The 55,844-nt window shown below is 69.2% G+C and carries 55 protein-coding genes and 2 tRNA genes; 23 read left to right on the top strand and 34 right to left on the bottom strand.

Features of this window, described 5'->3' with window-relative positions; genetic code table 11:
• The first annotated feature begins 47 nt into the window (after positions 1 to 47).
• From ACFQS9_RS22460 to ACFQS9_RS22475, 4 genes are all read left to right on the top strand, one after another.
• The gene (locus ACFQS9_RS22460) at positions 48 to 965 is read left to right on the top strand and encodes an ACP S-malonyltransferase (RefSeq protein ID WP_378408775.1); all 918 of its coding nucleotides are present in this window, start codon (positions 48 to 50) and stop codon (positions 963 to 965) included.
• Between the two features lie 118 nt (positions 966 to 1,083).
• Entirely contained in the window at positions 1,084 to 1,389 is a 306-nt protein-coding gene (gene acpM / locus ACFQS9_RS22465; protein ID WP_378408776.1) for a meromycolate extension acyl carrier protein AcpM, read from the top strand.
• Positions 1,390 to 1,397: 8 nt separating this feature from the next.
• Positions 1,398 to 2,636: a KasA/KasB family beta-ketoacyl-ACP synthase gene (locus ACFQS9_RS22470; protein ID WP_378408777.1), complete on the top strand. Its 1,239-nt coding sequence runs from the start codon at positions 1,398 to 1,400 to the stop codon at positions 2,634 to 2,636.
• Positions 2,637 to 2,728: 92 nt separating this feature from the next.
• Positions 2,729 to 4,162: an acyl-CoA carboxylase subunit beta gene (locus ACFQS9_RS22475; protein WP_378408778.1), complete on the top strand. Its 1,434-nt coding sequence runs from the start codon at positions 2,729 to 2,731 to the stop codon at positions 4,160 to 4,162.
• Positions 4,163 to 4,243: 81 nt separating this feature from the next.
• Here the strand turns inward: ACFQS9_RS22475 and ACFQS9_RS22480 are convergent, their stop codons facing one another.
• The 3 genes from ACFQS9_RS22480 to ACFQS9_RS22490 form a co-directional block, all read right to left on the bottom strand.
• Entirely contained in the window at positions 4,244 to 4,444 is a 201-nt protein-coding gene (locus ACFQS9_RS22480; RefSeq protein WP_378408779.1) for a cold-shock protein, read from the bottom strand.
• A gap of 296 nt (positions 4,445 to 4,740) precedes the next feature.
• Positions 4,741 to 5,604 carry a DUF559 domain-containing protein gene (locus tag ACFQS9_RS22485; protein WP_378408780.1) on the bottom strand — a complete coding sequence of 288 codons (864 nt, stop codon included), beginning with the start codon at positions 5,602 to 5,604 and terminating at the stop codon, positions 4,741 to 4,743.
• Positions 5,605 to 5,773: 169 nt separating this feature from the next.
• On the bottom strand, positions 5,774 to 6,424 hold the full coding sequence (locus ACFQS9_RS22490) for an NAD(P)-dependent oxidoreductase (RefSeq protein ID WP_378408781.1): 651 nt from the start codon (positions 6,422 to 6,424) through the stop codon (positions 5,774 to 5,776).
• 101 nt (positions 6,425 to 6,525) lie between these two features.
• Between ACFQS9_RS22490 and ACFQS9_RS22495 the strand changes: the two genes are divergently transcribed.
• Positions 6,526 to 6,897, top strand: a complete 372-nt coding sequence (locus tag ACFQS9_RS22495) for a winged helix-turn-helix transcriptional regulator (RefSeq protein ID WP_378408782.1) — start codon at positions 6,526 to 6,528, stop codon at positions 6,895 to 6,897.
• Between the two features lie 48 nt (positions 6,898 to 6,945).
• Here ACFQS9_RS22495 and ACFQS9_RS22500 read toward each other — a convergent pair whose 3' ends face one another.
• Positions 6,946 to 7,713 carry an IclR family transcriptional regulator gene (locus tag ACFQS9_RS22500; RefSeq protein WP_378408783.1) on the bottom strand — a complete coding sequence of 256 codons (768 nt, stop codon included), beginning with the start codon at positions 7,711 to 7,713 and terminating at the stop codon, positions 6,946 to 6,948.
• A 139-nt stretch (positions 7,714 to 7,852) separates the two neighbouring features.
• Between ACFQS9_RS22500 and ACFQS9_RS22505 the strand changes: the two genes are divergently transcribed.
• Entirely contained in the window at positions 7,853 to 8,308 is a 456-nt protein-coding gene (locus tag ACFQS9_RS22505) for an SRPBCC family protein (RefSeq protein ID WP_378408784.1), read from the top strand.
• Between the two features lie 50 nt (positions 8,309 to 8,358).
• On the opposite strand, the gene ACFQS9_RS22510 is transcribed toward ACFQS9_RS22505, so the two are convergent.
• The 3 genes from ACFQS9_RS22510 to ACFQS9_RS22520 all read right to left on the bottom strand — a co-directional run bounded on the left by ACFQS9_RS22510 (position 8,359) and on the right by ACFQS9_RS22520 (position 10,467).
• Entirely contained in the window at positions 8,359 to 8,877 is a 519-nt protein-coding gene (locus ACFQS9_RS22510) for a DUF3145 domain-containing protein (protein ID WP_378408785.1), read from the bottom strand.
• 127 nt (positions 8,878 to 9,004) lie between these two features.
• Positions 9,005 to 9,820: a serine hydrolase domain-containing protein gene (locus ACFQS9_RS22515; protein ID WP_378408786.1), complete on the bottom strand. Its 816-nt coding sequence runs from the start codon at positions 9,818 to 9,820 to the stop codon at positions 9,005 to 9,007.
• Positions 9,821 to 9,843: 23 nt separating this feature from the next.
• Positions 9,844 to 10,467, bottom strand: coding sequence for a TetR/AcrR family transcriptional regulator (locus ACFQS9_RS22520; protein WP_378408787.1), 624 nt, complete (start codon positions 10,465 to 10,467; stop codon positions 9,844 to 9,846).
• Between the two features lie 119 nt (positions 10,468 to 10,586).
• Between ACFQS9_RS22520 and ACFQS9_RS22525 the strand changes: the two genes are divergently transcribed.
• The gene (locus tag ACFQS9_RS22525; protein WP_378408788.1) at positions 10,587 to 11,447 is read left to right on the top strand and encodes an alpha/beta fold hydrolase; all 861 of its coding nucleotides are present in this window, start codon (positions 10,587 to 10,589) and stop codon (positions 11,445 to 11,447) included.
• A gap of 51 nt (positions 11,448 to 11,498) precedes the next feature.
• On the opposite strand, the gene ACFQS9_RS22530 is transcribed toward ACFQS9_RS22525, so the two are convergent.
• From ACFQS9_RS22530 to ACFQS9_RS22550, 5 genes are all read right to left on the bottom strand, one after another.
• Positions 11,499 to 12,626 carry an NDMA-dependent alcohol dehydrogenase gene (locus tag ACFQS9_RS22530; protein ID WP_378408789.1) on the bottom strand — a complete coding sequence of 376 codons (1,128 nt, stop codon included), beginning with the start codon at positions 12,624 to 12,626 and terminating at the stop codon, positions 11,499 to 11,501.
• A 230-nt stretch (positions 12,627 to 12,856) separates the two neighbouring features.
• Positions 12,857 to 13,375, bottom strand: a complete 519-nt coding sequence (locus tag ACFQS9_RS22535; RefSeq protein ID WP_378408790.1) for a DinB family protein — start codon at positions 13,373 to 13,375, stop codon at positions 12,857 to 12,859.
• The gene (locus ACFQS9_RS22540; protein ID WP_378408791.1) at positions 13,372 to 14,673 is read right to left on the bottom strand and encodes a low temperature requirement protein A; all 1,302 of its coding nucleotides are present in this window, start codon (positions 14,671 to 14,673) and stop codon (positions 13,372 to 13,374) included. Before ACFQS9_RS22540 ends, ACFQS9_RS22535 begins: the two co-directional genes overlap by 4 nt.
• Before the next feature lie 83 nt (positions 14,674 to 14,756).
• Positions 14,757 to 14,830, bottom strand: a tRNA-Ile gene (locus ACFQS9_RS22545).
• A 158-nt stretch (positions 14,831 to 14,988) separates the two neighbouring features.
• Positions 14,989 to 15,061: transfer RNA gene (locus ACFQS9_RS22550), tRNA-Asn, on the bottom strand.
• 135 nt (positions 15,062 to 15,196) lie between these two features.
• Between ACFQS9_RS22550 and ACFQS9_RS22555 the strand changes: the two genes are divergently transcribed.
• The gene (locus tag ACFQS9_RS22555) at positions 15,197 to 15,436 is read left to right on the top strand and encodes a hypothetical protein (RefSeq protein ID WP_378408792.1); all 240 of its coding nucleotides are present in this window, start codon (positions 15,197 to 15,199) and stop codon (positions 15,434 to 15,436) included.
• 14 nt (positions 15,437 to 15,450) lie between these two features.
• Here the strand turns inward: ACFQS9_RS22555 and dnaG are convergent, their stop codons facing one another.
• The 5 genes from dnaG to ACFQS9_RS22580 form a co-directional block, all read right to left on the bottom strand.
• A complete protein-coding gene (gene dnaG / locus ACFQS9_RS22560; protein WP_378408793.1) occupies positions 15,451 to 17,361 on the bottom strand; it encodes a DNA primase in 1,911 nt (636 codons plus the stop codon).
• A 34-nt stretch (positions 17,362 to 17,395) separates the two neighbouring features.
• Entirely contained in the window at positions 17,396 to 18,115 is a 720-nt protein-coding gene (locus tag ACFQS9_RS22565; RefSeq protein ID WP_378408794.1) for a bleomycin resistance protein, read from the bottom strand.
• 81 nt (positions 18,116 to 18,196) lie between these two features.
• Positions 18,197 to 18,775 carry a PadR family transcriptional regulator gene (locus tag ACFQS9_RS22570; protein ID WP_378408795.1) on the bottom strand — a complete coding sequence of 193 codons (579 nt, stop codon included), beginning with the start codon at positions 18,773 to 18,775 and terminating at the stop codon, positions 18,197 to 18,199.
• A 5-nt stretch (positions 18,776 to 18,780) separates the two neighbouring features.
• Positions 18,781 to 20,061, bottom strand: a complete 1,281-nt coding sequence (locus ACFQS9_RS22575; RefSeq protein WP_378408796.1) for a deoxyguanosinetriphosphate triphosphohydrolase — start codon at positions 20,059 to 20,061, stop codon at positions 18,781 to 18,783.
• Positions 20,061 to 20,738: a YdcF family protein gene (locus ACFQS9_RS22580; protein WP_378408797.1), complete on the bottom strand. Its 678-nt coding sequence runs from the start codon at positions 20,736 to 20,738 to the stop codon at positions 20,061 to 20,063. Before ACFQS9_RS22580 ends, ACFQS9_RS22575 begins: the two co-directional genes overlap by 1 nt.
• A 90-nt stretch (positions 20,739 to 20,828) precedes the next feature.
• Here ACFQS9_RS22580 and ACFQS9_RS22585 point away from each other — a divergent pair, with 90 nt between their 5' ends.
• Complete coding sequence (locus tag ACFQS9_RS22585) at positions 20,829 to 22,868, top strand: TPM domain-containing protein (RefSeq protein WP_378408798.1); 2,040 nt, start codon at positions 20,829 to 20,831, stop codon at positions 22,866 to 22,868.
• 25 nt (positions 22,869 to 22,893) lie between these two features.
• Here the strand turns inward: ACFQS9_RS22585 and ACFQS9_RS22590 are convergent, their stop codons facing one another.
• Positions 22,894 to 25,203 carry an ATP-binding protein gene (locus ACFQS9_RS22590; RefSeq protein ID WP_378408799.1) on the bottom strand — a complete coding sequence of 770 codons (2,310 nt, stop codon included), beginning with the start codon at positions 25,201 to 25,203 and terminating at the stop codon, positions 22,894 to 22,896.
• Positions 25,204 to 25,845: 642 nt separating this feature from the next.
• Here ACFQS9_RS22590 and ACFQS9_RS22595 point away from each other — a divergent pair.
• From ACFQS9_RS22595 to ACFQS9_RS22610, 4 genes are all read left to right on the top strand, one after another.
• A complete protein-coding gene (locus ACFQS9_RS22595) occupies positions 25,846 to 25,995 on the top strand; it encodes a hypothetical protein (RefSeq protein ID WP_378408800.1) in 150 nt (49 codons plus the stop codon).
• Between the two features lie 101 nt (positions 25,996 to 26,096).
• Positions 26,097 to 26,810 carry a hypothetical protein gene (locus ACFQS9_RS22600; protein ID WP_378408801.1) on the top strand — a complete coding sequence of 238 codons (714 nt, stop codon included), beginning with the start codon at positions 26,097 to 26,099 and terminating at the stop codon, positions 26,808 to 26,810.
• Positions 26,811 to 26,944: 134 nt separating this feature from the next.
• Positions 26,945 to 28,411: an Ig-like domain-containing protein gene (locus tag ACFQS9_RS22605; protein ID WP_378408802.1), complete on the top strand. Its 1,467-nt coding sequence runs from the start codon at positions 26,945 to 26,947 to the stop codon at positions 28,409 to 28,411.
• 282 nt (positions 28,412 to 28,693) lie between these two features.
• The gene (locus tag ACFQS9_RS22610) at positions 28,694 to 30,097 is read left to right on the top strand and encodes a DUF1254 domain-containing protein (RefSeq protein WP_378408803.1); all 1,404 of its coding nucleotides are present in this window, start codon (positions 28,694 to 28,696) and stop codon (positions 30,095 to 30,097) included.
• A 109-nt stretch (positions 30,098 to 30,206) separates the two neighbouring features.
• Here ACFQS9_RS22610 and ACFQS9_RS22615 read toward each other — a convergent pair whose 3' ends face one another.
• The gene (locus tag ACFQS9_RS22615) at positions 30,207 to 31,982 is read right to left on the bottom strand and encodes an N-acyl-D-amino-acid deacylase family protein (protein WP_378408804.1); all 1,776 of its coding nucleotides are present in this window, start codon (positions 31,980 to 31,982) and stop codon (positions 30,207 to 30,209) included.
• A 211-nt stretch (positions 31,983 to 32,193) separates the two neighbouring features.
• Here ACFQS9_RS22615 and ACFQS9_RS22620 point away from each other — a divergent pair, with 211 nt between their 5' ends.
• From ACFQS9_RS22620 to ACFQS9_RS22635, 4 genes are all read left to right on the top strand, one after another.
• Positions 32,194 to 33,096, top strand: coding sequence for an alpha/beta fold hydrolase (locus tag ACFQS9_RS22620; protein ID WP_378408805.1), 903 nt, complete (start codon positions 32,194 to 32,196; stop codon positions 33,094 to 33,096).
• Positions 33,093 to 33,995, top strand: coding sequence for a metal-dependent hydrolase (locus ACFQS9_RS22625; RefSeq protein WP_378408806.1), 903 nt, complete (start codon positions 33,093 to 33,095; stop codon positions 33,993 to 33,995). Before ACFQS9_RS22620 ends, ACFQS9_RS22625 begins: the two co-directional genes overlap by 4 nt.
• A 78-nt stretch (positions 33,996 to 34,073) precedes the next feature.
• Positions 34,074 to 35,111, top strand: coding sequence for a PDR/VanB family oxidoreductase (locus ACFQS9_RS22630; protein WP_378408807.1), 1,038 nt, complete (start codon positions 34,074 to 34,076; stop codon positions 35,109 to 35,111).
• Between the two features lie 55 nt (positions 35,112 to 35,166).
• Entirely contained in the window at positions 35,167 to 35,760 is a 594-nt protein-coding gene (locus tag ACFQS9_RS22635; protein WP_378408808.1) for a TetR/AcrR family transcriptional regulator, read from the top strand.
• A gap of 248 nt (positions 35,761 to 36,008) precedes the next feature.
• On the opposite strand, the gene ACFQS9_RS22640 is transcribed toward ACFQS9_RS22635, so the two are convergent.
• A complete protein-coding gene (locus ACFQS9_RS22640) occupies positions 36,009 to 37,400 on the bottom strand; it encodes a glycine--tRNA ligase (protein ID WP_378408809.1) in 1,392 nt (463 codons plus the stop codon).
• Between the two features lie 221 nt (positions 37,401 to 37,621).
• Here ACFQS9_RS22640 and ACFQS9_RS22645 point away from each other — a divergent pair, with 221 nt between their 5' ends.
• Positions 37,622 to 37,966, top strand: coding sequence for an ArsR/SmtB family transcription factor (locus tag ACFQS9_RS22645; RefSeq protein ID WP_465269946.1), 345 nt, complete (start codon positions 37,622 to 37,624; stop codon positions 37,964 to 37,966).
• Entirely contained in the window at positions 37,963 to 38,382 is a 420-nt protein-coding gene (locus ACFQS9_RS22650; RefSeq protein ID WP_378408811.1) for a Fur family transcriptional regulator, read from the top strand. Before ACFQS9_RS22645 ends, ACFQS9_RS22650 begins: the two co-directional genes overlap by 4 nt.
• A 50-nt stretch (positions 38,383 to 38,432) precedes the next feature.
• Here the strand turns inward: ACFQS9_RS22650 and ACFQS9_RS22655 are convergent, their stop codons facing one another.
• The 5 genes from ACFQS9_RS22655 to ACFQS9_RS22675 all read right to left on the bottom strand — a co-directional run bounded on the left by ACFQS9_RS22655 (position 38,433) and on the right by ACFQS9_RS22675 (position 43,085).
• Complete coding sequence (locus tag ACFQS9_RS22655; protein ID WP_378408812.1) at positions 38,433 to 39,887, bottom strand: glyceraldehyde-3-phosphate dehydrogenase; 1,455 nt, start codon at positions 39,885 to 39,887, stop codon at positions 38,433 to 38,435.
• A 255-nt stretch (positions 39,888 to 40,142) separates the two neighbouring features.
• Entirely contained in the window at positions 40,143 to 40,544 is a 402-nt protein-coding gene (locus ACFQS9_RS22660; RefSeq protein ID WP_378408813.1) for a hypothetical protein, read from the bottom strand.
• Positions 40,541 to 41,353: an isoprenyl transferase gene (locus tag ACFQS9_RS22665; protein WP_378408814.1), complete on the bottom strand. Its 813-nt coding sequence runs from the start codon at positions 41,351 to 41,353 to the stop codon at positions 40,541 to 40,543. Before ACFQS9_RS22665 ends, ACFQS9_RS22660 begins: the two co-directional genes overlap by 4 nt.
• A complete protein-coding gene (gene recO, locus ACFQS9_RS22670) occupies positions 41,310 to 42,158 on the bottom strand; it encodes a DNA repair protein RecO (protein ID WP_378408815.1) in 849 nt (282 codons plus the stop codon). Before recO ends, ACFQS9_RS22665 begins: the two co-directional genes overlap by 44 nt.
• A gap of 60 nt (positions 42,159 to 42,218) precedes the next feature.
• The gene (locus tag ACFQS9_RS22675; RefSeq protein WP_378408816.1) at positions 42,219 to 43,085 is read right to left on the bottom strand and encodes an alpha/beta fold hydrolase; all 867 of its coding nucleotides are present in this window, start codon (positions 43,083 to 43,085) and stop codon (positions 42,219 to 42,221) included.
• A 141-nt stretch (positions 43,086 to 43,226) separates the two neighbouring features.
• Between ACFQS9_RS22675 and ACFQS9_RS22680 the strand changes: the two genes are divergently transcribed.
• Positions 43,227 to 44,630, top strand: coding sequence for an amidase (locus tag ACFQS9_RS22680; RefSeq protein WP_378409052.1), 1,404 nt, complete (start codon positions 43,227 to 43,229; stop codon positions 44,628 to 44,630).
• A 3-nt stretch (positions 44,631 to 44,633) separates the two neighbouring features.
• On the top strand, positions 44,634 to 45,215 hold the full coding sequence (locus ACFQS9_RS22685) for a TetR/AcrR family transcriptional regulator (RefSeq protein WP_378408817.1): 582 nt from the start codon (positions 44,634 to 44,636) through the stop codon (positions 45,213 to 45,215).
• Here ACFQS9_RS22685 and era read toward each other — a convergent pair.
• The 6 genes from era to ACFQS9_RS22715 form a co-directional block, all read right to left on the bottom strand.
• Entirely contained in the window at positions 45,212 to 46,132 is a 921-nt protein-coding gene (era, locus tag ACFQS9_RS22690; protein WP_378408818.1) for a GTPase Era, read from the bottom strand. The genes ACFQS9_RS22685 and era overlap by 4 nt on opposite strands.
• Positions 46,122 to 46,532, bottom strand: a complete 411-nt coding sequence (locus ACFQS9_RS22695) for a cytidine deaminase (RefSeq protein WP_378408819.1) — start codon at positions 46,530 to 46,532, stop codon at positions 46,122 to 46,124. The genes era and ACFQS9_RS22695 overlap by 11 nt, the downstream gene beginning before the upstream one ends.
• The gene (locus ACFQS9_RS22700; protein WP_378408820.1) at positions 46,525 to 47,847 is read right to left on the bottom strand and encodes a hemolysin family protein; all 1,323 of its coding nucleotides are present in this window, start codon (positions 47,845 to 47,847) and stop codon (positions 46,525 to 46,527) included. The genes ACFQS9_RS22695 and ACFQS9_RS22700 overlap by 8 nt, the downstream gene beginning before the upstream one ends.
• Before the next feature lie 34 nt (positions 47,848 to 47,881).
• The gene (ybeY, locus tag ACFQS9_RS22705) at positions 47,882 to 48,424 is read right to left on the bottom strand and encodes an rRNA maturation RNase YbeY (protein WP_378408821.1); all 543 of its coding nucleotides are present in this window, start codon (positions 48,422 to 48,424) and stop codon (positions 47,882 to 47,884) included.
• A 61-nt stretch (positions 48,425 to 48,485) separates the two neighbouring features.
• Positions 48,486 to 49,487 (bottom strand): PhoH family protein, encoded by a 1,002-nt coding sequence (locus ACFQS9_RS22710; protein WP_378409053.1) that lies wholly within the window; start codon positions 49,485 to 49,487, stop codon positions 48,486 to 48,488.
• 219 nt (positions 49,488 to 49,706) lie between these two features.
• Complete coding sequence (locus tag ACFQS9_RS22715) at positions 49,707 to 50,372, bottom strand: TetR/AcrR family transcriptional regulator (RefSeq protein ID WP_378408822.1); 666 nt, start codon at positions 50,370 to 50,372, stop codon at positions 49,707 to 49,709.
• A gap of 136 nt (positions 50,373 to 50,508) precedes the next feature.
• Between ACFQS9_RS22715 and ACFQS9_RS22720 the strand changes: the two genes are divergently transcribed.
• Complete coding sequence (locus ACFQS9_RS22720; protein WP_378408823.1) at positions 50,509 to 52,095, top strand: MFS transporter; 1,587 nt, start codon at positions 50,509 to 50,511, stop codon at positions 52,093 to 52,095.
• Between the two features lie 54 nt (positions 52,096 to 52,149).
• A complete protein-coding gene (locus ACFQS9_RS22725) occupies positions 52,150 to 53,022 on the top strand; it encodes an SMP-30/gluconolactonase/LRE family protein (RefSeq protein ID WP_378408824.1) in 873 nt (290 codons plus the stop codon).
• 1 nt (position 53,023) lies between these two features.
• Here the strand turns inward: ACFQS9_RS22725 and ACFQS9_RS22730 are convergent, their stop codons facing one another.
• Genes ACFQS9_RS22730 through dnaJ form a run of 3 tightly spaced genes read right to left on the bottom strand, consistent with a single transcriptional unit; the run spans position 53,024 to position 55,763 of the window.
• Complete coding sequence (locus ACFQS9_RS22730; RefSeq protein WP_378408825.1) at positions 53,024 to 53,797, bottom strand: alpha/beta hydrolase family protein; 774 nt, start codon at positions 53,795 to 53,797, stop codon at positions 53,024 to 53,026.
• 34 nt (positions 53,798 to 53,831) lie between these two features.
• The gene (locus ACFQS9_RS22735; RefSeq protein WP_378408826.1) at positions 53,832 to 54,593 is read right to left on the bottom strand and encodes a 16S rRNA (uracil(1498)-N(3))-methyltransferase; all 762 of its coding nucleotides are present in this window, start codon (positions 54,591 to 54,593) and stop codon (positions 53,832 to 53,834) included.
• An 18-nt stretch (positions 54,594 to 54,611) separates the two neighbouring features.
• Positions 54,612 to 55,763 carry a molecular chaperone DnaJ gene (gene dnaJ, locus ACFQS9_RS22740; RefSeq protein ID WP_378408827.1) on the bottom strand — a complete coding sequence of 384 codons (1,152 nt, stop codon included), beginning with the start codon at positions 55,761 to 55,763 and terminating at the stop codon, positions 54,612 to 54,614.
• Positions 55,764 to 55,844: the final 81 nt, after the last annotated feature.

Here is a 55,844-nt window from a genome sequence, read left to right on the forward strand (position 1 = left end):
GTCAAAAACATCACCCACGTACCGCCGGACAGTGTTCCCTTAGTCTTGTGATTTCGTTGCTCGCCCCGGGTCAGGGCTCTCAAACCCCCGGCATGCTCAGCCCATGGCTGGAGCTGCCGGGCAGTGCAGACCGCATCTCGATCTGGTCGAAGGCCTCAGGCCTCGACCTCGAACGCCTCGGCACCACCGCCACGGCCGACGAGATCACCGACACCTCGGTCACCCAGCCGCTCGTGGTCGCGGCCGCACTGCTCGCCTTCGAGGAACTCGAGCGGCGCGGACTCGTGCCCGCGGACGTGATCGCGGCGGGCCACTCGGTCGGCGAGCTGGCCGCGGCCGCCATCGCCGGCGTGATCTCCTCGGACGACGCCGTCGCGCTCGCCGCGATCCGCGGCGCCGAGATGGCCAAGGCCTGCGCGCTGGAGCCGACCGGGATGTCGGCGGTGCTCGGCGGCGACGAGGAGGTCGTCCTCGCCCGCCTCGCCGAGCTCGGCCTCGAAGCCGCGAACCGGAACGCGGCCGGACAGATCGTGGCTGCGGGCCTGCTCAGCGCCCTCGACGAACTCGCGGCCGCGCCGCCGGAGAAGGCCCGGGTCCGGGCGCTGCCGGTCGCGGGCGCGTTCCACACCGCGTTCATGGCGCCCGCCCAGGAGGCGGTCACCGAAGCCGCTTCGCGGATCAGCCCCGCGGAGCCGACGCGCACGCTACTGTCCAATGCCGACGGTCAGCCGGTCACCTCCGGCGCCGATGCGCTGGCCAAGCTGGCCGCCCAGGTGACCAGGCCCGTGCGCTGGGACCTGTGCACCGAGACGCTGCGTACGGCTGAGGTCACGGCGATCGCCGAACTCCCCCCGGCCGGCACCCTCGTGGGTATCGCCAAGCGGGAGATGCGTGGCACCCCCACGCTGGCGCTCAAGACGCCGGGCGACATCCCGGCACTGTCCGAGCTCGCAGGGCTCGGATGAGGCCCGCCGCAATCCTGCGGCCCTAGCGCCCCGCAGCAGGACCACACACCACACCGACCGGTCTGCCGACCGGTCGATACGAGACCCAAGTAACACCAAACAAGAAGGGAGCCACCCAGTGGCCACCACCCAGGAAGACATCATTGCCGGACTCGCGGAGATCATCGAGGAGGTCACCGGCATCGAGCCGTCCGAGGTGACCATCGAGAAGTCCTTCGTCGACGACCTCGACATCGACTCGCTGTCCATGGTCGAGATCGCCGTGCAGACCGAGGACAAGTACGGCGTGAAGATCCCGGACGAGGATCTCGCCAGCCTGCGCACCGTCGGCGACGCCGTCAGCTACATCCAGAAGCTCGAGGCCGAGGGTGGCGAAGCCGCTGACGCCGTCAAGGCGAAGCTCGACGCCGCGAACGAGGAGTGAGCAGGCCCGTGACCTCCACCAGGAACTTCCCCAACGTCGTCGTCACCAGCCTCGCGGCCTCGACGTCGATCGCTGGTGACGTGGATGCCACGTGGAAGGGCCTGCTCGCAGGCGAGAGCGGGATCGACGTCCTCGAAGATCCGTTCATCGCGGAGTACGACCTTCCCGTCCGCATCGGCGGGCACCTGAAGGTGAACCCCGACGATGCACTCTCCCGCGTCGAGATCCGGCGGATGAGCTTCGTGGAGCGACTCGCTCTCGTGCTCGGACGCCAGGTGTGGCAGAACGCGGGCAGCCCCGAGGTGGACAAGGACCGGCTCGCCGTGGTCCTCGGTACCGGACTCGGGGGCGGCGAGGCATTGATCGACGCCGTCGACAAGATCAAGACCCAGGGATACCGCAAGGTGTCGCCGTTCTCCGTGCAGATGGTGATGCCGAACGGTCCCGCCGCGGTCGTCGGGCTCGAGCTCGGCGCCCGCGCCGGGGTGATCACTCCCGTCTCGGCGTGCTCGTCGGGATCGGAAGCGATCGCCCACGCGTACCGGATGCTCATCATGGGTGACGCCGACATCGTCGTCACCGGTGGCGTCGAAGGCCAGATCGATCCCGTGCCGATCGCGAGCTTCGCGATGATGCGGGCATTGAGTTCGCGCAACGACGATCCGAAGGCTGCCTCGCGTCCCTTCGACAAGGACCGCGACGGATTCGTCTTCGGCGAGGCCGGGGCGATGATGGTCCTCGAGACCGAGGAGCACGCCAAGGCACGTGGGGCCACCATCCACGCCCGCCTGATGGGTGCGGGCATCACCTCGGACGGCTACCACATCGTGGCGCCGCACCCCGAGGGCACCGGAGCGGCCCGCGCGATGGCACGGGCGATCCAGACCGCGGGTCTGGCCAAGTCCGACATCACGCACGTGAACGCGCACGCCACGGCGACGCCGATCGGGGACACGGCCGAGGCCCTGGCCATCAAGGCAGCGGTCGGTGACCACGCTGCGGTGTACGCACCGAAGTCTGCACTCGGGCACTCCATCGGCGCCGTCGGTGCGCTCGAGGCCGTGCTCACGGTCCTGGCTGTGCGTGACGGAGTCATTCCGCCCACGCTCAATCTCGACAACCAGGATCCAGAGATCGATCTCGACGTCGTGAAGGGCGAGCCCCGTTACGGCCAGATCGATTTCGCGCTCAACAATTCATTTGGATTCGGTGGGCACAATGTCGCGCTCGCCTTCGGCCGAGCCTGACCGGTCGGACTAGCTCGACGGTGGGGGCCTCGCACCCCGGGGCCCCCACCCCGACTACCGCCCGCAGGCGGCCAGCACAAGGAGGACCAGCGATGACCATCTTGGCCCCGATCACCCGATCCGATGCCCAGCTCGATCCCCGCGACCCGATGGCGCGACTCGAGAACCTCTTCGACGCCGGGACCACCGTCCCGCTGCACGATCGTGACAAGTCCGGTGTGCTCGCCGCTGCCGGCGAGATCGACGGAGTTCGCACGATCGCCTACTGCTCCGACGCGACCGTCATGGGCGGCGCGATGGGCGTCGAGGGCTGCAAACACATCGTGAACGCGATCAACACCGCGATCGAGGAGAAGTCCCCGATCGTCGGCGTGTGGCATTCCGGCGGGGCGCGACTCGCCGAGGGCGTCGAGGCCCTGCACGCCGTCGGCCTCGTGTTCGAGGCGATGGTGCGCGCGTCCGGCCTGGTCCCCCAGATCTCCGTGGTCCTCGGCTTTGCCGCGGGCGGCGCCGCGTACGGCCCCGCGCTCACCGACGTCGTGATCATGGCGCCCGAGGGCCGGGTCTTCGTGACCGGCCCCGACGTGGTCCGCTCGGTCACCGGCGAGCAGGTCGACATGGAGTCCCTCGGCGGCCCGGACACCCACACCAAGAAGTCGGGAGTCGCGCACATCGCGGCCACCGACGAGCAGGACGCCCTGGGCCGCGCCCGTCGCCTGGTGTCGATGTTCTGCGACCAGGGCACCTTCGACCAGGCCGCCGCCGAACACGGCGACACCGACCTGCGCGCGCTGATGCCCGAGTCGGCCAAGCGCGCCTACGACGTGCGCCCGATCGTGCACGAGCTGCTCGACAACGTCGAGGGCGAGTCCACCCTCGAGGAGCTGCAGGGCAACTACGCCCGCAACATCGTCACCGGCCTCGGTCGCCTGGGCGGCCGGACCGTCGGCGTGATCGCCAACAATCCGCTGCGCCTCGGCGGCTGCCTCAACTCGGAGAGCGCCGAGAAGGCCGCGCGCTTCGTCCGGCTCTGCAACGCATTCGGCATCCCGCTGGTCGTGATCGTCGACGTCCCGGGCTACCTGCCCGGGGTGAGCATGGAGTGGGAGGGCGTCGTTCGTCGCGGCGCCAAGCTGCTGCACGCGTTCGCCGAGGCCACCGTCCCCCGCGTCACCGTGGTGACCAGGAAGATCTACGGCGGGGCGTACATCGCGATGAACTCGCGCGCCCTCGGAGCCACCGCGGTCTACGCGTGGCCCGACGCCGAGGTCGCGGTGATGGGCGCCAAGGCGGCCGTCGGCATCCTGCACAAGCGGGCCCTTGCGGCCGCCCCGGAGGAGGAGCGTGAGGCGCTGCACGACCGCCTCGCCGCCGAGCACGAGGCCATCGCGGGCGGCGTCGGCCGCGCCATGTCGATCGGCGTCGTCGACGAACTGATCGACCCGGCCAAGACCCGAAGCAGGGTCACCGCGGCGCTGGCGGCCGCCCCGGCGAACCGCGGGCAGCACAAGAACATCCCGCTCTGATCGCACCGATCCGGCACCGCCGCAAGAGACGAGAAGTGCCCCCGACCTGAGGTCGGGGGCCCTTCTCGCTCAGCGGGAGGCTCAGAGCACGTGAACCCCGGTGGCCTGCGGGCCCTTGGGCCCCTCGGTCACCTCGAACTCGACCTGCTGGTTCTCCTCCAGGCTCCGGAAACCGGAACCCTGGATCTCGGAGAAGTGCACGAAGAGGTCCGGTCCGTCGGTGCGGGAGATGAAGCCGAAGCCCTTCTCCGCGTTGAACCACTTGACTGTTCCCTGACTCATATTTGCTCCTCACAGGGGCTGGGATGACGGGACCCACACGGTGTGGTGCCCCGGGCCGGTTCGAGACTCGGCGTCTCCAGATTCCTGAAGGCAAACAGAGCGCACGCAACTTGAGTTCTTGCGGGCGTGCGGTAAACACAAACACACAAAACTACGACCGCCTGGTTCAACGCCACCGGCGGCGGATCCATTCCCGCGTGGCCGTTCCTCGCCGAGGGGGTGGTTCTCGGGCGTCGGTCCCGCAGAAAGCCCCGCGAACCTCCCCCTCGCGGTATCAGCGTCAGCCGACCGCTGGCTCACACCGGCGCCCCGGCCAGGCGCAGCTTGGCGCGTATCCGCGCCAGCACAACGTCGGGCCGATCACGGAGCAGCTCTGCGCTGACGCGAACCACCGCCCAGCCCAGCGCCTCGAGGACGGCGGCCCGGTCGATGTCGCGTGAACGCTGGCCCTCATCCAGCCAGTGGTGGTCCCCGTCGTACTCGACCAGGACCCGCCAACGGTCCCACCCGAGGTCCGATCTCGCGATGATGCGCCCCGAATCGTCGCGGACCCGGATCTGCGTCTCGGGGCGCGGCAGTTTGTCCCGGACGAGCAACAGCCGGGTTCGGGTCTCGGGCGGGGATTCCGCACCGCCGTCGACCAGTTCGAGCACCCGGCGCAGCTGGACCAGGCCGCGCGCGCCGCGGTGTCGCTCCGCGATCGCAGATACCTCGGCAGGGTCGAGACCGGTCGCGTTGCAGAGCGCGTCGAGTACCTCGACCGCGCGATCGACCCCTAGCGCACGCCCGAGGTCGAACGCCGTTCGCGCCGGGGTCGTGACGGCCGCGCCGTCGATCCGACAGGTCTCACCCTCGAGCAACCGTGCCTTCCTGACGACGATTCCCTTGGGCGCCCGCACATGCCCCACGCGGATCAACTCGGCAGGCAGGCTCGCATCGATCCACCTGGTGCCGTGCAGGGCGGCGGCGGAGAACCCGGCAAGCACCCCCCTGTCGCCTGACCACAACCACGCGGCGTGCGCCCGGGCTACCGCCGTCGGAGGGGTGCCCTTGCGGACGTAGACGTCTCGGTGCAGCCGCACGAAGTCACGCCTGAGCTGATGCTCTGTCACGATGCCCCGGAGCACGGCCTGGGTTCCACGGATCGGTACTGCGATCACGCCTCGACAATCGCCGAATCGAGGCCCGTTCGAGGAAGGGATGCGCGATCTGTGGATGGCCGAACCAGTCATCCACAGATCTACCAGGACGGTCACTCTGATGAGGGGGTGGATCTCGGGTGGCCGTCCCGCAGAACGCCCCGAGAACCTCCCCCTCGCGGTAACGGCGTCAGCCGACCGCGACCAGGTCCCTGCTGTGCCGCGGCCGCTCGACCTCGCCGATGAGCGCGACCGCGAGGTCCGCGAACGAGAACGGCCGCGCCCCTGCCTCGTCGGCGAGCACGGAGGTACCCCCGATCCGGTACTGCCCGGTCCGCTCGGCGGCCTCGTCGAGGACGACCGGCGGTGGAGCCAGCATCAGCCAGTCCACCGACGTGTCGGCGCCGCGGAGCACCTCCAGCTCGGCCGCGTGACCGAGGGAGAACTCCCGGGCCTCCGCCGGGAAGCCCGGCGCGTCGAGCACCCGGACACCCGGTTCGGTCTCGAGCAGCGTGCCGATCCCGACGACCAGCAGCCGACCGACGAGGGCCCGACCAAGACCGTCGAGCAGCGCCTCGGCTGCCGCGACATAGAACTCCGACGACGAGACGTCCAACCGGGCGGCCGCGTTGATCGCCGCGTCGTGGCCGGCCCCGAGCACCGCCACACTGTCGGGGTCGGTGACGTCACCGGCGACGAGATCCGCGCCGGTCTCCGCGAGCTCCGGATGCCTGCCCGGGTCGCGCACCACCGCGGTGACCTTGTGCCCGCGCGCGACCGCCTCCGCGACCGCGCGGCGGCCCGCGCGCCCTCCGGCACCGAAGATGATGATCCTGCTCATGTCTGGCTCCGTTCGACGGGGCCGGCGCGCTGTCGCCGGCCGACGGCGCCGAAGGTAGCGAGCGGGGTGCCGGTTACCGCAACGATAGTTACGCTGACCTGGTGACCAAGCCTCTGGAGCCCGACATGTTCGAGCACTGCGCGACCGGGCCTGCGCCGATTCGGATCGGCGACAAGTGGACCGCGCGGATCATCACCTGCCTGCGTGAGGGCCCGCGCCGGTTCTCGGAGCTCCAGGTGCCCCTGAGCATGGTCACCCCGAAGGTGCTCACCGAATCATTGCGGGCGATGGAGCGCGACGGACTCGTCACCCGCACCGCCTATGCCGAGAACCCGCCCCGGGTCGAGTACGAGCTCACCCAGCTCGGCCGCTCGCTGCTCGAGCCGATGGCCGCCGCGTGTGCCTGGTCCCGCGAGCACCTGGACGAGCTGCTCGACGCCAGATCCGCATACGGGCTCGGGGCGGACGCCTGACCACGGCTCGCAGACCACGACACTGGATCGACCGCCTTCGCCGGATCGTCAGTCGCCTGCTCGTCGCCCCGGATGCGACGCCCAGTCCGCGGCAATGCCCGTCGCGGACGAGACGACCGCGCCCGCGAGTCGGTTCGGGGAGTATCGGGCGCTCCGTCGACCGACGATGCCCACGCCACCGACGACCTTCCCGTTCCCACCGAGGATGGGGGCGGCGACACAGCACCACCCGAGAAGGGTTTGCTCGTGCTCGACCGCGAATCCCTGGTCGAGGACCGAGCTCAGCTCGTCGCGGAGCCTGCGGGCATCGGTGACGGTGTACGCGGTCAATCGCGGAATCGGCGCGTGGAGGGCCGCATCGGCGAGGTCGGGTCGGTGTGCCAGCAGGCAGCGGCCCATCGCGCTGGAGACCGCGCCCGTCACGGGCCCGCCGACCAGTTGCCGCTGGGCCATGGCGTCCCTGTTGTGGCCGCGGACGCGTTCCAGCTCGACAAGGCCGTCCCCGCACAGCAGCGCGAGGACGATCACCTCGCCCGTTCGGGCGAACAGCTCCTGCAGGTACGGCATCGCCGCGTCGCGCATGCCGTGATGAACGGCCGCGGTGGAACCGAGGTCGATCAGTTTCGCGCCGAGGCGGTATCCGCCCGGGCCCCGTTGGAGGACACCCCGAGCGGCCAGATCGTTGGCGACGCGCCTGACCGTGGGTTTGGGGATTCCGGTGGATTCGGTCAGTGCCGCGAGCGACGCGCGCCCGTCGAGTTCGGCGGTCGCGTCGATGATGGCGAGCACTCGCCCCGCAACGGTGTGGTCATCCATGGCCGCGGCCCCGACGTGTCGGCAAAGCAAACCGATGGTCCTGAACGTATCACTGGGTGACATCCAAGTCTTCTCCCCGAATCGCGAGCGGCGAATCCTGAGGAGGTAGGCACCTTCGAGCCGATCCACCATCAAAGGGATGATCACCATGCCTGTCCTCGAGCAGTCTGTCCTCATTGCCCGCCCCGTGTCGGAGGTGTGGGACTACCTCGCCAACCCCGCGAACTGGCCGTCCTGGGAATCGTCGATGATCGAATGCACGCAGGTCACCGACGGGCCGATTGGCTTGGGCACACGGTGGCAAGGGGTGACCCGGGTCCTCGGCAGACGGATCGACTGGGTGGCGGAGTTCACCGAGGTCGACGCGCCGAAGGCGACCGCCGCCAAATCCCTGGAGAGCACGGTCAAATTCACCACGACGACACGACTCGAGGAGGTCGACGGCGGCACCCGGTTCACGTATCGGACCGACACCGAGACCGGTCTCGGCGGCGTGTTCGGCAAACTCGCCGACCCCATCGTCACCAAGGCCGCCGACCGCTCGAGGCGGGCCAGCCTGGACAACCTCGCCGACCTGCTGACCGCCGACCACTGATGCCGTGGCACGAACCGATCCGGGTGCCACCGATCCTGACGGGCGCGGGTCTAACCGACGTTCCTGCGTAGCCAGGTGACCTCGGCGCCCTCACCGCCGCTGCGGTACGGCTCGAGTGCCTCGTCCCAGGCCGTGCCGAGCGCGGTGTCGAGTTCGGAGGCCAGTTCGCCGGTGCTGCCGTGCGCCTGCATCAGCGCGCGCAGTCGCATCTCGCCGACGATCACGTCGCCGTTCGCGCTCATCGCCCCGCGCCACAGTCCCAGCCCGGGGACGTGGCTGAACCGCTCGCCGTCGACGCCGTCGCTGGCGTCCTCGGTGATCTCGAACCTCAGCATCGGCCAGGACCGCAGGGCCTTGACCAGTCGCGCGCCCGTTCCCACCGGCCCGACCCAGTTGCTGGCCGCACGCAGCAGCCCGGGCCCGGCCGACTGCGAGGTCCACCTGAGGTTGGCCGGACTCTCGAGGGTCGCGGTGAGTGCCCATTCGACGTGTGGGCACACCGCGGCGGGCGACGAATGCACGTAGAGCACACCAGTCGTCGCATCGGCGAACTGATTCAACGCGCGCACAAGGCACCTCCGGCTCAGACGAGGGACGTCTTCCCCAACGACCTCATGTGGGCCTGCCACGCGTTTCGCGACACCAGTGTGCCCTGTGCGCCCCCTGTTACGCCAGTGATAGACGGGATTGATGTGATCAGGCTGCCGCGAGCTCGGCGAGTACGGCCTCGCTCAGCGAGGGCCACGCGGCCTTCGCCCAGTCACCGAAGGCTCGATCGGCCAGCGCGAGGCAGGCGATCGAACGGGCCGGGTCGACCCACAGAAAGGTGCCGGACTGGCCGAAATGGCCGTAGGTCGAGGGCGAGTTCGTCGCGCCGGTCCAGTGCGGCGCCTTGCCGGCCTTGATCTCGAACCCGAGGCCCCAGTCGTTTGGTCGCTGGACCCCGTAGCCGGGCAACAGACCGTCCAGCCCGGGGAACTGCACGCTGGTCGCCTCGTGCGCCGTCTCGGCCGAGATCAGCGTCGGACCCAGCAGCTCGCGGGCGAACCGGGACAGATCCGCCGCGGTGGAGCGGGCGCCGTGCCCGGCGGGGCCGTCGAGCGACGACGCCGCCATGCCGAGCGGGACGAACACCGCCTCGCGCAGGTACTCGGGGAACGCGATGTCGGTCTCCGCCGCGATGAGATCGGCCAGCGCCTCGAACCCGGCGCTGGAGTAGATCCGCTTGGTCCCGGGCGCGTTCTGCACCGTCGGCTCGCCGAACGCCAGCCCGGAGGTGTGGGCGAGCAGGTGCCGCACGGTGGCGCCGGGCGGCCCAGCGGGCTGGTCGAGCTCGATCGCGCCCTCCTCGACGGCCACCAGCGCGGCGTACGCGACGAGCGGCTTGGTCACCGAGGCGAGCGCGAACACCCGGTCCTGGTCCCCGGCCGCGCCGATCCGGCCGTCCGGACCGATCACCGCCACCGCGGCGTGGTCGACGGGCCAGTGTTCGATCGCATCGAGGCTGTGCACCCGTGCAGCCTACGAGACCGCGCTCAGCCGTCCGCCAGCCTGGCCAGCCCAGCCGCCACAGCCGGATCCGCGGCCGCCGCGGACTGGAGTGCGGACAGGAACGTCCCTGCCAGCACCTGCTCGAGCACCGCCCGCTCGATGTCCGCGCTCGCCAGCCAGCGCAGGCACGCGGCCTTCTCGAACGCCAGGCAGCCCTCGATCGCCATGACCGCGATCTCGCTCGGCTCCTCGATGCCCAGCACGTCGAGGATCAGCTCGAACGAGGCCGCGTCCACCCGGCGCCCGAGTTCGGCGAGGCCCGAACTCCCGCCTGCCCGCATCAGTGCCTGCCACCCGACGCTGTGCAGCCGCACGTGGTCCAGGTAGGCCGCCAGCCCGGCCATCAGCCTGCCGAGCAGGGGACCCTCCCCCGCGGCCGCGGTGAGGTCCGCGATCATCTTGTCGGCCGCGGACTCCATGGCCGCGAAGACCAGCGCGTCCTTACCCCCGAAGTAGTGGTACAGCAGCCCCCCGGACACCCCGGCCTCCGCCGAGATCTCCTGCACCGAAAGCCGTTCCGGATCCCGCGTGGACAGCGCACGCAGGGTCGCCTCGATCAGCTCGGCGCGACGCTGCTCGGTGGTCAGCCGCGTGCGTTGCTCGGGCATCGGCGCCCCTCCTCTCGGTCGCGCTCACTGCAGAGGGCCCGACAGCTATTGAAATGACGTTCAACAGAGACTACCGTCGACCTAGCTATTGAATTCACTTTCAATACAGGAGCCTCGCCATGACGAACAGCGATACCACCCTGGAAGTCCAGCGCTGGATCGAGACCACCGCGGGCCCGGTACACCTGCGCGAGCTCGGCACCCCGACCGGCAGCCCGCTGCTGTTCGTGCACGGCGCACTCGTCGACAGCCACCTCTGGGACGGTGTCGCCGACCGCGCCGCCACGCTGGGCTACCGATGCCTGCTGCCCACCCTCCCCCTCGGCTCGCACACCCGGCCGATGAACCCCGACGCCGACCTGGATCCGCCGGCCCTGGCCGACCTCGCCGCCGAGATCGTCGGACAGCTCGGGCTCCGCCGGGTCGCGGTGGTGGGCAACGACACCGGCGGCGGCCTGAGCCAGATCCTGGCCGCCCGGCATCCGGATCTGGTGCGGACGCTGATCCTCACCGCCTGCGATGCCTACGAGCAGTTTCCGCCCCGGTCGCTGCGCGCCTTCTTCGCGCTCGGCAAGGCGCCAGGCGTCCTCGCCTTCGGTGGGCAGCTCATGCGACTGCGGGCGGCGCGTCGGTTCGCGATCCCGCGCCCGCTCAGCCATCGCGGGGTCGGCGACGAGGTGATCGCCGGCTGGACCCGATCGTTGCGGGACCCGATGCTGCGCCGGGACACGATCAAGTTCTTCGCGGGGATCGACGCCTCGCACACCCTGGCGGCCGCGCGACAGCTACGCCACTACACGGGTGGGGCGCTGCTCGTCTGGGGCACCGACGACCGCGTCTTCGGCCTCGACCTGGGCCGCAGGCTGGCGGCCGACATCCCGGGCGCCCGGCTCGAGATCCTCGACGACTGCGGCGCGTTCGTCCCGCTCGACGCGCCGGATCGGGTCGCCGGGCTCATCGACGAGTGCCTGACCCAATAGACAGCGGCGCCGGGCAGCTCGACTGAGCTGCCCGGCGCCGTGGAGGTGTTGCTAGCGGTCCGCGTCGGTGTACTTGATGACGCCGCGCAGGTTCTTGCCGTCCAGCATGTCCTGGTAGCCCTCGTTGATCTGCTCGAGGCTGTAGGTGTTGGAGATCATGTCCTGCAGGTTGAGCTGGCCCGACTTGTAGAGGTCTAGCAGCAGCGGGATCTCGTGACGCGGGTTGGCGCCGCCGAAGACGTTGCCCTTGAGCGTCTTCTGCAGCATCGCGAAGAGGAAGAGGTTCATCTTCACGTCCATGTCGGACATCTTGCCCATCGAGGTCACGACGCAGGTGCCCGCCTTGGCGGTCAGGGTCAGCGCCGGATCCACCAGCGCGCCGTCCATCTCGCCCATGGTCAGGATGACCTTGTCGCACATCTTGCCCCAGGTCAGCTCCATGACCGGGACGATGGCCTCCTCGAGGCTCGCGAAGGCGTGCGTCGCGCCGAACTTGAGGGCCTGCTCGCGCTTGAACGGAACCGGGTCGATGGCGATGATGTGGCGCGCGCCGGAGACCACCGCACCCTGCAGCGCGGCCATGCCGACGCCGCCGACGCCGGCGATCGCGACCGTGTCACCGGGGCGGACCTGCGCGACGTTGGTCGCCGAGCCCCAGCCCGTCGTCGTGCCGCAGCCGACGAGCGCGGCGACCTCGAACGGGATGTGCTCGTCGATCTTGACCGCGGAGTACTCGTGCACGGTCATGTAGGGAGAGAACGTGCCGAGCAGGGCCATCGGGATGACGTTCTGACCGCGGGCCTGGATGCGGTACGAGCCGTCGGAGATGGACTGTCCGGTCAGCAGGCCCCCGCCCAGGTCGCAGAGGTTCTGGTGGCCCTGCGCACACGGGTCACAGTGGCCACAGGCCGGGATGAAGGACATGACGACGTGGTCGCCCTCCTTCAGCCGCTTGACGTTCGGGCCGACCTTGGTGACGACACCGGAGCCCTCGTGGCCGCCGAGCACCGGGAACGACGGCATCGGGGTGGCGCCGGTGACGAGGTGGTGGTCCGAGTGGCACATGCCGGCCGCCTCCATGCGGACCTGGACCTCGCCATCTCGGGGATCACCGAGCTCGATCTCCTCGACCGACCACGGCTCGTTGAGACCCCAGAGAATCGCGCCTTTAGTCTTCATTTCGTTCCGGCCTTTCGTCCGCGTCCGCTAAACGTGATCGAGGTGACGGTGATCACAGCGCACACGATAACCCGAAACTCGGCAAATTGGAACACGTTCTAACCGAATTTCGTGCCACGGTCTAACGAAGTTCCAAAAGTGCAGGACAGCGGGCGTTCCTCCGCCGACACGCGAGCCTCTCCCGCCCCCGCTGGTGCCGATCCGGGAGGCACGAGCTGGACGTGCGTCCGTCAGCCGCGGACGTCGCGCAGGTGATGGATCGGATCGTGCACGAAATACCGCGCGAGTGACTCCACCGTGAACGCGGATCCGTCGCTGCGCAGCCCCCGCCTCCCCCGGTCCGCAAGCGGCACCGCCGCGAACGCGTCCGCCACGGCGGCCGCGGCGGTGGCCAGCTCGGCCGCGACGGCTGCCGGCTCCTGCTCGCCGTAGCGCTCGGCGACCGCGGTCTCGTCCTGATCCCAGTTCGCGAAGTGCGGGTCCTCCTGGGCCAGCATCAGCTCCAGTCGCTCGCGGAAGATCCGGAACACGTCCCGCACGTGCGCCGCGTACTCCAGGGCAGACCAGGTCTGCTCGTCCGGACGCTCGGCCACATCCGGCCTCGCCAGCACCGCGGGCCAGGCCGCCGCGTTCGCGCGGACGAGGTCGGGAATGTCCTCGAACTCGACGGCGCCGGCGTCGAACCCGCACTCGGCGCAGGGGCGCTCGAGGACCCAGGTCCAGTTCTTGGTGTCGGGCGTGATCGTCATGGGCCCAGGCTAGTGATCTCGCCCGGGTCCGCGCGCCCGAGGCAGATCTCGAGCGCACGCGCCTCGTGTGCGTGCCCGACCCACTCGTAGCCCACGACCGTCACCACCGGCGCCAGCATCACCACGATCAGACAGCACGCCATCGAAACCCCTTGCCCGGCAATGACGACGGCGAGGATCAACGCGGCCACGGTCCCCGCGAGAAGCGTCAGGTGGAAGGGGTCGGGCACCCGCACCAGGTAGGCGTAGAGCAGGTAGACGGCCCCGATGAACACGGCGACGGGCAGCGCCACGGTGAGGACCGTCGTCACGGCGCCGACGTGCGCGGCATCCTCGATGTAGTAGGCCGCGACGTGCAGCCCGGCCCCGACCGCCGCGAGCGCCGCGAAGATCACGATGTGGCCATAACCCCAGACGAAGGAACGGTTTCGGTACACCTCGAGCACCTCGGCCGACGGGAGGATGTAGTAGACCCACCACAGCCCGAAGGTGAGCCCGATCCCGGCGACCGCGACCAGAACCGCATCGAGCGTCCACCCCTGCCTGCCCACCACGGCCGACAGCGACGCCACCGTGCCGATCACGCCCTCCCCCAGCGTGATGATGACGAGCAGCCCGTGCCGCTCGACGATGTGGTGCACGTGCCACGGCGTCCCGCCCTTGTTCCGCTCGGCGATGACCGGTCCGCTGAGCTCGAGCAGCATGAGCACCGCGGCGACCGCGAACACCTGCTCGAGCGTGAGCGGGGCGATGACCACCGCCACCCAGCCGACCTGGGCGATGACGAGCGTCAGGGCGTAGGTCAGCGCAGCCGGGCGGTGCGCCGGATCGTGCTTCGCCGCCCGCAGCCACTGGAAGACCATGGCCACCCGCATCACGATGTACCCCGAGACCATGACGGCGTTGTCGAGTTCGACCCCGCGATCGATGGAGGCGAACATCTGCGGCAGACCGAGCGCGAGGATCACCACCCCGACCATCTGCACCATCGTGGTGACCCGGTAGATCCAGTCATCGGTGTCGTAGGCGGAGGCGAACCATGAGAAGTTGATCCACGCCCAGATGATCGCGAACATCGCGAACCCGAACCCCGCGAGGCCACTGCCGAGGTGGCCCTCGGCGACGAGGTGCGCGAACTCCTCCCCGGCAACGCCGAAGGCCACGACGAACGTCAGGTCGAAGAGCAGTTCGAGCGGGGTCGCGGACCGGTGCGCCTCGTCCGGGTCGCGACCGACCATCCGCTGCACGCGGTGGGCGTAGTGGCGGGCCGTCCTCGCCGGCCGTTCGACTGCGCTCATAGTCGGGCTCCCTCGCCAGGGTCCGCGAACGATCGTTGCGGTGCCAACCTACCGGCCGGGCGGCGCAGGGGTGAGGTCTTCAGTGGGGCGGGCGGGGCTCGAACCCGCGACCAATGGATTATGAGTCCACGGCTCTAACCGACTGAGCTACCGCCCCATTGCCGCATCGAACACACCTGCGGTCCGCCGAAATGCTACCGGCCCCGCCCACCCGATTGTCCGCCGAGGGTGTCGGAGTGCGGCGTCCGCAGATGTCTGCGCCGCCGAATGCAAGAGGACCCCGTCACACGATGTGTGACGGGGTCCTCCCGGATGCTCCCCCGGCTGGACTCGAACCAGCAACCGTCCGATTAACAGTCGGAAGCTCTGCCAATTGAGCTACAGGGGATTATTCCGTCAGCCGTTCGTTTCCGTTTGGCTGCGGGACAGACTTTAACCCATCCCCCCACCCAGGTACCAAATCGCCTGCCCGGAGGCCCATCAGGCAGACTGTCGACAGGCTGGTCGGAGGAGGAAAGCAGGGATGATGCGCTTGTTGATCGCGGTCGGCGTCGGGTACGTGCTGGGGACCAAGGCGGGCAGGTCGCGCTACGAACAGATCAGCAAGGCCGCGAAGGCGGTGGCGGCCAGCCCGGCCACCAAGAAGGTCATCGACGTGGGCAGGCAGAAGCTCTCCGACAGCCTCAACACGCAACCGCGCCTCGAGCCGCTCGAGGCCATCGACGCGGACACCACGATCTACGTACCCCGCGACCGCAGGTAGGCGCGCCAGCCCCGCTACAGGTCGTCGGAGCTGTCTCCGACGGCCTGTTCGAGCAGGCTGCGCCGGTACTGCTCGAGCGCGACGAGGTCGCCGAACAGCGACATGTACTCGTCGGGCTGGTCGGCCTGCGACATGCGCTGCAGCTTCGACTTGAGGTCGGCCACCTGATTGCCCACCCACACCTCCTGCAGCCGCGCGAGCACCCTCGGGATGTACGCAGGCACGTCGGAGGCCCGCATCGGGTCCACGGCCAGCTCGGTCACCAGCGACTGCAGCGGTTCGGCGCGCTTGCCGACGGCCTCCATCCACTCGGCCCCGCCCAGGCCCGCGCCGGTCCCGCCCGCGTCCGCGATCGCGTCGCGGATCAACGCGTACGCGGGATGGGTGAACGATTCGGTCGGCAACGAGTCGAACACCGAGCCGGCGATCGCCGGGTACTGCAGCGCCGACTTGAGCGCCTCCCGCTGCGGCCACAGCGTCGGGTCCGTGGGGTTCGGGCGGGCGGGACCCGCGGGCGCCTCCGCTGCGCCCTGCTCCGCCACCCGGCTCCGCTCCGGCCGCTGCTGTCCGCGGCCCGATCTCGGCGAGTTCCGGCGGGCCTCCTCGCGGACCCGCTTGATCACCGTCGGGATGTCGTCCCAGCCGACCCATCCGGCGAGCTGGCGGGCGTAGTCCTCGCGCAGCGCCTCGTCCTTGATCCGGGCGACCACCGGCACCGTGCGGCGCAGCGCCTCGACCCGACCCTCGCCGGTGTCGAGGTCGTGTTCGGCCAGCAGCGAGCGGACGACGAACTTGAACATCGGGATGCGGCGGGCGACGAGGTCGCGCACCGCGGCGTCCCCGGACGCCTGCCGCAGCTCGCACGGGTCCATCCCGTCGGGCGCCACGGCCACGTAGGTCTGCCCCGCCATCTTCTGATCACCCTCGAATGCCTTCATGGCCGCCGCCTGGCCCGCCGCGTCGCCGTCGAAGGTGTAGATCACCTCGCCACGAAAGTAGCTGTCATCCATCAGGAGTCGGCGCAGCATCGCCAGATGGTCATCGCCGAACGCGGTACCGCAGGCCGCGACAGCGGTCTTCACCCCGGCCAGGTGCATGGCCATGACGTCGGTGTAACCCTCGACGACCACCGCCTGATGCCCCTTCGCAATGTCCCGCTTCGCCAGGTCCAGACCGAAGAGCACCTGAGACTTCTTGTACAGCAGGGTTTCCGGGGTGTTGATGTACTTGCCCGGCATGGTGTCGTCGTCGAACAGCTTGCGCGCGCCGAAGCCGATGACGTCGCCGCCGAGGTTGCGGATCGGCCACACCAGGCGGCGCCGGAACCGGTCGATGGGGGTGCCCCGCTTGCCCGGCGTCGCCAGTCCCGCATCGATGATCTCGTTCGCCTCGAACCCCTTGACCATCAGGTGCTTGGTGAGGGTGTCCCAGCCGTCGGGTGCGTAGCCGCAGCCGAAGGTGACCGCCGCCTGGCCGTCGAAGTTGCGCTCGGTGAGGTAGTCGCGGGCGGTCTGTGCGTCCGGTTCCCGCAGCCGCGCCGCGTAGAACTCCTGCGCCGCCGCGTTGGCAGCCACCAGGCGCGCCCGGGTGCCGCGGTCGCGCTGCACCGAGGGGCCGCCGCCCTCGTAGGAGATGGTGTAGTTGAGCCGGTCGGCGAGCTGCTCAACGGCCTCGACGAAGGAGATGTGCTCGATCTTCTGCAGGAACGAGTACACGTCACCGCCCTCGCCACAGCCGAAGCAGTGGTAGGTCCCGTGGTTGGGGCGGGCGTGGAAGGAGGGCGACTTCTCGTCGTGGAAGGGGCACAGGCCCTTCATCGAGTCGCCGCCGCTGCGCTTGAGCGCGACGTACTCACCCACGATGTCTTCGATATGGGTCCGGTCGCGGATGGCCGCGATGTCTCGTTCAGGAATTCGGCCGGCCACTCGAGCAGTGTAGGCGCTCCGGCTCGCCCGCCCCTCAGCTCAGGGTCGTTTCCAGATCTCGGGCGTTCGCCAGCACATCGGCGAGCCTCGCCTGCTCGGATTCGTCCAGGGCGGTCTCGCGCACGCGGGCCAACAACACGCCCGCCCCCGCCGCGTCGCCGAGCCTGATCGCGAGCTCCGCGCGGTACACCAGGGCCTCGACGAGGTCTGCCGCGGACGCCCGTTCCTGCTCACGGGCCAGGGTGGCGTCGAGGATGCGGGCGGCCTGACCGTCGTCGCCCTTGGACTCGCCGAGGACGATCGCGTTCTGCAGAGCCGTGGCCAGCTTGCCGGCAGCGGGCGGGGTCGGGGCGACCTCCCCGGTCGGCGTCGCGAAGATCCGGATCCAGTTCCCGCCGGGATCGACGACGGTGAATCCGGACAGTTCCCCGGTGTTCTTCCGCTTGCGGGGCCTGGTCATCCTGGGGATTCCCGAGACCGGAACCCTGCCGTAGGCCGCCCGCAGGCCCTCGGCGAAGGACCCGTACAGGGCGCCGATGTCCGGGACGGAGACCAGGCAGGACCCGTAGGACTCCTCCGGATCGAAACCCGGGATCCCCGAAAAATGCAGGTTGAGGTCCTCGCGCTGGAGTGCGAGGTACGGGTTGGGGCGGACCTGCCGATAGGTCTGGGTGAATCCGAGCGCCCGGTAGAACTCGGCGACCTCGTCGATCGATCGACACGGAAGCAGCGGCACCGTCGTCTCGCCTGCCATGGCATTCCCTCCCCGGAATCCGAGTAGTCAAGTTTGACTACTCGGATGAATGTACCGGAACCTCTCACCGCAGCGGAGCGATCAGGAATCGGGCGACGCCTCGCCTGCCATCACGTACATCCCGCTCTCGAGCCGTTCGATGAGACCGCGCGTCCACTCGGCGCCGCCGTCCGAGAAGTGCACCCAGAGCCGCATGATCTCCCCGACCGGCCCCCACTCCTCGTCGACGGACTCCCCCGGCGTCCAGTGCTTGGCGACCTCCGCCCGCCACCCGTCGAGCGCCGCCACCCGCTCCTTCAGCAGCTCGATCGCCTCCGCGCGGGGCAGGCAGGTGATGAAGCCGACACCCGCGGTCAGCTCGTCGATCTTCTCGTCGTGGCGAACCAGGGCCCGGCGCAACAGGTTTGAGAACTCCGCCAGGCCGTCGTCGGTCAGCGCGTACTCGACGCGCGGCGGCCCGCCGACGGTGCTCGGTGCGATCTCGTGCGCACGCAGCAGTCCCTGCTTGGCCATCTGCTTGAGCGCGTGATAGATCGAACCGGGCTTGGCGTTGGACCACTCATGCGCGCCCCAGGCCTCCAGGTCGCTGCGCACCTGGTAGCCGTGCGCCCGGCCGCGCTCGCGGACGGCGCCGAGCACCAGTAGTCGAATAGCCGACACTGTCGCTACCCCCAGGCGGCCTGAGCGCCCAGGCTCTGCTTGTCGACACGCTCGAGGCGGCTCTCGGTGTACGAGGCGATCTGGTCGACGATCACCCGCGTCCTGGCCGCGTCGTCCTCCGCCCGCTCCCAGGCGGACAGCAGCAGCGGGTCCAGCCCGGACGGCGCCGTGTGGTGCAGCCACTCCGCCACCCGATGGATCCGATCGCGCTGTCGGTCCTGCTTGGTCCGGTGCCCGGCGTCGGACATCACATAGCGCAGCGCCACGGTCTTGAGCAGCGCCACCTCGGCGGCGACCACCGGCGGGATCTCGAGGTCGGCCGCGTAGCGCGAGAGCGGATCGTCGCCAGCGACCCGCCGGGTCTGCGTGACCGCGGCCGTCGCGAACCGCCCGACCAGCTCACTGGTGAGGTTCTTCAGGGCCACCGAGCTGGCCAGCGTGCCGTCGAAGCCTCCGCCCGCCCCGACCACCACGGGCAGCACCGACAGCCGCCGCGCGGCCTCGACCAGGTCGTCGACGATCAGGCCGCGGAACTCCGAGGCGCCCATCTCCGCCAGCGCGCGCTGCTCGGCCGGGTCCGCGAGCGCGCGCAGGTCGATGCGGCCCGCGATCACGCCGTCCTCCACGTCGTGCACCGAGTAGGCGACGTCGTCCGCCCAGTCCATCACCTGGGATTCGAGGCAGCGCCGCCGCCCGGGGGCGCCCGCACGCACCCAGGCCAGGATCTGGGCGTCGTCCTCGTAGGCGCCGAACTTGGCCCCGGGTGCCGGCCGCGTCCACGGGTACTTGATGGACGCGTCGAGGGCGGCACGGGTGAGGTTGAGTCCGACACTGCCCCCGTCCGCGTCGAGCACCTTCGGCTCCAGGCTGGTGAGGATCCGCAGGTTCTGGGCGTTGCCCTCGAATCCGCCGCAGTCCGCGGCGACCTCGTCGAGGGCCTTCTCGCCGTTGTGCCCGTACGGGGGGTGGCCGATGTCGTGGGCGAGCCCGGCGAGGTCGACCAGGTCCGGGTCGCAGCCGAGGCCGTCGGCGATGCTGCGGCCGATCTGTGCGACCTCGATCGAGTGGGTGAGCCGGGTCCTCGGAGTGTCACCGTCGCGCGGGCCGACCACCTGGGTCTTGTCGGCGAGCCGCCGCAGCGCCGCGCAGTGCAGCACCCGGGCCCGGTCTCGCGAGAAATCGGTGCGCCGCGCCGAGGTGCCGGGCAGCCCGCCGGTCTTCGGCGCCTCCGCAACCCGACGCTCGAGGTCGTGCTCGGTGTAGTCCGCCACCGGATCGGACGCCATCACTGCCCCGCCGTGTAGGGGAAGTCCGCCGAGAAGTGGGTGAGCTGATACCAGATCAACGCCCCTGTCTCCCTGGCGATTCCGTGCGCCTGCGACTCCCTCGTGAACACCGCGGGACCCTGCCGTGTCGGCGCCGTCCAGGCCTCGAGACCGGCGTCGCGGGCCATCGTCCTGGTGCGCAGCGAATGCCACGGGTCGCTGACCAGGACCGCGGACCTCATGCCGTGCTCGCCCATCTCCCGGCTCACACCCTCGATGCTCCGCAGGGTGTCCGAGCCCTCCTCGACGGCGATGATCCGGTCGCCCGGCACGCCCCGGCCGATCAGGTAGTTCCGACCCGACGCGGCCTCGGTGTAGACGTCGCCCTCCTGCTTGCCGCCGACGGTGACCACGCTCGGTGCAACACCCCTGTTGAACAGCTTGACCGCTTGCTCCAGGCGCGCCTCGAACACCGAGGACGGCGTCCCCGAGTACTGCGCCGCGCCGAGCACGACGATCGCGTCGGCCTTGGTCGGATCGTCGATCCGAGCGACCTGCCACACCCGGGCCGCGGTCCCGCCGACCAGCAGCAGCCCCATCAGCACCGCACCGACGACGGTGCGCCGTGTCCACCGCGCAAGGGTGCCCCCGAAACCGAGTCGGTCGGTCTCGCGCACGCGGGCTGCTGTTGAACTCACCCCGCAAGTCTGCCAGCAGGCGCGCGGGGACCGCGGTGTGGCGCGCCCGGATCACAGCGCGAACCACGCGATCGACGCTAGATTCACCGCATGGCATTCGCACAGCCGCGCGTTCGCGGTCGACACGAACCTCATCGCATTTCGATCGCAGGAGCCGCGGCGTCGGTGCTGGCGTTACTCGCCCTGATCTGCCTGCCGGCCGTCGCCACCGCCGAGGCACCCTTCCGGATGCCCGGCCAGATCTCCGACCGGGTCGGCGCCCTGAACGACGCCGACCGCGCCGAAGTGCGGTCCGCGCTCGACGCGCTCTTCGACGAGCAGCACGTGCAACTGTGGGTGACGTACGTCGACAGTTTCGGCGGCGTGGACGCCGGGCAGTGGGCGAGCAAGACCGCGCAGCAGAGCGGGCTCGGGGACCAGAGCGCGCTGCTGGCGGTGGCGACCGGCGACCGCGCCTACGCCCTCGACCTGCCGTCGAACCTGAGCAACGTCAGCTCGGCGGAGATCGACAGCATCGAGCGGGACGCCATCGTTCCCGCTCTGCGCCAAGACGATTGGGCCGGCGCCGCGATCGCCGCCGCGGGCGGCATCGACGACGCGATGAGTTCGTCGGGTTCGGGATCGACCGCGAAGTACCTCCTCATCGGCGGCGGTGTCGTGGTCATCGGCGCGGGCGGTGTGGTGCTGTACTCGCGCCGCAAGAAGGCCGAGCGGATCCGTCAGGGCATCGAGGCAGCCAAGGACGTCGACTGGACGAACCCGGCCGCGATCGCGGCCCTGCCGGTCGAGACCCTCGACGCCCGCGCCAGAGAGGTGCTCGTCGAGACCGACAACGCGATCCGCACGAGCGAGGAGGAGCTGAACCTGGCCCGCGGCGAGTTCGGTGACCAGGCGACCGCACCGTTCACGGCCGCCTACGAGAGCGCGAAGGCCACGCTCGCCTCGGCGTTCACCCTCCGTCAGCGCCTGGACGACGACGTCCCCGAGACCCCGGATCAGAAGCGGGACATGCTGATCGAGCTGATCTCGACGTGCAGCAGGGCCGACAAGGAGCTCAACTCGCGGGTGACCGAGTTCGACGGGATGCGCGACCTGCTCCTCGACGCGCCCGCCCGTCTCGACGCCCTCACCCAGGACGTCGTGGAGCTGACCGTCCGGGCCCCGAAGTCGGAGGCCACCCTCGCCGGACTGCAGAACGAGTTCCCGGCGCCCGCGCTCGCGTCGGTGTCGGGCAATGTCGCGATGGCGCAGCAACAGCTCACGTTCGCGGACCAGAACATCACCGCGGGCCGCGAGGCGGCCGCGCTGCCCGCGGGCAAGCAGGGCCCCGCCGTCGTCGCGATCCGGGCCGCGGAGGGTGCCATCGCACAGGTCCGCGAGCTGCTCGACGGTGTCGACCACGCCGCGGACAACATCCGCACCGCCATCGCCACGCTGCCCACGGTCCTCGACGACGCCCGCAAGGACATCGCGGCGGCGTCCGCGTTGGCCCAGCACGGCGGCCAGCCGCTCGCCTCGGCCAAGGCCGCGACGGAGGCGGCGCTGGCGCAGGCCGAGGCGCTCAAGGAGACCGACCCGCTCGGGGCGTTCAACGCGATCGTCAAGGCGGACAACGAACTCGACACCGTCCTGGCCACCGCGATGGACGCCAGGGAGCAGGCCGAGCGGGCCGCACAGCGCCTCGCCCAGGACCTCACGGTCGCCCAGTCACAGATCACCGCGGCCAAGGACTACATCAACACCCGCCGCGGGGCGGTCGGCGCGGAGGCGCGCACCCGGCTCTCGGAGGCGGAACGCCACCTCGACGCCGCCCGCCAGCTCGGCCAGTCCGACCCGGCGAAGGCGTCGCAGCACGCGAAGGCGGCGGGCGACCTCGGCGCCCGGGCGTTGCGGCTGGCACAGGGTGATGTGCAGACGTGGGAGGCGAGCAGGCAGCCGCGGAACTCCGGGGCCAACACCGGCGCGATCCTCGGCGGCATCCTCATCGAGTCGATGATGCGCGGCGGGATGAGCGGCGGCTGGGGCAACCGCGGTGGCGGCGGCTTCGGCGGTGGCGGCGGTGGCCGCGGTCCCGGATCCTTCGGCGGTCCGAGCAGCTCGGGCCGGATCAGTCGCGGCGGGCGATTCTAGGGCGGCTCCGCCCCAGGCATCGCCTTCAGGCGTGCACGGACCGGCTGCTCATCTCCTGCTCGACGATCCACGCGGCGACCTGGATCCGGGAGACGAATCCGAGCTTCGCGAGGATCTGCTCGACGTGGCCTTGCACGGTGCGCTGGGAGATCACGAGCTTCGCCGCGATCGCCCTGTTGGTCAGGCCCTGGGACACGAGGCCGGCCACCTGCCGCTCACGCGGGGTCAGCGCCGGTCCCGAAGCCTTGCGCTCCTCCTCCGCCCCGGGGAGCTCGTCGAGCGCGAAGGCGATCGCCTCCTCCGGACTCCACCGGGAGCCCTCTCGAATCGCCTCGTCGAAGGCCCGATCTCCGATGCCCCGGCGGGTCTGCTGCTCGCATTGTGCGTGATACACCTGCAGCGTCCGGGCGACCACCCCGGGGCTTCCGACCGCGCGCCACATCCTCTGCGCCGCACCGAGCAACAGCGCGGCACGGGGGGCGCGATTCTCGGCGCATGCGATCCACGCCAGCGTCTCGACGCACATCGCGGCTGCGAGCATGTCGTCCGCCGATCGGGACAGTCGCAGACCCTGTTCGAGAAGGCCTGCGGCCCGCGGTGGATGGGCCTGCCACAGCGCGAGGCCGAGGGCGCAGGCCGCGTATGCCCGGTAGACGAACTCGCCGGTCCGTTCACTGATGGCGAGTGCTTCCCCTTGGTACCGGACGGCCCTGTCGGCGTCGCCGAGCAGTCCGGATGCCAAGGTGAGCCCGAGCAATGTCGAGATCTGCCTGAGGTTGTTTCCCTGGTCCTGGTACGCCGCAAGAGCTTTCGCCCAGCCGGCGACGGCGCCCGGCAGGTCACCGGCGAAGGCGGCGAGGTACGCGGTCGCATGGACGACGGCCGAGCGCAACGTATCGTCGTCCAGTTGCTCCGCGAGGTCGGCTCCCGCCTCCGCCATGGCCGTCGCCGCGTCGATGTCGCCGTGATAACCGGCGAGCAGGCTGTTGGCGCAGAGCGCCCTGACCCGTTCGACGCTCTGTTCGTCTCGGTGCAGGTCGAGCGCGTAGTCGAGCCAGTATCGGCCCTCACGCAGGAGTCCGCGGGAGAGCCAGAACGGGAACAGCGCGACGGAAATCTGCAGGCCCTTGTCCGACCCGTTCGGCTCCGTCATGCAGCGGTACATCGCCTCCCGCAGATTCGACTGCTCCCGCCCCAGTCGGGCCATGAGCTCGATCTGGCGGGGACCGATCCACTGGGACCTCGTCGTCGAGGCCAGATCCTGGTACCAGTTCAGGTGCCGTCGACGCAGGACCGCGAGGTCGTCCGCGGCCAGCAACTCCTCCCTTCCGTACTCACGCAGTGTCTCGAGCATCCGGTACCGCACCACCGCTCCTGCGCCCTCGCAGATCAGGATCGACTTGTCGACGAGCGATGCCAGCACGTCGAGCACCTCGTCGACGGGCCGGTCGCCGGCACAGATCCCTTCCGCCGCATCGAGTTCGAACCCGCCGGAGAAGACGGACAATCGACCCCAGAGCTCACGTTCGGCCTCGGTGCACAGCTCGCGGCTCCAGTCGATGCACAACCTGAGGGTCTGCTGCCTGCTCGGCGCTCCCCGCCTACCTCCCGTGAGCAGCCGGTACCGATCGGACAGTCGCTCGAGAATCTGCTCGACGGAAAGTGTCCGCAGCCGCACCGCAGCCAGTTCGATGGCGAGTGGGAGCCCGTCGAGCTGGTGACAGATCTGTGCCACGGCCACTCGGTTGTTCTCGCCGAGAACGAAACCGGGCACCGCGACCGCGGCGCGTTCGACGAACAATGTTGCCGCGTCACAGCGAGACAGGTCGTGCAGCGACGGCGGCGTGTCCGGGTCGGGCACCGAGAGCGACGGCACTCGCAGGACAGCCTCGCCGCCCACCTCGAGAGCCTCCCGACTTGTCGTCAGGATCCGCAGCCCCGGACAGCTACGCAACAGCGACATCGCCAGCGACGCAACCGCGTCCACCAGGTGCTCACAGTTGTCGATCACCAACAGCAGGCGACGATCACGAAGGTGACCCACCAACATCTCGAGCGGCGGTTCACTCGAGGTGTTCCGCGGCGCGATCGTGGCAGCCACCACGCCCGCGACGAGTGCCGGATCGCGCAGGTCGCCGAGCTCGACCAGCCACACCCCGTCCTCGAAGTCCCGCCTCGAGTCCGCGGCCACTCGCAGTGCCAGTCGCGTCTTGCCGACGCCACCGATACCGGTCAACGTCAACAGCCTCGAGGAGGACAGCAGTCGTCTCGACTCGGTCGTCTCGTGCCTGCGTCCGACGAAGCTGTTCAGTTCGAGGGGAAGGTTCCCAGCCACCCGGCCACGGTTGATGGGTGGCATCGACGCGCTACTCCCGTCTGGTCCTCACGACCGATGTCAGAACCTGCCTCGTACGGCAAAGTCAGACCTTGACACTTGCGGGTGAACTGTAACGCCCAGACCGCTCCCGCCTCCCCGGAAACGGGTATCGAGATGCTCTCGCGGATGCGCGGAACGAAAAACAGGTACCTCCCCCGGTCAACCTGCCGTGGCGATCGGCACCGCCCCGACGAAGGATGGGGTTGGTCAGATCCACCCAGCCGATGATCAGCCGAAGGAACAGGACACAACAGGATCCGACGCAACAGAATCAGCCATTCCCCTTCAAATCGAATAACGCCACTTCTCCCATTTCTTCCGCCCCCGATATTTCGGCACGGGCGGCTATTCTGCATAGCCCGATAAGTTGATGTCCAAATCAACGGGTCACCCGGAAAAAGTCGTCGACCCGAATGCACGTCCCTGACCGATGTCGCACTACCTGTGCCTACATGGCACATCTCCCGCGAATTCCGCGAACGGTCCGTGAACTCACAATGAAATGTGTCGCCACCCTGCGCCCCCTTACTCGGGCAACTGAACTCCCGTCCAAGTCATTCTCTTTTTCGCACCCAAGACGACGGGTGGACGTGGTAGAAATTGTCGCGGCCGAAGCTGCTCCCTGTTGCGGCCGCATCAATCCAGGAAATCAAGTCCAAGGAGAATTCAATGCTCGGTACCGCCCTCACCGTCCTCAGCGCGCTCGGGAATGTTGCCGCGATCGGCAACTTCCTGCAGTCGCTGAGCTGACGGTTCGGGGCCGGTGCGCTCCCGAGGCGCACCGGCCCCTGCGTCGGGACAGTACGCGGCCACCACCCGATCGTGGCCGCACCAGTGAAGAGTAGGAGAACATGTCTTCGAACACCGTCCGCCGCATCGCCGCCCTCACGGCGGCGACCGCCCTCCCCGCCGGCCTGCTCATGACCGGCGTCGGGGTCGCGAACGCCGCCGACCCGGCGTGCGTGCAGTCCAGTCACGACACCAAGCGCGACTGGAGCACCGTGTGGGTTACCCATACCTACGACAAGACCGTCACGGCGGCCGAGGCCGCCGCCGGCACCAACATCACGTACAAGATCGTTGTCGGCACCACCGGCATCGGGAATCCGTACGTCAACACCATTCGCGACTACGCACCCGCAGGCTTCGGTGCCCCCATCTCTGCGAAGGTCACCGCATACCACCTCGCCCAGGGGCAGGTCACGGAGGCCGTCACCCCGGAACCGAACGGTGACGGCGGCTGGCGCGTGAGCAGCACCGGATGGTTTGTCAACGCCGGCAACCCGGTGACCGCCGAGTTCACCTACCGGGTACCGGACAACATCGCGGCAGGCACGAAGGTCACCAGCGGCGGCATCGATGTCAGCGGGACCGTCGGCGTCGGCACCACCAAGACCGGCCTCACCTCGTGTTTCACCGCGCGGGCCAAGAATCCGGGCGAGGCCGCCCTCGGCAGCCTCGACGGTGCCGGCCTCGGCTCCACCGAGGGCCAGCTGAGCTCCACCGGCTCGATCAGCGACGTCCTGGGCGACACGATCACGCGAGCCATCAACAACGGCAGCTAGTCCCGACCGGCACCACGCCAGACCCCGTGTGCCCGGCGCCGCGACCGCCGCGCGCCGGGCACACGGACCCCCAAACCCCCACGCTGCGGCCTCGACGTCGACGGTCGCATCTCCAGCGACCCAAGGGAACGACCATGACATCACGAGCGATCACGCGCGGCGTTGCCGCGGGCGCGGCAACCACCCTGACCGTCGGTGCACTCACCCTCCTCGGCGGGGGCGTCGCCGGCGCCGCCCCCGCCTCGATCACCTGGAACGACGGGAACTCCCGTTTCACCCGGACCATCAGCAACACCACCCCCGCCGTCGGCGACACGGTCACCGTGACAACGAAGTTCGACCGGACCAGCTGGGTCGACGAGTTCATCTACAACGTCAAGGATCGGCATCCGTCCTGCCTGACCTACGTCCCCGGTTCCGCGAAAATGGGCGGCTCCCCGACCAACACGGACGAGGTCAACGCCGACGAGGGCAATGGGACCGGCTACGTCCGCTCCTCCTGGGGCGTGACCTCCTGGGTGGTCCAGAATCGCCCGGGCTTCCACGCCTCACCGGAGTACAGCGCCGACTACAAGGTCGGACCGAACTGCCCCCGCGGCACCGCCCTGACCACCGGCATGGACTACGGCGGCTCACTCGGCAGCGGCAACTACGGCACCAAGGGCCCGACGATCTCCATCGGCAAGACCAGCACCACCACCACCCTCGCGCCCGTCACCGGCGCACGCGTCGGCGTGCCGAGCACCCTGACCGCCACCGTCACCGGCGGCGCGGTGGGCGACACCGTCGAGTTCCGCGACGCCGCAACGACAATCGGCACCGCCACCCTCGACGCGGCGGGCACCGCGACCCTCGCCTGGACTCCGACCGTCCGGGGCGGCCACACCCTGACCGCGCGATTCCCCGACACCGCGTTCGCCACCGCCTCCCAGTCCGCACCGATCACAGTGCAGGTCGCCGAGCAGAACGTCACCTCCGCCATCGCCCTCGCACCGGTCTCGGGCGCACAGGTCGGCCGGGCCTCGACCATCATCGCGACGGTCACCCCGACCGCGGCAGGCGGGACCGTCGAACTCCGTGACGGCGCAACGCCTCTGGCGACGCTGCCGGTCACGGCCGACGGCAAGGTCAGCTACCAGTGGGTGCCCGCCGCGGCCGGTACGCACACCCTCACCGCCACCTTCTCCGGCCGTGACGGCGTCACCGGATCCACCACCACCGGGCAGGTGAGCGTGTCCGAGGCACCTGCCTCCACCACCGACTCGACCACCACCCTCAACCCGGTCGGCGGCACCACCGTCGGCAAGGCCACCACCGTCACCGCAAAGGTGAACCCGGCCAACGCGGGCGGCACCGTCACCTTCAAGGACGGCGGCACCGTCATCGGCACCGGCCAGGTCGGACCCGACGGCACCGCCTCGACCGCGTGGACCCCCGCCACCGCCGGCCAGCGCACCATCACCGCCGAATACTCCGGCAAGGACACCGTGAACTCGTCATCGGACCAGGAATCGGTGATCGTCGCACCCAGCGGCGGCACCGGCGGAACCGACGGCGGCGACGGCAGCCTCGGCTCGCTCCTCGGCGGCTTCGGCTCCTGACGACCGGCACACAATGAAGGGTCTGTCCCCGGCCGGCGTGGCCGGGGACAGCCTGAACTCATCGACAGCACCAGGTTCCAGCATTGAGACACGTTTTGGGACACGGAAGGCTTGTCCTCGCTGCCATTCCCCTTTGATGTCAGATCCGACGGATGCCGCACGACGCCATGCCTGATTCACCCGTTGTGAATGAAGCCGTCGCCTGGGCTGCGGTGCAACTGTGGGAGCCACTCGGCGAAGACGGGGACCCGACCCCGATCCGAGAACAGAACGGAGCCCAACGTGACTGAGCGTGCGCAAGCCCAGCAGATCGGTGTCGCCTACGAATTCGACACCAGCTACCCGACTCCCGAGGCGACCCGCATGGCCCTCGAGGATGCCGCGTTCGCGCGGGCGGTGACCGCATACCGGTTCTGGTACCCGACCATCTCGGTCGACGCGATGTTCCAGGGCAACCGCGCGATCGGAATCCACGACAACAAGACCATGGGCATCGCCTCGACCGGTCCCCGCCAGATCGGGTTCACCCTGAACTCCGACACCCCCTACGGGATGGCCTGCCTGGACCTGTCGCACGGGCCGATGGTGGTCGAGATCCCCGCCGGCCCTTACATCGGCATGATGGACGACCACAACTTCCGCTGGATCGCCGACTTGGGAATCCCGGGCCCCAACGAGGGCAAGGGCGACACCTACCTGGTGATCCCACCGGGATACGACGCGCCCATCCCCGACGGATACCGGCCTGCCCGGTCGGCGACGGTCCTGGTCATGCTGGCGGTGCGGGTGTTGCCGATCGGGGCCGACATCGACAAGGCCCTGAGCGCGCTTCGCGAGGTGAAGGTCTACCCCCTCGCCGCCGGTGAGGCCGAGCGCCTCGACTTCCGCGACATCACCGATGCCGATCTGGACGCCAGTCCCCTGCAGCTGGAGGCCAACCTCGGGTTCTGGCAGCGTCTGCACGAGGTTCTCGACGCCGAGCCGGTCATCGAGGAATTCCGGCCGATGTACGGGCTGCTGAGCGCACTCGGTATCGAACCGGGCAAACCGTTCCCCACCGACGAAGCCACCTGCGCACTGCTCGAGCGTGCCGCGCGGACCGGACGCGACCAGATGCTGGTCTCGGCATTCGCCAGCGATCGACCCGATCGAATCGCGTGGCCGGACCGCGCCTGGGAATGGGCCGGGCTGGTCCCCGATAACGGGGACTTCGAGACTCCGAACGGCCTCGACCTCGAGGCCCGCGATCGCTGGTTCGCTCAGGCGATCGTTTCCTCCCCGGCGATGTTCCGTCGCCAGGCCGGCAAGGGATCGTTGTACTGGCTGGCCGTCCGCGACGCCGACGGGGTGTTCCTCGACGGCGCCCATTCCTACACCCTCGACATCCCACAACCGGTGCCCGGCACGCTCTTCTGGTCGGTCACGATCTACGACGCCGAGACCCGCTCGCAGATCCAGACCGACCAGGACAAGGCCGCGTTGCGGTCGATGTTCGAACTCCGCGACGTCGACGCCTCGGCACCGATCCGCCTGCATTTCGGACCCGAGGCCCCGGCAGGCGCCGAAGACCGCTGGATCAAGACAGTGCCGGGCCGCGGCTGGTTCACCTACCTGCGCATCTACGGACCCGAACAGCCCGCATTCGACGGTACCTGGAAGCCGGCCGACATTCACCGGGCACGCTAGGCAAGGCGAAGCGCCGCCGGCAATGCACGTTCTGAAGAGCATTGCCGGCGGCGAGTCCACTCGCGGGCGTTGAGGAACTCCCCGGCGAGGATTCGGAAGTGTGGCCGCTCTACCTTGTCGTGGCGCCGCGCACCCTCTGTCCCGCAGGTAGGAATCGGCCGGGGCCCCAACTGGTTCCGAGTCCGTCGGCGAACTTTCCGTCGCGGTAGACGACGCAGCCGTTGACGATGGTCGCACTGACGGCACCGTCGTTGCGGTTGACCATGCGACGCAGTCCGCCGTACTCGGGCATTGCTTGTTCGAACAGGTCGTGGACGGATTGATCGAGCCCCGCCGGGTCGATGATGGCGATGTCAGCGCGGTCCCCGACACGCAGATGCCCGGCATCGAGGTTGTACCAGTCGCCCAGTTCGGCGGTGAGTCGGTGCACCGCGCGATCGATCGTGAGGAATGGTTTGCGCTTGCCCTGAGCGGACTTCACGCGTTCGAGCAACCGAAGGTGGTAGTTGTAGAACGCCATGTTCCGCAGGTGCGCGCCGGCATCACCGAATCCCATGTGCACGCACTTGTTGGCGGCCAGCTTGTCGAGGTATTTGGGTCGGTGGTTGGCGATCGTGGTGCGCCAGCGGAGGTCGCGCCCATGCTCGAGTACCAGGTCAAGGAATGCGTCCACAGGGTGTATTCGGCGTTCGTCGCCGATCTGACCGAAGCTCTTGCCGACGAGCGTCGAGTCCGGGCATTCTACGACGGTGGCGTCGTAGAGGTTGCGATGCCAGATCTTCGGGGAGAACTTGTTTACGTAGTCACGGCGGAACCAGCGACGGTACTTCTCGGACTTGAGCAACTCGTTGCGTTCAACCTGGTCTTTGATGTCGAGTGCCGCTGCGCCGGAGCCGAACTCCTCGAACACGACCAGGTCGATGCCGTCGGCATAGACGGTGAACGGCACCGGGAGGTGCTGCCATTGGAAGTTGCCCTTGAGCAGGCGATTGATGATCGGCGCGCCGTACATCATGAAGTAGATCAGCGGCGGGTAGGCCTTCGAGTCGGCTGCGGCGAGCAGTGACACCTTGAGCCGATTGCGGCGGAACCGACTGCTCGCCGCGAGAAAGAACTTCGGCAGGTTCGGGGTCAGTGACACCTCCGGTGTGCTCTGCAGAATCCGGTCGCGATCGCGCAGCACCTTGTTCAGTGCACGGAACTCATGGCCCTTGACGAAGGTGGTCGGCAGTGACCGGGACCGGTACAAATCGCCGTCGAGCTTGTCGATCCAGTTGGTCGTCGCCGACATCCCGAGGAAGCCCGCGTCGAGTGCCTCGTTGAGGATCCCAACCATCCTGTCAATCTCGGCCGGTGTCGGCGTGGCCTTGTCGTCGACCGCCCGGTCCATGCCCATGACGTTGATGCGCATGTCCGACTGACCGAGGAACGCCGCGAGGTTGAGTCCGAGGTTCAGATTGTCGATGGCCTTCGCGTACTCGCCCGGCGTCGACCAGGTTCGGTGCTCATCCAACGCGCCGACCACGATCTCGCGGGGGACCGCTTCGACGCGGCTGAAGATGTCGGCGCATTCGGTGTTGGAGGCCATGATCGTGGTCAGCGAGCAGTTGCCGATGATCGCTGTCGTGACTCCGTGGCGCACGGATTCGGTGAGCGCGGGCGAGACGAGCATCTCGACGTCGTAGTGGGTGTGCACGTCGACGAAGCCGGGCATGACCCACTTACCGGTCGCCTCGATCACCTCGTCCGCGTCGGCGACCTCCAACGGGGTGGAGCTGATCTTGGTGACCTCGCCACCGGAGATCGCGATGTCGGCGGTGCGCGGCCCCGCGCCCGAGCCGTCGAACCAGATTCCTCCACGCACGATCAGGTCGTAGCGACTCATCCTGGACTCCTCTCCATCGTGCGGGGTCGCACGACATCTCGATTTCGCTCCCCTGGCGCGCTTCGACGTTCAGCATGCGATTTACCTGGCATTTTGGGTACTCCATATTGACGTGAAGCGTCGTAACACGTAAAACCATGCATCAGTACATGCCCGTACGCAAGCGCGGATCGGGCAGCGAACTTCTTGTCGATCCGAGGAGGTACAAGCGATGTCCTCGCCGGTAACGTTGCGATTTACATTCGGCGCCGTCGATATCGAGGCACTGACCTGGGGTGACCCCTCCGACCCCGTCGCCCTGCTGGTACATGGCTTCCCCGACAGCGCCTGGACCTGGGAGAAGGTCGGTCCATCGCTGGCCGAACAAGGCTGGCGTGTGGTCGCGCCGTTCACCCGCGGGTACGCACCGAGTTCCCTTGCGCGCGACGACGACTACTCGATCGGTTCGCTGGTCGGCGACATCGTCGATCTCCACCGGGCGGTCGGCGCCGATTCCCGCGCAGTTGTCGTCGGCCACGACTGGGGTGGCGCGATCGCCAGTGCGGTCTCGAGCAGCCACCCCGAACTGTTCGATCGGGCGGTACTGATCGCGATACCGCCCCTGTCGGCCATCAAGGCCCTTGTCCGCCCCGCACGGTGGCTGACACTCGCGCGCCAGGCTCCGCGGAGCTGGTACATGCCCGTGCTGTCGATCCCGCTGCTATCGGAGCGCATCGGCCGCCGGCTGATCATGGTGCTGTGGCGGATGTGGGCGCCACGCTCCGATGTCGCCACGTATCGGCGACGCGGGCTCGACGCGCTGCACGACCGCGCACGGCGGCGGGCTGCGTTCAACTACTACCGCGCCGTCTGGAACCCCTTGTACCGACGTGGTCGGGACCACCGACGCGAGCAACGACTGGCCTTCCGCGCGCCCCGGAACCCGACGCTCTTCCTGCAGGGCGCGGATGACACCTGCGGGCTCGAACGCACAGGCGCTCACGCGCTTGAACACCTGCCCCCGGGGAGCCGACGAATCGTGGTGGCCAATGCCGGTCACTTCGCCCACCTCGAGCAACCCGACGTCATTACCGAACACATCCTCGACTACCTATCCGAAGGAGTGACCGCATGATATTCCGTAAGAAGAGCCGCTTTCCGATGGACACAGTCGACATCGGGCCCCTGCAGCTGAAGGCTCGCAATGTCTCGTTCGACCTGAGCCGGACACCGCTGCACTGGATTCCGGGTCATCCGGTCGCCTCGCACGCCGTCAGCGCCTACCATCTCCTGTTTCCGGAGGTCGAGCGGTTCTTCATCGAAGCGTTCAAAGATGCTCTGCCGGACATCGAGGATCAGCGGCTGCGTGAGGACGTGCTCGGCTTCATCGGGCAGGAAACCATGCACGCCAACGCGCACGACGAATCGTTGGGCGACTACTTCCAGCGCAACGGAATCGACCCCGAGCCGTTGCTCGAGCAGTCACGGTTCGTCCTCGGGAAGGTGCTGGGGCCGAGAACGTTCCGCACGGCGAAGCTGACCCGTCGACACCTGATCAAACGTCTGGCGATCACCGCCGCGTTCGAGAACTTCACCGCGTTCCTCGGCCATTTCGTGCTCAACTGCAGCTGGGATCGCCACGCCGCGGACCCGAACATGACGGCGATCTTCCGCTGGCACGGGGCCGAGGAGATGGAGCACCGCAACGTCGCCCACGACGTGGCGATGTATTTCGACCCGCGCTACTGGCGGCGGGTGTCCACCATGATCGTGGTGTTCCCGCTCGTGATCTGGATTTCGAGTCGGTTCGTCTGGTATCTCGTCCGCAGCGACCCGGACGCACCGTCGTCGCGGCTGCGGGTCCTCTACGACGTGATCCGCGACGGCCGCCGGGGGTTGCTGCCCACACCGCGAATGGTCTTCGGCTCGGCATTCGACTACCTCAAGCTCAGCTTCCGCCCCGACGCCACCGGATCGATGGCTCAGGCCCTGTCCTACCTCGCCACCATCGAAACCCGCCAGATCGCCGCATAGGAGCGCCCCATGTTCACCAGATACCGATCATCGCCAGTTCCCGCGCACGCGCATGGAAGATTCCGCCGCGATCCACTGATGCTCCTGCTCCTGCTGGGCTACGACGCGATCAACTGGTTCGACGGACGCTTCTCCCTCCCCACACCCGGAATGCTGGCAGCACCATGCGAGTTCATCGATGTCGTCGTCACCGAACGCGCCGCGGTCACCGGCGACCAGAGCGCGGTGGCAATCACCTTCGCCGCTCCCGACGGTTCCCCCCTGCCCGCATGGTCCGCCGGCGCCCACATCGACGTGACACTGCCGTCGGGAACCGTCCGCCAGTACTCGCTGTGCGGCGACCCCACGGACCAGTCCAGCTACCGCATCGCGGTCCGGCTGATCCAGGACGGCCGCGGCGGATCCGCCGAAGTGCACAGCGCCCTCACAGTAGGCACCGAATTCCAAGTCGCTCGGCCACGCAACGCCTTCCCGCTCGCGGTCGGCGGCTACAACCAGACCACGAGTGCCGTGCGCCTGATCGCCGGTGGCATCGGCGTCACCCCCATCCTGCCGATGCTCGACATGCTCGACCGCACCGCGACGCCATGGTCGATGATCTACTGCGGTCGCACCCGGGATTCCCTGGCGTTCCTCAGCGAACTCGCACGATTCGGCGACCGCGTCACCATCCACGAAGACGCCACTTACGGCCCTGCCAGCGCCGAGGAGCTGCTCGGCGATCTCACCGTGTCGTCAGCCGTGTACACCTGCGGGCCCCCGCCCATGATTGACGCACTGCGCGCCGCACTCGTCGACCGACCCGACGTCGAGTTCCACTACGAGCGGTTCTCCCTGGCACCGGTGGTCGACGGCCGCGAGTTCGACCTCCGCTTCGCGTCCTCGGGTGAAGTCGTGCGCGTAGCCGCAGACCAGACCGCCCTGTCCGCGATCCTCGGTGCGCGGCCCGACGCCACATACTCATGTCAACAGGGGTTCTGCCGCTCCTGCGCGGTCCGCGTACTCGACGGTGCGCCGGAGCATCGCTCGACCGCCCTGAGTCCGGGCGAGTTGGACGCGGGATACTTCCTCCCATGTGTTTCACGATCCGAGGGCTGTCTGACCATCGACATGTAAGTCGCCGATGACCCAGTCATCAAGCGGCTGGCGTCGCCCGCAGAACGAGAATGGAATGGCAACCTACCAGCGCATCGTCGAGGCGGCGCTCGAGGTGCTCGCCACCCGTGGTTGGCGACACGCGAGCGTCGCCGAGGTCGCCGCGCGCGCGGGGGTCACCCGTGGCGCAGTGCAACACCACTTCAAGGACCGCGACGGACTGTTCACCGCGTCCGTCCAACACATCATGGACACGCGGATCCATGAGATCGAGGCACTCCAGCACGCCGACTACCCCGATGGAGAACGCACCCGAACGATCGTTCACACGATCATCGAATTGCACCAGGGCACCAGTTTCACCGCTGCGCTGCAACTGTGCGTCGCGGCCTCAGACGACCCGACACTGCGTTCACGGGTCGCGGCCATGGAGTTGGAAGTCGGTGCGCGCGGATTCTGGGCACTGATCGAACTACTGCGACTTGACGGAAACGATCCCACGGTCAGAACCACGGTGCAGGCATTTCTCGACTCCGCCCGCGGCCTGGGACTCGCCGGCATGCTCAACGATGACTCGCGTCGCCGTCGGCTTGTCGCCGACAGATGGGCTGCCATGCTCGATGAATTGCACACCACAAACCCCGACACCCGCCTGCGTCCGAACCCCTAGTGCCAGAACCGATCATCGGGTCAGCTGGGTCACCGAAGTGCGATTGCCGTCGTGCGGCAGAATCGCCGACGGTGACGTGATCCGGACATCCCGTTCAGTTCATCGGCGGATGGAATCCGAGACCCTCGTCCGAGCTCAACCGGGTCTTGCGCTCGTCCAGTGGCAGTGGTGTCCCCTGGTCGGGGACGAACGACCGTGAAGGGTCTGCCCCCGTGCCGCAGCGGCCCGGGGACAGACCCTTACAGAACTCAGGCGCCGATCAGCCGCTGGGCCAGGTATCCCTCGACCTTGTCGAGCGAGACCCGTTCTTGCTCCATCGTGTCGCGCTCGCGGATCGTCACGGCGTGATCGTCGAGGGTGTCGAAGTCGACCGTGATGCAGAACGGGGTGCCGATCTCGTCCTGGCGACGGTAGCGGCGTCCGATGGCGCCCGCGTCGTCGAACTCGACGTTCCAGTTCTTGCGCAGCAGCGCCGCCAGGTCCTTGGCCTTCGGCGTGAGGTCGGCGTTGCGGCTGAGCGGCAGCACCGCGGCCTTGACCGGGGCGAGGCGACGGTCCAGTCGCAGCACGGTCCGCTTGTCCACGCCACCCTTGGCGTTCGGCGCCTCGTCCTCGGAGTAGGCGTCGACCAGGAAGGCCATCAGCGAGCGGGTCAGGCCCGCCGCCGGCTCGATGACGTACGGGGTGTACCGCTCACCGCTGGCCTGGTCGAAGTAGTTCAGGTCCGTGCCCGAGTGCTCCGAGTGGGTCTTGAGGTCGAAGTCGGTGCGGTTGGCGACGCCCTCGAGCTCGCCCCACTCGCTGCCCTGGAACCGGAAGCGGTACTCGATGTCGACGGTGCGGGTCGAGTAGTGCGAGAGCTTGTCGGCCGGGTGCTCGTACAGCCGCAGGTTCTCCGGGTCGATGCCGAGGTCGGTGTACCAGGCGAGCCGGGTGTCGATCCAGTACTGGTGCCACTGCTCGTCCTCGCCCGGCTTGACGAAGAACTCCATCTCCATCTGCTCGAACTCGCGGGTGCGGAAGATGAAGTTGCCGGGGGTGATCTCGTTGCGGAAGCTCTTGCCGATCTGGGCGATGCCGAACGGCGGCTTCTTGCGCGAGGTGGTGAGCACGTTCGCGAAGTTGACGAAGATGCCCTGCGCGGTCTCGGGCCGCAGGTAGTGCAGGCCCTCCTCGGTCTCGATCGGTCCGAGGTGCGTCTTGAGCATCATGTTGAAGTCGCGGGGCTCGGTCCACTGGCCGACGGTGCCGCAGTCCGGGCACACGATGAGGTCCATGGACACCTCGTCGGGGTTGTCCAGACCCTTCTTCTCCGCGAAGGCCTCCTGCAGGTGGTCCTGGCGGTGCCGCTTGTGGCAGTGCAGACACTCGACGAGCGGATCGTTGAAGACCCCCACGTGCCCGGACGCCACCCACACCTCGCGCGGGAGGATCACCGACGAATCGAGGCCGACGACGTCGTCGCGGCTGGTGACGATGTTGCGCCACCACTGCTTCTTGATGTTCTCCTTCAGCTCGACGCCGAGCGGCCCGTAGTCCCAGGCCGACTTGGTCCCGCCGTAGATCTCACCGCAGGGGTAGACGAGCCCCCTGCGCTTGGCGAGGTTGGCGACGGTCTCGATCATGGACTTGGGTGCCACTTGGGGAGCTCTCCATCTGGGTAATAGATGCTGCGGTCACGTGCGTTTTTCTGGCCCCCAGCCTATCTGTCCCGCCGAGCCGACCGAAATCTCCCCATTTGACATGCGCATCCATGCATATCAAAATGGAATCGATTTGCAATAAGGTGGCGCGGGCAGGCCCACCGGATCCGACGTGGAGGTGACCGAAGGTGAGCATCAGCGATGCCGACGACCTCCATGTGGACACCACCGAGCACGTGCCGTCCGGCGGCGCGCCGCCCGCCGCCCTGCCGGGCAAGGACACGCTGAGCGCGGCGGGCGAGATCCTGCGCGCCCTGGCCGCACCCGTGCGGATCGCCATCGTGCTGCAACTGCGCGACGCCGAGCGCTGCGTGCACGAACTGGTCGAGGCGCTCGGGGTCACCCAGCCCTTGATCAGCCAGCACCTACGGGTGCTCAAGGCGGCCGGTGTCGTCCGCGGCGAACGTAACGGCCGCGAGGTGTTCTACCGACTCGTCGACGACCACCTCGCCCACATCGTGATCGACGCCGTCGCCCACGCAGAGGAAGGACCCAGACCGTGACCGAGAAGGACGACCGGCGCAGCCCCGTCGTGGTCGGCGTGCGCGCCACCAAGCAGCGCAGCGCGATCTCCGCGCTCCTCGACGAGATCGACGAGTTCCGCTCGGCGCAGGATCTGCACGACGAACTGCGCAAGCGCGGCGAGGGCATCGGCCTGACCACGGTCTACCGCACGCTGCAGACGCTGGCCGACGCCGGCACCGTCGACGTCCTGCGCACCGACACCGGAGAGTCGGTGTACCGCCGCTGCTCCTCCGGTCATCACCACCACCTGGTCTGCCGGACGTGCGGATTCACCGTCGAGGTCGAGGGCCCGACGGTCGAGCAGTGGTCGCAGTCCATCGCCGACGAGAACGGCTTCACCGACGTCAGCCACACCGTCGAGATCTTCGGCACCTGCCGCAACTGCACCTCGTAGCCGTTCTGCCGGTAGCGATCCAGATCGCTACCGGCAGAACGTCGTGCGCCTCAGCTAGCCGTGACGGCGACGTCGAGCGCGGGATAGACGGGATACTCCACACCGGACAGGTACTGCACGGTGCGCACAACCTGACACGAGTAGCCGAACTCGTTGTCGTACCAGACGTACACAATGGCAGTGTCGCCGTCGACGATCATCGCGTTCGCGTCGACGATGCACGCTGCACGCGAGCCGATGAAGTCGCTCGACACGGCGTCGGTGGCAGCGGTGTAGTCGAGGTTCCGACTCAGCGCCCCGGTGAGCGACTCTTGGCGGAGATGCTCGAGCACCTCATCCTTGGTCGTCTCACGGCCCAGCTGCAGGTGCAGGATGGCGACGGACACGTCCGGGGTGGGAACGCGGATGGAGTTACCGGTGATCTTGGCCTTCAGGCCGGGGAGCGCCTTTGCCACCGCCGAGGCGGCGCCGGTCTCGGTGAGCACGAGATTGAAGGGCGCCGATCGACCACGCCGATCGGCTTTGTGGTAGTTGTCCAGCAGGTTCTGGTCGTTGGTGAACGAGTGCACGGTCTCGACGTGGCCCCGCGAAACGCCGAACTCGTCGTCCATGGTCTTCAGCGGCGGGACGATGGCGTTGGTGGTGCAGGATGCGCACGACACGATGCGCTCGGTCGGATCGACGTCGCGGTGATTGACGCCGTGCACGATGTTCGGCACGTCGCCCTTGCCGGGCGCGGTGAGCACCACCTTCGCCACTCCCGGGCGCAGGTGCTTCGACAATCCGTCACGATCACGCCAGATTCCGGTGTTGTCGATCAGGATGGCGTTGTCGATACCGTGCTGGGTGTAGTCGAGATTCGCCGGGTCGTCGCTGTAGAGGAACTTGATGACGTTGCCGTTGGCGATCAGCGCATTGTTCTCGGCGTCGACTTTGATCGTGCCGTTGAACTGCCCGTGGACGGAGTCGCGGCGCAGCAGCGAGGCTCGCTTGACCAGGTCGTCGCTGCCCCCCTTCCGGACCACCACGGCACGCAGGTTCAGCCCATTGCCTGAGCCGGCTTTCTCGATGAGCAGTCGAGCCACGAGTCGACCGATGCGCCCGAATCCGTAGAGGATCACGTCCTGAGGCTGCGCAGGGCTCGTCTGGGCGCCGCCGACCAGATCGGCGAGGCTTCGCGCAACGAACTCCGCGATCGATGCCCCGCCGCCGTTGGCGCGGTAGGCCGTCACCAGCAGTCCGAGGTCGATCTTCGAGGGCCGAAGATCGAGGTCCGTCAGCGCCTCGAGGAACGGGAACGTCTCCTCGACGGACAGCTCGTCGCCGCGGATCTGTCGGGCGAAGCGATGGGTTCGCAGAATGCTGATGACCGACTTGTTCACCAGTGAGCGACTGTGAAGCAGGATGGTCACCGAGTGTCGCCGGTGCAGGCCGCCGATGATCGGGATCATCGCTTCCGCAAGAGCCTCCTCGGAGTTCCACTGGGTCAGTTCCGCCGTGCTCACTGCGCTCCTCTGCGGCCTTCGTGGGGCCATATGGTGTGTCGGTGGGTTGGATACCGGGCTGAATGAGACGCGCGTCATGCTGCCGATAGCGATGTGGATCACTGAGAACCACGTCACGACCGGCACGGAGAACCAACGCGCGCGGATCAAGCATATGGAAGCGCCTTCTCGGGTCGACACGACGGTCGCCGAAACCCGTCACCGCAACATTCGACCTCTACCCGCATCCGACAGGTGGTGCGCTCCGCGCAGCCACTAGGGCAGCAACCCCTGCCGACCCTGGTCGGCGCCGGAGAGCACCAGCAGCAGCATCGTGGTCAGAGCCTCGTCGCCCAGCCCGGCGGCCGGGAAGGTGTAGCGCAGGATCACGTCGGCCAGCTTGCCGCGGGTGATCACCGTGATGGACCCGAACTGCATCATCGAGTTCTTCTCGGCGACCTTCTTGTGCAGCGCGGGCTTGACCGGCCGGTCCCAGGCCAGCACCGCCGTCACCGACAGCACGTCGAGGCCTGGCGCGAGGTTCACCGCCCGCAGCGAGCACAGGGCACCCGCGTACTCGAAACCCAGTGACCCGTCGTCGGATTCACGCACGTCGACGAAGTGCGCGAGCGCATCGCGGGCGCGGTCCTGCAGCACCTGCGCGGTCCCAGCGCTCACTGTTGCTTCACTCCCCCGAAGCGTCGGTCCCGCGAGGCGTACTCGACGCAGGCGGCCCACAGGTCGCGGCGGTCGAAGTCCGGGAACAGCTTCTCCTGGAACACCAACTCGGCGTACGCGGACTGCCAGATCAGGAAGTTCGACGTCCGCTGCTCGCCAGAGGGGCGCAGGAACAGGTCGACGTCCGGCATGTCGGGTTCGTCGAGATACCTCGCGACGGTCGCCTCCGTCACCTTCTCCGGGTTCAGCTCCCCCGCCGCCACCCGACGCGCGATCTCCCGTGCCGCATCGGCGATCTCGGCCCGCCCGCCGTAGTTCACACACATCGTCAGGGTCATCGTCGTGTTGTGCGCGGTCAGCTCCTCGGCGACCTCGAGCTCCTTGATGACACTGGCCCACAGCCTGGGTCGGCGCCCGGCCCAGCGCACCCGCACGCCCATCTCGTGCATCTCGTCGCGCCGACGCCGGATCACGTCCCGGTTGAAGCCCATCAGGAACTTCACCTCCTCGGGACTGCGCTTCCAGTTCTCAGTGGAGAAGGCGTACGCCGAGAGCCACTTCACGCCGATCTCGATGCAGCCCTCGAGGGTGTCCATCAACACCGCCTCGCCGCGCTCGTGGCCGGCGGTGCGCGGCAGTCCGCGTTCCTGGGCCCACCTGCCGTTGCCGTCCATCACCAGCGCGACGTGCCGCGGGATCAGCTCGGGCTGCAGGATCGGCGGCCGGGCGCCGGACGGGTGCGGGGCCGGGGGCCGGATCGCGCGGCTAGGCGGAGCTTGCGGTTCGCGTCGTCGAATCACGGTCACCATCCTGCCCGACCGGACCGCGTGCGCCCGCCACCGCCCGCGGATCCGCGGCATCGGACTCCACCGCTGCGTGCGGCCGGGACCGCTCGATCAACGGGAGGGTGCGCAGCTGGCGTTCGAGGTGCCACTGCAGGTGCGCGGCGACCAGCCCGCTGGCCTGCCCACGGATCGCCGCGGGCGCGGTCTCGGTGTACGCCCAGTCGCCGCGAGCGAGGGCGTCCATCAGGTCGAGCACGCCCGGGGACGGGGTCGCCGAGCCCGGCGGCCTGCAGTGCACGCACACCGCCCCGCCCGCCGCCACGTGGAAGGCCCGGTGCGGGCCGGGGGCGGCGCACCGCGCACACTCCTCCAGAGCGGGAGCCCAACCGGCGAAACCCATGGCCCGCAACAGGAATGCGTCGAGGATCAGTTCGGGTGGTCGAACCTGCTCCCCCACCGCGCGCAGCGCGCCGACGGTGAGCTGATGCAGCCGCAGCGCGGGGGCACGCTCCTCACCCGCGAGCCGTTCGGCGGTCTCGAGCACCGCGCAGGCGGTGGTGTACCGGCCGTAGTCGTCGACGATGTCCGCGGCGAAGGCGTCCAGGGTCTGCACCTGGGTGACGATGTCGAGGTTGCGGCCGGGGTAGAGCTGCACGTCGATGTGCGCGAACGGCTCGAGACGGGCCCCGAACTTCGACTTGGTGCGGCGCACACCCTTGGCCACCGCCCGCACCAGGCCGTGCTGGCGGGTCAGCAGGGTGACGATGCGGTCCGCCTCGCCCAGCTTGTGCTGGCGCAACACCACCGCATGGTCCCGGTACAACCTCACCGGGAAAGTGTCCCACGGTGCGGGGACATTCCCCGACACCCGACCCCGGGGCGAACCGCGTCACCCGAGCCGGTGCTCGATCAGCTCGACCAGCCGCTCCGGTGCCTCGAGCTGCGGCCAGTGCCCGACGTCGGGCAGCACGGTCACCGCGGTGGCGGGACGCAGCTCGAGCAGCCGCGCCGGCATGTCGGGGGTGGCGATGGGGTCGCACTCGCCCCACAGCAGCGCCAGCGGCTCCCGGTACTCCACCAGTCCGGCGGTCCAGCGACTCTGATGCGCCCGGCGCTCGAGAATGTAGCGGTTCTGGCGGGGCAGCAGCCGCCCGCCGCCGTCGCGCTCGATGGCCTCGATCAGGGCGTCGATGGCGCCGGCCGGAGCGGGCGCGCGCGGCGAGAAGCTGCGGTCGATCGCGCGGGCCAGCAGCCATCGCGGGGGCGTGAACGGCAGCGCCCGAGCGGGCAGTCGCAGCATCGCGCGCTGGCCGGACGTCAGGTGCGCGAGGTCGATGAAGATCGAGCCGTTGGTCAGGATGACCTGCTCGGGGACGAATCCCAGGATCCCGAGATTGTGGCGGTACAGGAGCTCGGCCACCACGGTGTCGCCCATGTCGTGGGCGATCAGCACGCAGCGGGCGATGCCCATCCGGCCGAGCACGGCCTCCACCAGGTCCGCCTGCTCGAACAGCGAGTAGCGGGCCGCGGTCGGCTTGTCGGACAGCCCGAACCCCAGCAGGTCGAGCAGTACCACCCGCCGACCGGACCCGAGCCGCTCCGCCACCTGCGCGAAGTCGTGCGACGACCCGGGGAACCCGTGCACGATCACGAGCGGAGCCCCGGGCCCCGACCCGACCTCGACGACGAAGATCCGGTTCCCACCGACCTCCAGGTGGAGCCCACGGCGTTCCCAGGCGTTCAGGGCATCGCTCATGACTCCTCCGATGTTCGGCGCTGGGCCCAAAACTACTCACCCGGCCACGCTTTCGGGCCCGAAAACCTGGCGGCGCGGCCCGGCCGGAGGTACTGTTCGTTCGAACGAACAGTGATGGGGAGGCGCGGCGTGAGCACACACATGGAAGACACCCGAGAACTCGGACTCGAGGAGACGGCGCACTCGCTGGCAACCGGCGCCTCCACGTCCGTCGACCTGGTGCGCCGCAGCCTGGACGCGATCGACGCCAGTCAGCCGACACTGAACGCGTTCCGGGTGGTGCGCCGCGAGGCCGCGCTCGCGGAGGCCGCCGAGGCCGACCGTCGGCTCGAGGCGGGCGAACGGCTCCCCCTGCTCGGCGTCCCGATCGCGGTCAAGGACGACGTCGACGTCACCGGCGAGCCGACCGCGTTCGGTTGCCCCGGCGAGTTCCCCGCCAAGACGGTCGACTCGGAGGTGGTGCGCAGGCTGCGGGCGGCGGGCGCGGTCATCGTGGGCAAGACGAACAGCCCGGAACTGGGTCAGTGGCCCCTCACCGGAGGGACTTTCGGTCACACCAGGAACCCGTGGGCGCGCGACCGGACCCCGGGCGGCTCCTCGGGCGGCAGCTCCGCCGCGGTCGCCGCGGGGCTGGTCCCCGCCGCACTGGGTTCGGACGGCGCGGGCTCGGTCCGGATCCCCGCGTCCTGGACCAACCTGGTCGGCATCAAGCCGCAACGCGGCCGGATCTCCACCTGGCCGGACCCGGAGGCGTTCTACGGCATCACCGTGATCGGTCCGCTGGCCCGCACCGTGGCGGACGCGGCACTGCTGCTCGACCTCGTCTCCGGCAGCCACGACGGCGACCTGCACCAGCCGCCGCCGGTGACCGTCCGCGACGCCGTCGACCGCGAGCCCGGCAGGCTCCGGATCGCGCTGTCGCTGAAGATCCCCTACACGGCCACGCCCCGGACGCTGCACCCCGAGATCAAGGAGGCGATCGGTGCCACCACGCACGCGCTGCGCCGACTGGGCCACGAGGTGACCGTGGCCGACCCCGCCTACGGGCTGCTGCTGGGCACGAACTTCCTGCCGCGGTCGATGGCGGGGCTCGAGCAGTGGCGCTCGCGGGTGCCGGACCCGACGTTGCTCGACCCGCGCACCCTGTCCAACGCGCGCACCGGCAGGCTACTGGGGGGCCTGCCGTTGCGCGCGTCCCGCGCCGCCGAGCCGCGCATGCGCAGGCGGATCGGCGCGATCTTCAACGACTTCGACGTCATCCTGGCCCCGACCACCGCCACCCCGCCGCCGCCGGTGGACGCGATCGACGGCATCGGGCACTTCGAGACGGACAAGGTGATCACCGCGGCCTGCCCGTACACCTGGCCGTGGAACGTGCTGGGCTGGCCGAGCGTGAACGTGCCCGCCGGGTTCACCTCCGACGGTCTGCCGCGCGGGGTGCAGCTGATGGGCCACGACAACACCGAACCGATGCTGGTCTCGCTCGCCGCACAGCTCGAACGTGAACTACGTTGGGACCGTGAACGTCCCGACCAGTGGTGGTGACAGATGAGCGAGACCCCGGTGCGGGAGCGGATTCTCGCCGCGGTCCTGCACATCATCGGCACCGACGGCATCGCGGCCGTCACCAACCGCAGAATCGCGGCGCAGGCCGAGGTCTCGCTGGGATCGATCACCTACCACTTCCCCAGCCAGACCGACCTGCTCCGTGACGCCCTGCTCGGATTCGTCACCGACGAGACCGCCCGGCTGACCGACCTGGCGGAGCAGTACCGGGACAAGGGCCTGAGCCTGCAGGACGCGGCGGCGCTGACCGAACAGGTGGTCAGGGACCTCGCGTTCGACGCCGAGCGGATGGCACCGTTCGAGCTCTACATCCAGGCCGGCCGAGACCCCGCGCTGCGCGCGGCCGCCGACCAGTGTTTCGCGGCCTACGACACCCTGACCGTCACCATCCTCGAGGCGCTCGGGGTGCCGAACGCCGCGACGGTCGCGCCGCCGATGGTCGCCACCATCGCCGGCCTGCAGCTGCGCAGGCTGGCGACCGGCACGGACGGGCAGGACGTCTCGGCCGCGATCATGATGCTGATCGGCGGCGCGATGCTCGCGCAGCAGCCGCCACCGACTTAGAAGCCGAGGCGGCCCAACTGTTTCGGGTCGCGCTGCCAGTCCTTGGCGACCTTGACGTGCAGCTCCAGGAAGATCCGGGTGCCGAGCAGCCGCTCGATCTGGGTGCGGGCCTTGGTGCCGACCTCGCGCAACCGGGCCCCGCCCTTGCCGATCACGATGCCCTTCTGGCTGGGGCGCTCGACATAGAGCAGCGCGTGCACATCGAGCATCTCGCCCTGCTTCTCGGTGCGGCCCTCGCGCTCGATGACCTCCTCGATCACGACGGCCAGCGAGTGCGGCAGCTCGTCGCCGAGCCCCTCGAGCGCGGCCTCGCGGATGAGTTCGGCCATCAGCGTCTCCTCCGGCTCGTCGGTGATCTCGCCGTCCGGGTAGAACGCCGGACCCTCGTCCATCGACTTCGCGAGCAGGTCGACCAGCATCTCGACCTGCTCCCCCGACGCCGCGGACACCGGGATCACGTCGGTCTCGGGACCGAGCACCTTCGACAACGCCAGCAGCTGCTCGGCGACCTTCTCCCGACTGACCTTGTCGATCTTGGTGACGATGCCGATCAGCTTGGTCTTCGGCGCCATCTGCCGGACCTGCTCCAGGATCCAGCGGTCGCCGGGGCCGATTCTCTCGTCCGCGGGGATGCACAGGCCGATCACGTCGACCTCGGAATAGGTGTCGCGCACAAGGTCGTTCAGCCGCTGACCGAGCAGCGTCCGCGGCCGGTGCAGGCCCGGCGTATCGACCAGGATCAGCTGGGCGTTCGGGCGGTGCACGATGCCGCGAATGGTGTGCCGGGTGGTCTGCGGTCGCGACGAGGTGATCGCGATCTTGCTGCCGACCAGCGCGTTGGTCAGCGTCGACTTACCGGTGTTCGGGCGTCCGACGAAACAGACGAAGCCGGAACGGAATTCGGTCTCAGTGCTCATGGGCATCTCCAGAAGTGGGTCGGTAGGGCCCCCGGCCCATGACGTACGGATCCGAGCCGTCGGCTCGGGCGGCGATGAGTTTGGCGGACGCCGTCACCTCGGTGAGGGCGAGGACGCCGGGCTCGGTGTCCCGGACGGCGGTGACGATCTCCGCGGCGCTGCCGGGCAGGTCGCCCACCACCGCGGCGGCCTCGAAGCCCTCCGCGCCGCTCGAGAGTGCCGCGGCGATCGCTGCCTGCAGCGCGGTGAGGGTCAGTGCGTCGAGCGAGACCGGGCCTGCGGCGTAGGTGCGACCGTCGAGGTCACGCACCGCGGCCCCCTGCCGCCCACCCGTTCGTCCCATCGCGCCGCGGGCGAGGACCACCAGCTTGGCGTCCTCCTCGTCGAGATGCTCAGTCATGTCGGCCCTCGTCTCCCTCGTCATCGCCGTTCACGTCGGTGTCCGGTGCGGGTGCCCTCCACGCAAGAACAGTAGTGATCCGGACGCGGCCACGGACGTCGCTTCCGCCCTCGGCGCGCAGCATCAGCCCTGCGGTGGCGATCTCCGAGCCTGGCAGCGGCACCCTGCCGAGCTCGTATCCGAGCAGCCCGCCGACCGTCTCCACCTCGTCGTTGTCGATCTCCACATCGAACAGCTCGGCGAGATCCTCGATGGGCAGGCGGGCGGAGAGCCGGTATCGACCGTCGCCGAGCTCCTCCACCGGCGCGATCTCCCCGGTGTCGTACTCGTCGGCGATCTCGCCGACGATCTCCTCGATGACGTCCTCGATGGTGACCAGCCCGGCGATCCCGCCGTACTCGTCGACGAGCACAGCCATGTGGTTGCGGTCCCGCTGCATCTCCGCGAGCAGGCTGTCGAGAGGCTTGGAGTCCGGCACGAACACCGGCGGGCGCATCACCTCGGCGACGGTGACGCCACGGCCTCCGTCGGTGGAGTGGTACGTCTTCTGGACGAGGTCCTTGAGATACACGACGCCGAGCACGTCGTCCACGTTCTCCCCGATCACCGGGATCCGGGAGTGCCCGCTGCGCACGGCAAGCGAGGTGGCCTGACCCGCGGACTTGGTGGCCTCGATCCACACCATCTCGGTGCGCGGGACCATCACCTCCCGGGCCGGGGTGTCGCCGAGCTCGAACACGGACTGGATCATCCGGCGCTCCTCGTCCGCCACCACGCCGCGCTCCTGCGCCATGTCGACCAGCTCGCGCAGCTCGATCTCGGAGGCGAACGGCCCGTTGCGGAAGCCCCTACCGGGGGTGAGCGCGTTACCGATCAGGATGAGCAACCGACTGATCGGGGAGAACACGACGCCGATCGCCTGCAATGGCAGCGCCGCGGCCAGCATGATCGAGTAGGCGTGCTGACGGCCGATGGTGCGCGGCCCCACCCCGATCGCGACGTAGTCGATGAGCACCATGATGGTGGCGGTGATCACCAGGGCCCAGGTCCGCTCGAGCAGGTCGAGCAGCGCGGCAGCCAGCAGGACCGTGGCGGTGATCTCGGCCAGGATCCGCAGCAACACCATGAGATTGACGTAGCGGGGCCGGTCCGACACGACCGCGAGCAGGCGCTGCGCACCAGGGCGCGAGTCCTTCGCCATGTCCTCGACCCGGGCGCGCGAGATCGTGTTGAGGGCGGAGTCGACGGCGGCGAACAGCCCGCCGAGTGGCACCAGAACCGCGGCGAGCAGGATCTGGACCAGCTCGTCACTCACTGTGCTGCGCCGATCGACACAGTTCGGCTACGCCTCACTGCTCGGGGCCGTCGAAGAACCCGGTCTTGCCCAGCAGCCTCCGGTCACGGGCGGCCAGTTCGGCCTCCCGCTCGGCCAGGCGCAGGTCGTCGTACCAATCGGCGAGGAGGCTGTTCTGCAGCGCGAACATCTCCTTCTCCTCCTCCGGTTCGGCGTGGTCGTAGCCGAGCAGGTGCAGGACACCGTGCACCGTGAGCAGCGCCAGCTCGTGCGCGGTGGAGTGGCCGGCCTTGGCGGCCTGGTCGGCCGCGAAGGCCGGGCAGAGCACGATGTCGCCGAGCATCGCCGGTCCCGGCTCGGGGGCATCGGGCCGCCCGCCGGGCTCGAGCTCGTCCATCGGGAAGGACATCACGTCCGTCGGACCCGGCAGGTCCATCCACCGCATGTGCAGGTCGGCCATCGTGTCGAGGTCGACGAGCACCATCGACAGCTCGGCCGCCGGGTGCACGTCCATCCGGGCGATGACGAACCGGGCGACGCTGATCAGCTCTCCCTCGGAGACGTCGATCCCGGACTCGTTGGATACCTCAATGCTCATGACAGTCGTTCTCCTCGGGGCCGCCGGCGGCGGAAATGGGGCTGGGGCTGGGTGGCCACGGTCAGCGGCGCGTCGAGCGGGCCTGCGCCGCCCGTCGCTGCGAGCGGTTGCCGAGCTTGACCTCGTCGATCCGCTCGGTCTCGAACCGGTCGTAGGCGTCGACGATGTCGGAGACCAGACGGTGCCGCACCACGTCCGCGCTGGTCAGTTCCGCGAAGTGGATGTCGTCGATGTCGGTCAGGATCTCCGAGGCCGCACGCAACCCGGACCGGGCTCCCCCGGGCAGGTCCACCTGGGTCACGTCGCCGGTGACGACGATCTTGGACCCGAACCCGAGCCGGGTCAGGAACATCTTCATCTGCTCGGCGGTCGTGTTCTGCGCCTCGTCGAGGATGATGAACGCGTCGTTGAGGGTGCGGCCACGCATGTAGGCGAGCGGGGCGACCTCGATGACGCCGGCCTGCATCAGCTTCGGGATGGCCTCGGGGTCCATCATGTCGTGCAGCGCGTCGTGCAGCGGCCGCAGGTACGGGTCGATCTTCTCGTGCAGCGTGCCGGGCAGGAAACCGAGCCGCTCCCCCGCCTCGACCGCGGGCCGGGTCAGGATGATCCGGCTGACGTTCTTGCTCTGCAGCGCCTGCACCGCCTTGGCCATGGCGAGGTAGGTCTTGCCGGTGCCCGCGGGGCCGATCCCGAAGACGATGGTGTTCGCGTCGATCGCGTCGACGTACCGCTTCTGGTTGACGGTCTTCGGGCGGATCGTCTTGCCGCGCCGGGACAGGATGTCGAGGCTGAGGACCTCGGCTGGCGATTCGGCGACACCCTCGGTGAGCATCGCGATGCTGCGCCGCACCGCGTCCGGGGTCAGGGTGTTGCCGCCGCCGACCACGGCGATCAGCTCGCCGATCACCCGCTCGGCCAGCGCGACATCGGCGGCCCTGCCGGTGAGGGTGATCGCGTTGCCGCGGACGTGAATGTCTGCGTCGAGGGCGCGTTCGAGTTCCTTCAGATTCTGATCCGAGGAGCCGAGCAGCGGGAGGACCGCGTCGGGTGAGACCTCCATGCTCGACCGCACCGTGCGCTGCGCCGGGCGGTCCTGGCTGTTGTTGGCCTTCGCCCCTGCGCGCGAAGCGCGTCCCCCCGCGTCGTCCGACTGATCGCCCATGTCGCTGTCTGCACTCACGTGGTAGCTATGGCCTGCTTTCCTGGTCCCGTGTCCCGGCGGGCTGGGCCGCCCTGATACTTCGAAGTCTATCGCGGGTCGTTCGCGCCGCCCACACCATTACCGCCGGTCAGGACCAGCCGCGGGGGCCTGCGCGTCCGCCGCGTCGCGGATCCACGCCCGCGCCTCGTCGACCAACTCCGTCGCACGCTCGGGCGAGACCCCGAGCAGCACGAGCGAGACGACGCCGAACGACTCCCCGGAATCGTTGACCCCGCCCTTGTTGGCCTGCTCGAGCAGCGTCATCGTGACGGCCTCGGTCATCGCGACCAGGAGCCCGGCGGGAAGGTACGACGAGAAGATCCCGTCGCGTTGACCCTGCTCGACGATCGCGATGCTCGGCGCCCGGGCCGGTTCCATCCGGTCGAGGATTCGCTGCTCGCCGAGCTCCTTGCGCGCGAAGGTCAGCAGCATCCGGAATCGGTCGCCGATCGGCCAGCTCAGCAGGGCGAGCACCGCGACCGCGAGGTCGGGACGCGCCGGCAGGGGAACGCCCCCGTCGAACGACGCGACGAGCGCCCCCGAGGCCTCGTCCGCGATGCCCTCGACCAGCGCCTCCCGGCTGGGGAAATGCGCGTAGACCGTGCGGCGGACCACGCCGGCCGCGCGGGCGACGTCGTCCATGCTCGCGTCCGGATCGGCGGCAAAGGCGCCGATCGCGGCGTCGATGATGCGCGTCCGATTGGCCCGCGCCTCGCTGCGCCGACGCCTGACCGGCTCCGCCACCCCGCTTCCACCTCTCGCCGCCCGTTGTGATCTGCGTCAAGCATAGTTGCACAGCAGTGTGCAAGATATTAACTTGCACATTACTGTGCAATTGGTCCCGATCCCGGGCCGGCCGACGCCGAACGGAGCGCCGAACATGACAACCCTCGCGACCAAACCGGTCTCCCGCATGGAGCAGCCCTACCGCTGGCGCTGGGCCGCGCTCGGGGTGCTGTGCCTCAGCCTGCTGATCGTCGTCATGGCCAACACCGCACTGATCGTGGCCGCACCGGACATGACCAGGGACCTCGAGCTGACCAGCTCGCAGCTGCAATGGGTCATCGACGGCTACACCGTCCCGTACGCCGCGCTGATGCTGCTGGCCGGTGTGATCGGCGACAAGTACAGCCGCCGCGGCGCGCTGCTGACCGGCCTGCTGGTGTTCGGCGGCGGCGCGGTGTTCGGCAGCCTCGCGGACACCACGACCGCGGTGATCGCGGCCCGGATGATCATGGGCGTCGGCGCTGCGATCATCATGCCGGCGACGCTGTCCCTGCTCGTCGCGACCTTCCCCAAGTCCGAGCGCTCGCGCGCCATCGCGGCGTGGGCGGCCACCTCGGGTCTGGCCATCGCGTTCGGACCGCTGCTGGCGGGCTGGATCCTCGAGAGCCACTCCTGGAACGCGACCTTCCTGATCAACGTCCCCATCGCCGCCGTCGCGGCCGTCGCCGCGATGGTCCTCGTGCCGCCGTCCCGCGCGGAGGGACTCGGCCGCATCGACTGGATCGGCGGCCTGCTGTCGGTGGTCGCGATCGGCGCGCTCGTCTACGCGATCATCAACGGCTTCCACTTCGGTTGGGGCGCTGGGCCCCTCGCGGGTGCGGCCATCGCCGTGGTCGGCCTCGCGGCGTTCGTCGCCTGGGAGCTGCGGCACCCGCAGCCGCTGCTCGACGTGCGCAAGCTCGGCGAACGCACCGTCGGCGGCTCGACCCTCGCGGTGATGCTGCTGTTCCTCTCCGCGTTCGGCGCGATCTACTTCATCGCCCAGGAGTTCCAGTTCGTGCTCGGGTACGGCCCGCTCGAGACCGGTATCCGGTTGCTGCCCCTCGCGGCGGCAGTGTCGGCCGGCGCGGTCCTGAGCGGTCGGATCACCCCGCGCATCGGCGTCCGCAACGCGGTCGTGGCCGGCATGGTCCTCGCCGCGGCAGGCGTGCTGCTGCTGGTCCGGGTCGACGGCGGCTCGGGCTACCTCGACTTCCTCGTCCCGCTGGTCCTGCTCGGTGTCGGCATCGGACTGAGCGAGCCGCCCGCCACCGACGCGATCATGGGCAGCTTCCCCGACAAGGACCTCGGCGCCGCGGGCGGACTCAACGACACGGCCATCGAACTGGGCGGATCGCTGGGCATCGCGATCCTCGGGTCCGTCCTGGCCGCGAGCTACCAGGACTCGATCGCCGGCTTCATCGACGGTGCGCCGCTCCCCCAGCTCGGCGGGGATCTCGCCGCGCAGGCCGACTACGCGATGGAGGTCTCGCGGGAGTCGGTCGGCGGCGCGGCGCTCGTCGCGCAGGAACTGGCCGGCAATCCGCTGTCGGTCTCGTATGCGCAGCCGCTACTCGAGGCCGCCTCCACGTCGTTCGCGGACGCGATCGTGAGCGCGAGCCTGGTCGGCGGGATCGCGCTCGCCGTTGGCGCGGTGCTGGTGGCGGTGATCCTGCCCGGGCGGTCGACGCATATTCGATGAGTTTCGCCCCGCCGAGCGGTCTACCTCCCCAGGGGACCCAACGGGAGGCGGATCATGCGGGTGACGCAGACATTGGCGAACGGCTTCGGCCAGCTCGAATCCCCACGCTGGCACGACGGCCGGTTGTGGTTCGCGGACTGGACCGCCGGGGTGATCCACGCGATCGACCAGGACGGCCGGATCGAGGCCGTGGTCGAGCACCGGTCGTTGCCGCTGTGCTTCGACTTTCTGCCCGACGGGGCACCGGTGCTCGCCTCGGGCCCCGAGCGGGCGCTGCTGCTCCTGTCCCCCGACCGGACCCTCACGCACTACGCGGACCTGTCGGCGCTGTCGCCCTACGGCAGCAACGACATCGTCGTCGACGGCCGGGGAAACACCTACGTCAACAACATCAACTTCGACATCGCTGCCGGGCCGCCCGCGGCGGGGACCGCACCCGGATTCGTGGCGCTGGTCACCGCGGACGGACGGGCACGCGTGGTCGCCGAGGACCTGGCCTTCCCCAACGGCATGGCGGTCACCGCCGACAATGCCACGCTCATCGTCGCCGAGTCCTACCGCCACCGGCTCACCGCCTTCGACATCGCACCCGACGGTTCGCTGACGAACCGTCGGGTCTGGGCCGACGTCGGCGACCACTCACCCGACGGCATCTGCCTCGACAGCGAGGGTGCCGCCTGGTACGCGGACGTCGGCGACCGGTGCTGCGTGCGGGTGGCGGAGGGTGGTCAGGTCACCGATCGGGTGCAACTCGACCGCGGCGCGTTCGCCTGCATGCTCGGCGGGGATGTCGGCGCCACCCTCTTCGTCGTCGCGGCGCAGTGGCCGGGAGTCGAGCACTTCGCGGACCACACGGCGTGGGACGGCACGGTGATCAGCACGCCCGCGCCCGCCCCGGGGGCGGGGTGGCCTGGGCTGCGGCCCTGACTCACGCCGGCGGTGCCGACCACGGATCCTCGTCGAGCAGGGCGCGCAGGGTCAGGTCCCAGCTGCGGGAACCGCGGGCGAGGAAGTCGTTGTGGCCCTCGCCGGGCACCTCCCAGAAGGCCACCGTGTCCCCCGCCGCCACCGCGGCGTCCCGGTAGGCGCGGCTGGCGGCGGCCGGAACCTGGATGTCCTCGGCGCCGTGGATGCAGACCGCCGGGACCCCGATGGGGATCCGGTGGACGGGCGAGGCGTCGCGATAGAGCTGCGGGGCATCCTCGTATCGCGCCCCGAAGAACGCCGCGAGGGCGGCCCCGGCGGTGCGACCGGCCGCGCGCGCGGCCAGGTCCATCGCACCGGCCTGCGCGACGACCCGCTCGGGACGGACCGGCGAATCCCGCTGTCCGGCAACCCACAAGGCCAGCTGCGCGCCCGCGGAGTGGCCGACGATCCGGACGTTGTCCAGGTCGAGCGGGATCGAGGCGTGCGCGGGAAGCAGGTCGCCGACCGCGGCCAGCGCGGCCTCGATGTCGGCGCTGGTCTGCGTCCAGCCACCGCCGGCGCCGACCCGCCGGTACTCGACGTTCCACGAGGCGACCCCGAGCCGCGCCAGTTCGATGGCGAGGGAGGTCGCGAGGTTCAGGTGGAAGTCGGCACTCCAGTAGCCGCCGTGGATGAGCATCACCACCGGCACCGGGTTGGCGACCGGGTCGGCGGGCAGGTACAGGTGCCCGAACTGGGCCGGCTCCGGTCCGTAGTCGATGCGTTGGCGCGGCATGGTTACTGCACAGGCATTCTGCGTTCGCTGACGCTCACTGCAGCGGCCTCGCCGACCAGCGGTCGGTCAGCACCCCGATCGCGCCGAGCGCCACCGCGCCCGCCGTCGAGGTGCGCAGGACCGTCGGCCCGAGCCGCACCGCGACCGCCCCCGCCGTGGTCAGCGCGTCGACCTCCGCGTCGTCCAGGCCGCCCTCGGGGCCGACCACCAGCAGCACCTCGGCGGCGGTCGCCAGCGGCAGCTCCGCCAGGGCCGTCGTGGCCGACTCGTGCAGCACGGCGACCACGCCGCCGGCGGCGGTGACGGTGCGCACCCGCTCGACCACCGACGCGGTCCGGTGCAGCTGCTCGATCTCCGGGATGTACGCCCGCCGGGACTGTTTGGCGGCCGCGGCCGCGACGGCGCGCCACCGGGCCACGCCCTTGTCGACCTTGGGGCCCTCCCAGCGGGCCACGCAGCGCGCGGACTGCCAGGGGATGATCGCGTCCACGCCCGCCTCGGTCGCCAGTTCGACCGCGAGCTCCGAGCGTTCGGCCTTCGGCAACGCCTGGACCACCGTCACGATCGGGGCGGGGGCGGGCACGGTGCCTCGGGCGCTCACCTCCAGCTCGAGCCGATCCTTGCCGACCTCGGTCACCACCGCGTCCGCGGTGCCGCCGTGCCCGTCGGAGAGCACCAGCCGCTCACCGACCCCGATCCGGCGCACCGTGGCGGCGTGCCTGCCCTCCTTGCCGTCGAGCACGGCGACCTCGCCGACCGCGGGCAGGGGATCCAGATAGAAGACCGTGGCGGCCATGACCGTTCGCCCGACCCGTCAGCGACCGCTGAACGCGTCGCGGAGCCGGGAGAACAGACCGCCGTTGTGCTGTGACGCCGTGGTCACGACCTCGGCGTGGTCCTTCTCGCGCAGGTCCTTGAACTCCCGCAACGCCGCGGCCTGCTTGCCGTCGAGGCGCGCGGGCACCACGACCTCCAGGTGCGCGTGCAGGTCACCGCGCACCCCCGAGCGCAGCTTCGGCATGCCGTGCCCGCGCACCGACTCGACCTTGCCCGGCTGGGTGCCCGCGGGAATGGTGATCTCCGTCGGGCCGTCGATGATCGTGTCCACGGTGACGGTGGTGCCGAGCGCCGCGTCGACCATCGGAACCCGGACCGTGCAGTGCAGGTCGTCGCCGTCGCGGACGAAGACGTCGTGCTGCTGCTCGATGATCTCGACGTAGAGGTCGCCGGCGTGGCCGCCGCCGGGGCCGACCTCACCCTGCGCCGCGAGCCGGATCCGCATGCCGCCGCTCACCCCGACGGGGACCTTCACGGCGATGTCGCGGCGGGCCCGCACCCGGCCGTCGCCGCCGCACTTGTGGCAGGGATCCGGGATGGTCTCGCCCGCGCCGCGACAGGTCGGGCACGGACGGGAGGTCATCACCTGGCCGAGGAACGAGCGCTGCACGGACTGCACCTCGCCCGCGCCGCGGCAGGTCTCACAGGTCACGGGCTTGGAGTCGCCGTTGGTGCCGGAGCCGGTGCACACGTCACACAGGATCGCGGTGTCCACGGTGATGTGCTTGGTGACGCCGGTGGCGCATTCCTCGAGGGTCAGCTTCGTCCGCAGCAGCGAATCGGCACCGGGCTGGACGCGGCCGCGGGGTCCGCGGCTGGTCTGGCCGCCACCGCCGAAGAACGCCTCGAACACGTCGCCGAGGCCGCCGCCGAAGCCGGCGCCACCGAAGCCGGCGCCGCCGCCCCCGCCCTGGGACAGCGGGTCGCCGCCGAGGTCGACGATGCGGCGCTTCTCGGGATCGGAGAGCACCTCGTAGGCGGTCGAGATGTCCTTGAACCGGGCCTGCGCCTCCTCGTCGGGGTTGACGTCCGGGTGCAGCTCCCTGGCGAGCTTGCGGTACGCCCGCTTGATCTCCTGATCGGTCGCCTTGGTGCTGACGCCCAGCAGTCCGTAGTAATCCCGTGCCACGTTAAGTCTCTCGTCCTCGTTGTCGATCAGATCCAGCTGTCAATGAAAGTCCTGCTCGCGGGGTCAGCGCTCGGGCCCGGC

Source organism: Rhodococcus daqingensis (assembly GCF_042665615.1).
In the GTDB taxonomy this organism is placed as follows: Bacteria; Actinomycetota; Actinomycetes; order Mycobacteriales; family Mycobacteriaceae; genus Rhodococcus_G; species Rhodococcus_G daqingensis.

Excerpts from the sequence above, each read along its gene's own strand:
- ACFQS9_RS22475 (WP_378408778.1), top strand. The coding sequence starts at position 2,729 with ATGACCATCTTGGCCCCGATCACCCGATCCGATGCCCAGCTCGATCCC.
- ACFQS9_RS22480 (WP_378408779.1), bottom strand. The coding sequence starts at position 4,444 with ATGAGTCAGGGAACAGTCAAGTGGTTCAACGCGGAGAAGGGCTTCGGC.
- ACFQS9_RS22490 (WP_378408781.1), bottom strand. The coding sequence starts at position 6,424 with ATGAGCAGGATCATCATCTTCGGTGCCGGAGGGCGCGCGGGCCGCCGC.
- ACFQS9_RS22500 (WP_378408783.1), bottom strand. The coding sequence starts at position 7,713 with ATGGATGACCACACCGTTGCGGGGCGAGTGCTCGCCATCATCGACGCG.
- ACFQS9_RS22505 (WP_378408784.1), top strand. The coding sequence starts at position 7,853 with ATGATCACCATGCCTGTCCTCGAGCAGTCTGTCCTCATTGCCCGCCCC.
- ACFQS9_RS22520 (WP_378408787.1), bottom strand. The coding sequence starts at position 10,467 with ATGCCCGAGCAACGCACGCGGCTGACCACCGAGCAGCGTCGCGCCGAG.
- ACFQS9_RS22525 (WP_378408788.1), top strand. The coding sequence starts at position 10,587 with ATGACGAACAGCGATACCACCCTGGAAGTCCAGCGCTGGATCGAGACC.
- ACFQS9_RS22530 (WP_378408789.1), bottom strand. The coding sequence starts at position 12,626 with ATGAAGACTAAAGGCGCGATTCTCTGGGGTCTCAACGAGCCGTGGTCG.
- ACFQS9_RS22535 (WP_378408790.1), bottom strand. The coding sequence starts at position 13,375 with ATGACGATCACGCCCGACACCAAGAACTGGACCTGGGTCCTCGAGCGC.
- ACFQS9_RS22540 (WP_378408791.1), bottom strand. The coding sequence starts at position 14,673 with ATGAGCGCAGTCGAACGGCCGGCGAGGACGGCCCGCCACTACGCCCAC.
- ACFQS9_RS22555 (WP_378408792.1), top strand. The coding sequence starts at position 15,197 with ATGATGCGCTTGTTGATCGCGGTCGGCGTCGGGTACGTGCTGGGGACC.
- ACFQS9_RS22565 (WP_378408794.1), bottom strand. The coding sequence starts at position 18,115 with ATGGCAGGCGAGACGACGGTGCCGCTGCTTCCGTGTCGATCGATCGAC.
- ACFQS9_RS22575 (WP_378408796.1), bottom strand. The coding sequence starts at position 20,061 with ATGGCGTCCGATCCGGTGGCGGACTACACCGAGCACGACCTCGAGCGT.
- ACFQS9_RS22585 (WP_378408798.1), top strand. The coding sequence starts at position 20,829 with ATGGCATTCGCACAGCCGCGCGTTCGCGGTCGACACGAACCTCATCGC.
- ACFQS9_RS22600 (WP_378408801.1), top strand. The coding sequence starts at position 26,097 with ATGTCTTCGAACACCGTCCGCCGCATCGCCGCCCTCACGGCGGCGACC.
- ACFQS9_RS22605 (WP_378408802.1), top strand. The coding sequence starts at position 26,945 with ATGACATCACGAGCGATCACGCGCGGCGTTGCCGCGGGCGCGGCAACC.
- ACFQS9_RS22615 (WP_378408804.1), bottom strand. The coding sequence starts at position 31,982 with ATGAGTCGCTACGACCTGATCGTGCGTGGAGGAATCTGGTTCGACGGC.
- ACFQS9_RS22620 (WP_378408805.1), top strand. The coding sequence starts at position 32,194 with ATGTCCTCGCCGGTAACGTTGCGATTTACATTCGGCGCCGTCGATATC.
- ACFQS9_RS22625 (WP_378408806.1), top strand. The coding sequence starts at position 33,093 with ATGATATTCCGTAAGAAGAGCCGCTTTCCGATGGACACAGTCGACATC.
- ACFQS9_RS22630 (WP_378408807.1), top strand. The coding sequence starts at position 34,074 with ATGCTCCTGCTCCTGCTGGGCTACGACGCGATCAACTGGTTCGACGGA.
- ACFQS9_RS22635 (WP_378408808.1), top strand. The coding sequence starts at position 35,167 with ATGGCAACCTACCAGCGCATCGTCGAGGCGGCGCTCGAGGTGCTCGCC.
- ACFQS9_RS22665 (WP_378408814.1), bottom strand. The coding sequence starts at position 41,353 with ATGGTGACCGTGATTCGACGACGCGAACCGCAAGCTCCGCCTAGCCGC.
- ACFQS9_RS22675 (WP_378408816.1), bottom strand. The coding sequence starts at position 43,085 with ATGAGCGATGCCCTGAACGCCTGGGAACGCCGTGGGCTCCACCTGGAG.
- ACFQS9_RS22680 (WP_378409052.1), top strand. The coding sequence starts at position 43,227 with ATGGAAGACACCCGAGAACTCGGACTCGAGGAGACGGCGCACTCGCTG.
- ACFQS9_RS22685 (WP_378408817.1), top strand. The coding sequence starts at position 44,634 with ATGAGCGAGACCCCGGTGCGGGAGCGGATTCTCGCCGCGGTCCTGCAC.
- era (WP_378408818.1), bottom strand. The coding sequence starts at position 46,132 with ATGAGCACTGAGACCGAATTCCGTTCCGGCTTCGTCTGTTTCGTCGGA.
- ACFQS9_RS22695 (WP_378408819.1), bottom strand. The coding sequence starts at position 46,532 with ATGACTGAGCATCTCGACGAGGAGGACGCCAAGCTGGTGGTCCTCGCC.
- ybeY (WP_378408821.1), bottom strand. The coding sequence starts at position 48,424 with ATGAGCATTGAGGTATCCAACGAGTCCGGGATCGACGTCTCCGAGGGA.
- ACFQS9_RS22710 (WP_378409053.1), bottom strand. The coding sequence starts at position 49,487 with ATGGAGGTCTCACCCGACGCGGTCCTCCCGCTGCTCGGCTCCTCGGAT.
- ACFQS9_RS22720 (WP_378408823.1), top strand. The coding sequence starts at position 50,509 with ATGACAACCCTCGCGACCAAACCGGTCTCCCGCATGGAGCAGCCCTAC.
- ACFQS9_RS22725 (WP_378408824.1), top strand. The coding sequence starts at position 52,150 with ATGCGGGTGACGCAGACATTGGCGAACGGCTTCGGCCAGCTCGAATCC.
- ACFQS9_RS22730 (WP_378408825.1), bottom strand. The coding sequence starts at position 53,797 with ATGCCGCGCCAACGCATCGACTACGGACCGGAGCCGGCCCAGTTCGGG.
- ACFQS9_RS22735 (WP_378408826.1), bottom strand. The coding sequence starts at position 54,593 with ATGGCCGCCACGGTCTTCTATCTGGATCCCCTGCCCGCGGTCGGCGAG.